48 protein-coding genes and 2 riboswitches (2 of these 50 only partly in view) are annotated in these 57671 nt (G+C 71.0%); of the genes, 11 read left to right on the plus strand and 37 right to left on the minus strand.

Annotated elements, in window-relative coordinates:
* Positions 1 to 24, plus strand: the end of a protein-coding gene (locus tag SMA5143A_RS22140; RefSeq protein WP_107464620.1) for an ATP-binding cassette domain-containing protein. The gene continues 660 nt to the left of window position 1, outside the view; 24 of the gene's 684 nt are visible here — the last part of the coding sequence; the start codon falls outside the window, past its left edge; it ends in the stop codon at positions 22 to 24.
* Here SMA5143A_RS22140 and SMA5143A_RS22145 read toward each other — a convergent pair whose 3' ends face one another.
* Complete coding sequence (locus SMA5143A_RS22145) at positions 25 to 609, minus strand: TetR/AcrR family transcriptional regulator (protein WP_107464621.1); 585 nt, start codon at positions 607 to 609, stop codon at positions 25 to 27. It abuts the gene before it with no gap.
* A gap of 111 nt (positions 610 to 720) precedes the next feature.
* Between SMA5143A_RS22145 and SMA5143A_RS22150 the strand changes: the two genes are divergently transcribed.
* Positions 721 to 2328, plus strand: a complete 1608-nt coding sequence (locus tag SMA5143A_RS22150; RefSeq protein WP_107464622.1) for an MFS transporter — start codon at positions 721 to 723, stop codon at positions 2326 to 2328.
* A 60-nt stretch (positions 2329 to 2388) separates the two neighbouring features.
* Here SMA5143A_RS22150 and serA read toward each other — a convergent pair whose 3' ends face one another.
* From serA to SMA5143A_RS22185, 6 genes are all read right to left on the minus strand, one after another.
* A complete protein-coding gene (gene serA, locus SMA5143A_RS22155; protein WP_107464623.1) occupies positions 2389 to 3978 on the minus strand; it encodes a phosphoglycerate dehydrogenase in 1590 nt (529 codons plus the stop codon).
* 228 nt (positions 3979 to 4206) lie between these two features.
* The gene (ilvC, locus tag SMA5143A_RS22160; RefSeq protein ID WP_055512707.1) at positions 4207 to 5208 is read right to left on the minus strand and encodes a ketol-acid reductoisomerase; all 1002 of its coding nucleotides are present in this window, start codon (positions 5206 to 5208) and stop codon (positions 4207 to 4209) included.
* Between the two features lie 169 nt (positions 5209 to 5377).
* Entirely contained in the window at positions 5378 to 5905 is a 528-nt protein-coding gene (ilvN, locus tag SMA5143A_RS22165; RefSeq protein ID WP_055713333.1) for an acetolactate synthase small subunit, read from the minus strand.
* A gap of 25 nt (positions 5906 to 5930) precedes the next feature.
* Positions 5931 to 7778 (minus strand): acetolactate synthase large subunit, encoded by a 1848-nt coding sequence (locus tag SMA5143A_RS22170; protein ID WP_181361965.1) that lies wholly within the window; start codon positions 7776 to 7778, stop codon positions 5931 to 5933.
* A gap of 246 nt (positions 7779 to 8024) precedes the next feature.
* On the minus strand, positions 8025 to 11057 hold the full coding sequence (locus SMA5143A_RS22180) for a putative bifunctional diguanylate cyclase/phosphodiesterase (RefSeq protein ID WP_181361966.1): 3033 nt from the start codon (positions 11055 to 11057) through the stop codon (positions 8025 to 8027).
* Between the two features lie 392 nt (positions 11058 to 11449).
* Positions 11450 to 12451 carry a 2-hydroxyacid dehydrogenase gene (locus SMA5143A_RS22185; protein ID WP_107464626.1) on the minus strand — a complete coding sequence of 334 codons (1002 nt, stop codon included), beginning with the start codon at positions 12449 to 12451 and terminating at the stop codon, positions 11450 to 11452.
* A gap of 76 nt (positions 12452 to 12527) precedes the next feature.
* On the opposite strand from SMA5143A_RS22185, the gene SMA5143A_RS22190 reads away from it, so the two are divergent.
* Together SMA5143A_RS22190 and SMA5143A_RS22195 are read left to right on the plus strand one after the other, a co-directional pair.
* Positions 12528 to 13526 carry an aldo/keto reductase gene (locus tag SMA5143A_RS22190; RefSeq protein ID WP_107464627.1) on the plus strand — a complete coding sequence of 333 codons (999 nt, stop codon included), beginning with the start codon at positions 12528 to 12530 and terminating at the stop codon, positions 13524 to 13526.
* Positions 13527 to 13642: 116 nt separating this feature from the next.
* On the plus strand, positions 13643 to 14809 hold the full coding sequence (locus SMA5143A_RS22195) for a PQQ-dependent sugar dehydrogenase (protein ID WP_107464628.1): 1167 nt from the start codon (positions 13643 to 13645) through the stop codon (positions 14807 to 14809).
* A gap of 85 nt (positions 14810 to 14894) precedes the next feature.
* On the opposite strand, the gene SMA5143A_RS22200 is transcribed toward SMA5143A_RS22195, so the two are convergent.
* The 16 genes from SMA5143A_RS22200 to mnmA form a co-directional block, all read right to left on the minus strand.
* Positions 14895 to 17981 carry a helix-turn-helix transcriptional regulator gene (locus SMA5143A_RS22200; RefSeq protein WP_107464629.1) on the minus strand — a complete coding sequence of 1029 codons (3087 nt, stop codon included), beginning with the start codon at positions 17979 to 17981 and terminating at the stop codon, positions 14895 to 14897.
* A 77-nt stretch (positions 17982 to 18058) separates the two neighbouring features.
* Positions 18059 to 18277 carry a hypothetical protein gene (locus SMA5143A_RS22205; RefSeq protein WP_107464630.1) on the minus strand — a complete coding sequence of 73 codons (219 nt, stop codon included), beginning with the start codon at positions 18275 to 18277 and terminating at the stop codon, positions 18059 to 18061.
* Between the two features lie 218 nt (positions 18278 to 18495).
* Positions 18496 to 19089 carry a hypothetical protein gene (locus tag SMA5143A_RS22210; RefSeq protein ID WP_107464631.1) on the minus strand — a complete coding sequence of 198 codons (594 nt, stop codon included), beginning with the start codon at positions 19087 to 19089 and terminating at the stop codon, positions 18496 to 18498.
* Between the two features lie 35 nt (positions 19090 to 19124).
* Positions 19125 to 19700, minus strand: a complete 576-nt coding sequence (locus SMA5143A_RS22215; RefSeq protein ID WP_107464632.1) for a GNAT family N-acetyltransferase — start codon at positions 19698 to 19700, stop codon at positions 19125 to 19127.
* Entirely contained in the window at positions 19678 to 21978 is a 2301-nt protein-coding gene (locus tag SMA5143A_RS22220) for an MMPL family transporter (RefSeq protein WP_107464633.1), read from the minus strand. The genes SMA5143A_RS22215 and SMA5143A_RS22220 overlap by 23 nt, the downstream gene beginning before the upstream one ends.
* 281 nt (positions 21979 to 22259) lie before the next feature.
* A complete protein-coding gene (gatB, locus tag SMA5143A_RS22225; RefSeq protein ID WP_107464634.1) occupies positions 22260 to 23774 on the minus strand; it encodes an Asp-tRNA(Asn)/Glu-tRNA(Gln) amidotransferase subunit GatB in 1515 nt (504 codons plus the stop codon).
* Between the two features lie 15 nt (positions 23775 to 23789).
* A complete protein-coding gene (locus SMA5143A_RS22230; protein WP_055514656.1) occupies positions 23790 to 24029 on the minus strand; it encodes a hypothetical protein in 240 nt (79 codons plus the stop codon).
* The gene (gatA, locus tag SMA5143A_RS22235; RefSeq protein WP_107464635.1) at positions 24026 to 25522 is read right to left on the minus strand and encodes an Asp-tRNA(Asn)/Glu-tRNA(Gln) amidotransferase subunit GatA; all 1497 of its coding nucleotides are present in this window, start codon (positions 25520 to 25522) and stop codon (positions 24026 to 24028) included. The genes SMA5143A_RS22230 and gatA overlap by 4 nt, the downstream gene beginning before the upstream one ends.
* Positions 25523 to 25529: 7 nt before the next feature.
* Positions 25530 to 25826 (minus strand): Asp-tRNA(Asn)/Glu-tRNA(Gln) amidotransferase subunit GatC, encoded by a 297-nt coding sequence (gene gatC / locus SMA5143A_RS22240; protein WP_018531282.1) that lies wholly within the window; start codon positions 25824 to 25826, stop codon positions 25530 to 25532.
* 329 nt (positions 25827 to 26155) lie between these two features.
* Positions 26156 to 28507 carry a putative bifunctional diguanylate cyclase/phosphodiesterase gene (locus SMA5143A_RS22245; RefSeq protein WP_107464636.1) on the minus strand — a complete coding sequence of 784 codons (2352 nt, stop codon included), beginning with the start codon at positions 28505 to 28507 and terminating at the stop codon, positions 26156 to 26158.
* Between the two features lie 228 nt (positions 28508 to 28735).
* A complete protein-coding gene (ligA, locus tag SMA5143A_RS22250) occupies positions 28736 to 30964 on the minus strand; it encodes an NAD-dependent DNA ligase LigA (protein WP_375136531.1) in 2229 nt (742 codons plus the stop codon).
* A gap of 15 nt (positions 30965 to 30979) precedes the next feature.
* On the minus strand, positions 30980 to 31996 hold the full coding sequence (locus SMA5143A_RS22255; protein WP_107464637.1) for a methionine synthase: 1017 nt from the start codon (positions 31994 to 31996) through the stop codon (positions 30980 to 30982).
* A gap of 206 nt (positions 31997 to 32202) precedes the next feature.
* Positions 32203 to 32892 carry an SDR family oxidoreductase gene (locus SMA5143A_RS22260; protein WP_107464638.1) on the minus strand — a complete coding sequence of 230 codons (690 nt, stop codon included), beginning with the start codon at positions 32890 to 32892 and terminating at the stop codon, positions 32203 to 32205.
* Positions 32893 to 32939: 47 nt separating this feature from the next.
* Positions 32940 to 33479, minus strand: a complete 540-nt coding sequence (locus SMA5143A_RS22265) for a TIGR00730 family Rossman fold protein (protein ID WP_107464639.1) — start codon at positions 33477 to 33479, stop codon at positions 32940 to 32942.
* Positions 33480 to 33488: 9 nt separating this feature from the next.
* Positions 33489 to 34346, minus strand: a complete 858-nt coding sequence (locus tag SMA5143A_RS22270; RefSeq protein WP_181361967.1) for a class I SAM-dependent DNA methyltransferase — start codon at positions 34344 to 34346, stop codon at positions 33489 to 33491.
* 140 nt (positions 34347 to 34486) lie between these two features.
* On the minus strand, positions 34487 to 35617 hold the full coding sequence (gene mnmA / locus SMA5143A_RS22275) for a tRNA 2-thiouridine(34) synthase MnmA (RefSeq protein ID WP_107464640.1): 1131 nt from the start codon (positions 35615 to 35617) through the stop codon (positions 34487 to 34489).
* 59 nt (positions 35618 to 35676) lie between these two features.
* On the opposite strand from mnmA, the gene SMA5143A_RS22280 reads away from it, so the two are divergent.
* Positions 35677 to 36384: an N-acetylmuramoyl-L-alanine amidase gene (locus SMA5143A_RS22280; RefSeq protein WP_107464641.1), complete on the plus strand. Its 708-nt coding sequence runs from the start codon at positions 35677 to 35679 to the stop codon at positions 36382 to 36384.
* A gap of 56 nt (positions 36385 to 36440) precedes the next feature.
* Here SMA5143A_RS22280 and SMA5143A_RS22285 read toward each other — a convergent pair whose 3' ends face one another.
* The 3 genes from SMA5143A_RS22285 to SMA5143A_RS43085 form a co-directional block, all read right to left on the minus strand.
* Positions 36441 to 37604, minus strand: coding sequence for a cysteine desulfurase family protein (locus SMA5143A_RS22285; RefSeq protein WP_107464642.1), 1164 nt, complete (start codon positions 37602 to 37604; stop codon positions 36441 to 36443).
* A 149-nt stretch (positions 37605 to 37753) separates the two neighbouring features.
* A complete protein-coding gene (locus SMA5143A_RS22290; protein ID WP_107464643.1) occupies positions 37754 to 38032 on the minus strand; it encodes a DUF4190 domain-containing protein in 279 nt (92 codons plus the stop codon).
* Positions 38033 to 38086: 54 nt separating this feature from the next.
* The gene (locus SMA5143A_RS43085; protein WP_099970812.1) at positions 38087 to 38251 is read right to left on the minus strand and encodes a hypothetical protein; all 165 of its coding nucleotides are present in this window, start codon (positions 38249 to 38251) and stop codon (positions 38087 to 38089) included.
* A gap of 142 nt (positions 38252 to 38393) precedes the next feature.
* On the opposite strand from SMA5143A_RS43085, the gene SMA5143A_RS22295 reads away from it, so the two are divergent.
* Positions 38394 to 39020, plus strand: a complete 627-nt coding sequence (locus SMA5143A_RS22295; RefSeq protein ID WP_107464644.1) for a TetR family transcriptional regulator — start codon at positions 38394 to 38396, stop codon at positions 39018 to 39020.
* Between the two features lie 142 nt (positions 39021 to 39162).
* Here SMA5143A_RS22295 and SMA5143A_RS22300 read toward each other — a convergent pair whose 3' ends face one another.
* From SMA5143A_RS22300 to SMA5143A_RS22330, 7 genes are all read right to left on the minus strand, one after another.
* Positions 39163 to 40017 (minus strand): thioesterase family protein, encoded by an 855-nt coding sequence (locus tag SMA5143A_RS22300; protein ID WP_107464645.1) that lies wholly within the window; start codon positions 40015 to 40017, stop codon positions 39163 to 39165.
* Positions 40018 to 40135: 118 nt separating this feature from the next.
* Complete coding sequence (locus SMA5143A_RS22305; RefSeq protein WP_107464685.1) at positions 40136 to 40795, minus strand: trimeric intracellular cation channel family protein; 660 nt, start codon at positions 40793 to 40795, stop codon at positions 40136 to 40138.
* Between the two features lie 71 nt (positions 40796 to 40866).
* Positions 40867 to 42180 carry an ABC transporter ATP-binding protein gene (locus tag SMA5143A_RS22310; RefSeq protein ID WP_258193670.1) on the minus strand — a complete coding sequence of 438 codons (1314 nt, stop codon included), beginning with the start codon at positions 42178 to 42180 and terminating at the stop codon, positions 40867 to 40869.
* A gap of 23 nt (positions 42181 to 42203) precedes the next feature.
* Positions 42204 to 43301: an ABC transporter ATP-binding protein gene (locus SMA5143A_RS22315; RefSeq protein ID WP_107464647.1), complete on the minus strand. Its 1098-nt coding sequence runs from the start codon at positions 43299 to 43301 to the stop codon at positions 42204 to 42206.
* On the minus strand, positions 43298 to 44299 hold the full coding sequence (locus SMA5143A_RS22320; protein WP_107464648.1) for an ABC transporter permease: 1002 nt from the start codon (positions 44297 to 44299) through the stop codon (positions 43298 to 43300). The genes SMA5143A_RS22315 and SMA5143A_RS22320 overlap by 4 nt, the downstream gene beginning before the upstream one ends.
* 125 nt (positions 44300 to 44424) lie before the next feature.
* Positions 44425 to 46194, minus strand: coding sequence for an ABC transporter substrate-binding protein (locus SMA5143A_RS22325; protein WP_107464649.1), 1770 nt, complete (start codon positions 46192 to 46194; stop codon positions 44425 to 44427).
* A gap of 104 nt (positions 46195 to 46298) precedes the next feature.
* Positions 46299 to 47300, minus strand: a complete 1002-nt coding sequence (locus SMA5143A_RS22330; protein ID WP_107464650.1) for an ABC transporter permease — start codon at positions 47298 to 47300, stop codon at positions 46299 to 46301.
* A gap of 621 nt (positions 47301 to 47921) precedes the next feature.
* On the opposite strand from SMA5143A_RS22330, the gene SMA5143A_RS22335 reads away from it, so the two are divergent.
* On the plus strand, positions 47922 to 48428 hold the full coding sequence (locus tag SMA5143A_RS22335; protein ID WP_107464651.1) for a hypothetical protein: 507 nt from the start codon (positions 47922 to 47924) through the stop codon (positions 48426 to 48428).
* 229 nt (positions 48429 to 48657) lie between these two features.
* Here the strand turns inward: SMA5143A_RS22335 and SMA5143A_RS22340 are convergent, their stop codons facing one another.
* The 3 genes from SMA5143A_RS22340 to SMA5143A_RS22350 all read right to left on the minus strand — a co-directional run bounded on the left by SMA5143A_RS22340 (position 48658) and on the right by SMA5143A_RS22350 (position 51239).
* The gene (locus SMA5143A_RS22340) at positions 48658 to 49446 is read right to left on the minus strand and encodes an enhanced serine sensitivity protein SseB C-terminal domain-containing protein (RefSeq protein WP_055715097.1); all 789 of its coding nucleotides are present in this window, start codon (positions 49444 to 49446) and stop codon (positions 48658 to 48660) included.
* A gap of 193 nt (positions 49447 to 49639) precedes the next feature.
* Entirely contained in the window at positions 49640 to 50416 is a 777-nt protein-coding gene (locus SMA5143A_RS22345) for an enhanced serine sensitivity protein SseB (protein ID WP_107464652.1), read from the minus strand.
* A 148-nt stretch (positions 50417 to 50564) separates the two neighbouring features.
* Entirely contained in the window at positions 50565 to 51239 is a 675-nt protein-coding gene (locus SMA5143A_RS22350; protein WP_181361971.1) for an AAA family ATPase, read from the minus strand.
* A 244-nt stretch (positions 51240 to 51483) separates the two neighbouring features.
* A riboswitch (glycine riboswitch) is annotated at positions 51484 to 51581 on the plus strand.
* A riboswitch (glycine riboswitch) is annotated at positions 51582 to 51705 on the plus strand.
* Between the two features lie 71 nt (positions 51706 to 51776).
* On the opposite strand from SMA5143A_RS22350, the gene gcvT reads away from it, so the two are divergent.
* From gcvT to SMA5143A_RS22370, 4 genes are all read left to right on the plus strand, one after another.
* Complete coding sequence (gene gcvT, locus SMA5143A_RS22355) at positions 51777 to 52901, plus strand: glycine cleavage system aminomethyltransferase GcvT (protein ID WP_107464654.1); 1125 nt, start codon at positions 51777 to 51779, stop codon at positions 52899 to 52901.
* 167 nt (positions 52902 to 53068) lie between these two features.
* Complete coding sequence (gene gcvH, locus SMA5143A_RS22360; protein WP_107464655.1) at positions 53069 to 53446, plus strand: glycine cleavage system protein GcvH; 378 nt, start codon at positions 53069 to 53071, stop codon at positions 53444 to 53446.
* Between the two features lie 14 nt (positions 53447 to 53460).
* Entirely contained in the window at positions 53461 to 54726 is a 1266-nt protein-coding gene (gene glyA, locus SMA5143A_RS22365; protein WP_107464656.1) for a serine hydroxymethyltransferase, read from the plus strand.
* A gap of 161 nt (positions 54727 to 54887) precedes the next feature.
* Complete coding sequence (locus tag SMA5143A_RS22370; RefSeq protein WP_055716419.1) at positions 54888 to 56255, plus strand: L-serine ammonia-lyase; 1368 nt, start codon at positions 54888 to 54890, stop codon at positions 56253 to 56255.
* Positions 56256 to 56258: 3 nt separating this feature from the next.
* Here SMA5143A_RS22370 and SMA5143A_RS22375 read toward each other — a convergent pair whose 3' ends face one another.
* Positions 56259 to 57671, minus strand: the 3' end of a protein-coding gene (locus SMA5143A_RS22375) for a helix-turn-helix transcriptional regulator (protein WP_107464657.1). It continues 1518 nt past the right edge of the window; only the last 1413 of its 2931 coding nucleotides appear in the window; its start codon lies beyond the right edge, outside the window — the gene reads right to left on this strand; it ends in the stop codon at positions 56259 to 56261.

Here is a 57671-nt window from a genome sequence, read left to right on the forward strand (position 1 = left end):
GGGGGCCGGCTCGTGCCGGCGTAGTCACTCCCCCCGCGTCGCCGCGATGATCCGCAGGAGCCCCTCGGCGAGCTCGTCGGCCTCGGGGGCGCTCGGCGGATCGAAGGTCCACTGGGCGATCAGCCCCGTCATCACCGTCACCAGCAGCTTCCCGAGGGTGTCGACGTCCTTCTCCGTGACGTCCTCCTCCCGACCGCCCGTGAACATCGGGATCAGACCGCGCCCCGCCTCGCGCTGCGCCAGCGCGAGATGGTCACGTACCTCCGGCATCTGGTCGCCGATGACGATGATCTCCATGCTGAGCCGCCACATCGAGCCCGGCTCCCGCATGGTGTCGATGACGTTCGCCCACATCTCCCGGAACCGCTCGACCGAACCGGGCTCGGTGCTGCTCGGCGCGCGCTCCCCCTCGTCGAAGGCCACGGAGACGTCGCCGACCAGGGACACGTACGCCTGTGCGAGCAACGCGTCCTTCGAGCCGTAGTGGTAGCCGATCGACGCCAGGTTCGTCCCCGACTCCTTGACGATGTCGCGTGCCGTCGTCCGCACGAAGCCCTTGGCCAGCAGGCAGCGCTTGGCGCCTTCCAGCAGATCCTCACGGTGTCCCATGCGCCTCAGCGTAGCCGCGCCCTCAGACACCCGTCCCATACATCCGTTTGGGACGAGCGTTTTAAACATACGTACTAGACGAGCGTATAAAACACTCGTACAGTCCCTCCCATGACGACGAATCCCCGGATCTCCCCGGCCGCGCCCCGGCGGGCCGGCCGCCGCGAGTGGACCGCCCTCTGCGTCCTGATGCTGCCGCTGCTGCTGGTCTCGATGGACGTGTCCGTCCTGTACTTCGCGGTCCCCGCGATCAGCGCCGACCTGGAGCCGAGCGGCACCCAACAGCTGTGGATCTTCGACATCTACGCGTTCGTGCTGGCCGGACTGCTGATGACGATGGGCTCGCTGGGCGACCGCATCGGCCGCCGACGGCTCCTGCTGATCGGCGCGGCGGCGTTCGGCGCGGCCTCGCTGGTCGCCGCGTACGCCGACAGCGCCGAGACCCTGATCGCGGCACGTGCCGTCCTCGGCATCGGCGGCGCCACCCTGATGCCGTCGACGATGGCGCTGACCCGCACGATGTTCACCGACCCCGGTCAGCGGGCCACGGCCATCGGCATCTGGTCCGGTGTGATGACGGCGGGCGTCGCGCTCGGCTCGGTGCTGAGCGGGGTCCTCGTCGAGTTCTTCTGGTGGGGCTCGGTCTTCCTCGTCAACCTGCCCGCGATGGCCCTGCTCCTGCTGCTCGGCCCGGTGCTCCTGCCCGAGTGGAGGGATCCCCGGCCCGGCCGCTTCGACCTGCTCAGTGTCCCGCTGTCGATGGCGGCGGTGCTGCCGGTCGTCTACGGCCTCAAGGAGATCCCCTCGGAGGGGTGGAACGTCCGGTACGTGGTCAGCCTGACCGTCGGCCTGCTCTTCGCGGCCCTCTTCGTCCACCGCCAGCGCACGACGCCGTCCCCGATGATCTCCCCCGCCCTGTTCCGCGGCCCCGGCTTCACCCCGGCGGTCGCCCTCAACCTCCTCGCGGCCTTCGGGATGATGGGCTCGGCGTACTTCACCACCCAGTACCTCCAGTCCGTCCTCGGCAAGAGCGCGCTGGAGGCCGCGCTGTGGGGGCTGCTGCCCTCCCTGCTCGTCGGGGTCGCCGCGCCGGTCGCCGCCGCTCTCGTGCAGCGGGGCGTGAACCGGGCGTACGTGGTGGCGGCGGGCTTCACGACCGCCGCGTGCGGCTACGGCCTCCTCGCCGCCTCCGGACCGGACTCCCTGTGGCTGGTGCTGGCCGGGGCCGGGGTGCTCGCCGCCGGCATCGTGACGGTGATGTCCCAGATGACCGACCTGGCCCTCGGCGCCGCCCCCGTCGAACGGGCCGGTTCGGCCTCGTCCCTCCTCGAGACCGGGCAGGAGTTCGGCGGCGCCCTCGGTATGGCCGCCCTCGGCTCCGTCGGCACCGCCCTCTACCACCACGAGATGCCGACGTCGGCGCCCGCTCCGGCCCGCGAGACCCTCGGGGGCGCGCTCGCCGTCGCCGAGCAGCTGCCCGGCGCCGCCGGCGAGGCCCTGACGGACACGGCCCGCGCCGCCTTCACCACCGGTATGCAGGGCGCGGCGGTCGCGGGGGCCGCCGTCCTGCTGGGGGCCGCGGCACTGGCGGCGGTCACCCTGCGCGGCGTACGGGCCAGGGACAACGAGCCGGCGGCCGATCCCCTCGGGGAAGGCCCCACGACCGCCGGAGACGAGAGCGCGATCGGGCAGGACGCCGCCGAGCCCGTCCGGAAATGACAAAGGCCGGGGCCCGACCACCCGAAGGTGGCCGGGCCCCGGCCGCACACCGCGAGAGACTCAGGCGAGGTTCACCGAGCGCGCCGACGTCGCGCCGATCTCCTCGGCCACCTCGGAGAGCACACCCTGGGACACCGTGTCGTCGACGGTGAGGACCGCGAGGGCCTCGCCACCGGCGGCGGACCGGGCGACCTGCATGCCGGCGATGTTGATGCCGTGCTCGCCGAAGATCCGGCCGACCGTGCCGACGACACCGGGACGGTCCACGTACCGCAGGACGACCATGTGGTCCGCGAGCGCGAGGTCCACGTCGTACTCGCCGACGGCCACGATCTTCTGGTGGTGCTTCGGGCCGGCCAGGGTGCCGGACACCGAGACCTCCTCGCCGCTGCCGAGCGTGCCCCGCACGGTGACGACATTGCGGTGGTCCGGCGACTCCGAGCTGGTCGTCAGCCGTACCTCGACGCCCCGCTCCTGCGCGAACAGCGGCGCGTTCACGTACGACACCGTCTCGTCGACGACGTCCTCGAAGACACCCTTCAGCGCGGACAGCTCCAGGACCTTCACGTCGTGCTGGGTGATCTCGCCGTACACCTCGACGTCGAGACGGACCGCGACCTCACCGGCCAGCGCGGTGAAGATACGGCCGAGGCGCTCGGCGAGCGGCAGACCCGGCTTGACGTCCTCTGCGATGACACCGCCCTGCACGTTCACCGCGTCCGGGACCAGCTCACCGGCGAGGGCGAGCCGCACGGAGCGGGCGACGGCGATACCGGCCTTCTCCTGCGCCTCGTCGGTGGAGGCACCGAGGTGCGGGGTGCAGACGACCTCGTCCAGCTCGAACAGCGGGGAGTCGGTGCACGGCTCCTTGGCGTACACGTCGAGACCGGCGCCGGCGACGCGGCCCTCCTTGAGCGCCGAGTACAGCGCGGCCTCGTCGACGATCCCGCCACGCGCGGCGTTCACGATGCGCACCGACGGCTTGACCTTGTGCAGCGCCTCGGCGCCGATCAGGCCGACCGTCTCGGGGGTCTTCGGCAGGTGGACGGTGATGAAGTCGGAGACCTCCAGCAACTCGTCCAGCGACAGGACCTTCACACCCATCTGCGCGGCGCGCGCGGGCTGCACGTACGGGTCGTAGGCGACGACCTTCATGCCGAAGGCGGACATGCGCTGCGCGACGAGCGCGCCGATACGGCCGAGGCCCACCACACCGAGGGTCTTCTCGGCGAGTTCCACGCCCGTGTACTTGCTGCGCTTCCACTCGCCGTTCTTCAGCGCCGTGTTCGCCTGCGGGATGTGGCGGGCGGTGGCGAGGAGGAGACCGCAGGCCAGCTCGGCGGCGGTCACGATGTTCGAGGTGGGGGCGTTGACGACCATCACGCCGGCCTTGGTGGCGGCGGAGACGTCCACGTTGTCCAGGCCGACACCGGCTCGCGCGACGACCTTCAGCTTCTTGGCGGCGGCGATCGCCTCGGCGTCGACCTTGGTGGCCGAGCGGATGAGGATGGCGTCGACATCGGCGATGGCCGGGAGCAGTTCGGCTCGGTCCGCCCCGTTGGTGTGCCGGATCTCGAAGTCCGGGCCAAGCGCGTCGACGGTGGCGGGCGACAGCTCTTCAGCGATCAGTACGACTGGTTTCGAGCTCACGTGAGTCCTCACAAGTCCAATGCTGCGGACGGCCGTCCCGACGGCCGCAGGCGGTGGAGGGTGGTGGCCGCGTGGAAGACGCACGACGCTGTGGGCCTGACGCGTATGTAGTCCAGCAGTGTAGTGGCGCCGAAGGCGTCGTCCCACGCCACCGCGGAAAGGTCACCCGGACGTGAGAAGAGGCCGGCCGCGGCTCCGGGTGAACCCGCCGCGGCCGGCCTCATCGGATCAGGCCTCTTCGTCGTTGACCCAGCTCATCAGCTTGCGCAGCTCCTTGCCGGTGGTCTCCAGCAGGTGCTCCGAGTCCTGGGTCTTGTACTCGTTGTACTTCTTCAGACCACCGTGGTACTCGTCCATCCAGGCCTGGGCGAAGGTGCCGTCCTGGATCTCGGCGAGGACCTTCTTCATCTCGGCCTTGGTGGCGTCGGTGATGATCCGCGGGCCGGTGACGTAGTCGCCCCACTCGGCGGTCTCGGAGATCGACCAGCGCATCTTCTCCAGGCCGCCCTCGTACATGAGGTCGACGATCAGCTTCAGCTCGTGCAGGCACTCGAAGTACGCGATCTCCGGCTGGTAGCCGGCCTCGGTCAGCGTCTCGAAGCCCGCCTTGACCAGCGCGGCGGTACCACCGCAGAGGACGGCCTGCTCACCGAACAGGTCGGTCTCGGTCTCCTCGGTGAAGGTGGTCTTGATGACGCCGGCGCGGGTGCCGCCGATGCCCTTGGCGTACGACAGGGCGAGCGCGAAGGCGTTGCCGGTGGCGTCCTGCTCGACGGCGGCGATGCAGGGAACGCCGCGGCCCTCCTCGTACTGGCGGCGGACCAGGTGGCCCGGGCCCTTGGGGGCGACCATGCAGACGTCGACGCCGGCCGGGGGCTTGATGAAGCCGTAGCGGATGTTCAGGCCGTGGCCGAAGAACAGGGCGTCGCCGTCGTTCAGGTTCGGGGCGATGTGCTCCTCGTAGACCTGGGCCTGGATCGGGTCCGGGACGAGGATCATGATGACGTCGGCCTCGGCGGCGGCCTCCGACGGGCTCACCACGCGCAGGCCCTGCTCCTCGGCCTTCGCCTTGGACTTCGAGCCCTCGTGCAGACCCACGCGGACGTCGGCACCCGAGTCGCGCAGCGACAGGGCGTGGGCGTGGCCCTGGCTGCCGTAACCGATGACCGCGACCTTGCGGCCCTGGATGATGGACAGGTCGGCGTCAGCGTCGTAGAACAGCTCGGCCACTTTGGGTTCTCTCCTTGAGTGCAGGTGTTGCTTCCCACCGTATGACGGCGGGGCGAAGGGAAGTCTCGCGGTCTCGGCATACGGGCGGACGGCGTGTCACCGGCCGCCCGTGCCGTGGGTCAGGCAATCGTCCACCAGGCGTACGACGCCTGGCGAGGCGTTCGAACCGTCAGGCCGACCGGTCCAGGGCGCGCAGCGACCGGTCGGTGATCGAACGGGCGCCGCGGCCGATCGCGATGGTGCCGGACTGGACCAGCTCCTTGATGCCGAACGGCTCCAGCATCTTCAGCATCGCGGACAGCTTGTCGCTGGACCCGGTGGCCTCGATGGTGACGGCCTCCGGGGAGACGTCGACGGTCTTGGCGCGGAACAGCTGGACGATCTCGACGATCTGGGAGCGCGTCTCGTTGTCGGCGCGCACCTTCACCAGAACGAGTTCGCGCTGGACGGCGGAGGACGGCTCCAGCTCGACGATCTTCAGCACGTTGACGAGCTTGTTGAGCTGCTTGGTCACCTGCTCCAGCGGCAGCTCCTCGATCACGTTCACCACGATGGTGATGCGGGAGATCTCGGGGTGCTCGGTGACACCGACCGCGAGGGAGTCGATGTTGAAGCCGCGGCGGGAGAACAGGGCGGCGATCCGGGCCAGGATGCCGGGGGTGTTCTCCACCAGGACGGAGAGCGTGTGCTTGGACATGGTCTGCTTCCTTTACCTACGGCTCTCAGTCGTCTTCGTTGTCGCCGAAGTCGGGGCGGACGTCCCGGGCGGCCATGATCTCGTCGTTGGAGGTGCCGGCGGCGACCATCGGCCACACCATCGCGTCCTCGTGGACGATGAAGTCGATGACGACCGGGCGGTCGTTGATCGAGTTCGCCTCCTCGATGACCTTGTCGAGGTCGTCCGGGGACTCGCAGCGGATGGCGTAGCAGCCCATGGCCTCCGACAGCTTCACGAAGTCGGGGACGCGGGTGCCGCGGGCCTTCGGGTTGACGTCGTCCGGGCCGGAGTGGAGCACCGTGTTCGAGTAGCGCTGGTTGTAGAACAGCGTCTGCCACTGGCGGACCATGCCGAGGGCGCCGTTGTTGATGACCGCGACCTTGATCGGGATGCCGTTCAGGGCGCAGGTGGTGAGCTCCTGGTTGGTCATCTGGAAGCAGCCGTCGCCGTCGATCGCCCAGACGGTCTTGTCGGGGGCGCCGGCCTTGGCGCCCATGGCCGCCGGGACCGCGTAGCCCATCGTCCCGGCGCCGCCGGAGTTCAGCCAGGTGGCGGGCTTCTCGTACTGGATGAAGTGGGCGGCCCACATCTGGTGCTGGCCGACGCCCGCCGCGAAGATCGTGCCCTCGGGGGCGAGCCGGCCGATGCGCTCGATGACCTGCTGCGGGGAGAGCGAGCCGTCGGCGGGCTGGTCGTAGCCCAGCGGGTAGGTCTCGCGCCAGCGGCTCAGGTCCTTCCACCAGGCGCTGTAGTCGCCCTGGTTGCCCTCGCTGTGCTCCTTCTGGACGGCCTGGATCAGGTCGGCGATGACCTCGCGGGCGTCACCGACGATCGGCACGTCGGCGGCGCGGTTCTTGCCGATCTCGGCCGGGTCGATGTCCGCGTGGACGATCTTGGCGTACGGGGCGAAGCTGTCCAGCTTGCCAGTGACGCGGTCGTCGAAGCGGGCACCGAGGGCGATGATCAGGTCGGCCTTCTGCAGTCCGGTGACGGCGGCCACGGAGCCGTGCATGCCGGGCATGCCCAGGTGCTGCGGGTGGCTGTCGGGGAACGACCCGAGCGCCATCAGCGTGGTGGTGACGGGCGCGCCGGTCAGCTCGGCGAGCACCTTCAGCTCGGCGGTCGCGCCGGCCTTGATGACACCGCCGCCGACGTACAGGACCGGCCGCTTCGCGGCGGTGATCAGCTTGGCGGCCTCACGGATCTGCTTGGCGTGCGGCTTGGTCACCGGGCGGTAGCCGGGCAGGTCGGTGGCGGGCGGCCAGCTGAAGGTCGTACGCGCCTGGAGGGCGTCCTTGGCGATGTCGACCAGGACCGGGCCGGGGCGGCCGGTGGAGGCGATGTGGAAGGCCTGCGCGATGGTGCGCGGGATGTCCTCCGCCTTGGTGACGAGGAAGTTGTGCTTGGTGATCGGCATGGTGATGCCGACGATGTCCGCCTCCTGGAAGGCGTCCGTGCCGATCGCCTTGGACGCGACCTGGCCGGTGATCGCGACCATCGGCACCGAGTCCATGTGGGCGTCGGCGATCGGGGTCACCAGGTTGGTGGCGCCGGGGCCCGAGGTGGCCATGCAGACACCGACCCTGCCGGTGGCCTGCGCGTAGCCGGTCGCGGCGTGACCGGCGCCCTGCTCGTGGCGCACCAGCACGTGCCGCACCCGGGTGGAGTCCATCAGCGGGTCGTACGCCGGGAGGATCGCGCCGCCGGGAATGCCGAACACCGTGTCGGCCCCGACCTCCTCGAGAGAGCGGATGAGGGACTGCGCGCCCGTGACGTGTTCGACGGGGGCGGACTGTCCTCCGGATCGGGGCCGCGGCTGCGGATGGTGGGCCCCGGAGGCCTGCTCGGTCATCGGCATTCTCTTCTCGATGCTGAGGGTTTTTTGCGAAGTTCGTGCGGTGTGCGGCTTGCGCTGACTGGTGCCCGTGCAACAAAAAACCCCTCCTTGCCATGAGGCAAGCGAGGGGAGCGCGCCGGGTACGGTCGCTGGGGATTCCGGATCATCCTCCGGTCGGTCCCAGCTTCAGCCGACGCGCTTTCCAAGTACGAGAATTCGGGTGCGCATGGAACTGACCCTCCCCCCGGCGCGCACCGTGTGTCAAGTGGGTGGGACAGGAGTCTCATTATGTGAGCGAAGGGCACTGCCGCCTCCGTAAACAGCGGGGACACCACTTGTGTACACCCCTGCCCCGCCGCCCGCGAACGCGGGCTCGGCCGGTCCGGAGGGCACGGGGTAGTGGCCCAAGGACAGTGCCCGGCGCAGCCGGTATTCGTCCAGCGGTCCGGAGAAAGCGGCACCCTGGCCGTGTGTACAGCCCATCGTGCGCAGGGCGACGACCTGCTCGGGCAGATCGACTCCCTCGGCCACGGTCTGGAGACCCAGATCGCCCGCGATACGCAGCAGTCCGCCGGTGATCGTGTGGAGCCGGGGGGACTCCACGACCCCTTCGACGAGACCGCGGTCCAGCTTCAATAGGTCGACGGGGAGGCGGAGCAGTGCCGTGATGGCGCCGGGGCCGCTGCCGAAGCCGTCCAGGGCGATCCGGACGCCGAGCCGCCGCAGCTGCTTCAGCCGGCGTTCCAGGTCGTCCAGGGAACCCTTCAGCTGGTCGGTGTCGGACAGCTCGATCACCAGCGAGCCGGAGGGCAGCCCATGGCGGGTCAGCAGTGTCTCGAGGGAGCCGGGGGGCAGGGAGCGGTCCATCAGCCGCCGGGCACCCATACGGACGGAGACCGGTACGTTCAGGCCATTGTTGAGACGGTCGGCGGCCTGCTCGACGGCCTGCTCCAGCATCCATCGGCCCAGCTCGGCGGTCTTGTCGCTGTCCTCGGAGACCCTGAGGAATTCGGCCGGGGTGAACAGCACTCCCTGGGACGAGCGCCAGCGGGCCGCGGTCGCCACCGAGGCGATGCGGCCGGTGTCCAGCTCCACCACGGGCTGGTTCAGCAGCATGAACTCGCCGTCGTGCAGCGCGGCCCGCAGCCGGGTGGCCAGCTCGGCCTTGCGGACCACGTCCTGCTGCATCTGCGGCTGGTACAGCTCGACGCGGCCCTTGCCGGACGCCTTGGCGCGGTACATGGCGAGGTCGGCGTTGCGCAGGAGGTCGCCCGCGCCGAGGCCGGGCTCGGCGAAGGCGACACCAATGGAGGCGGCCACCCGGACATCGTTGCCGTCGATGGAGTAGGGCTGGGACAGGGTGAGCCGCAGTCGGTCGGCCAGCTCGAAGATGTGCTGTTCCCGCGCGGCCCGGTCACGGGAGCCGTCGCCCACGATGAGGGCCGCGAACTCGTCGCCGCCCAGACGGGAGGCGGTGTCCCCGTGGCGGACCGCTTCCTGGAGCCTGCGGGCGGCCTGGACGAGGAGTTCGTCGCCGGCCTGGTGCCCGATCGTGTCGTTGACGGCCTTGAAGCCGTCGAGGTCGATGAAGAGGACCGCCGTGTTGCGCAGGGCGGGGCCCCGGTCGGTGGAGCGGCGGCCGGACAGCGCCTGCTGGACGCGCTTGGTGAACAGCGCGCGGTTGGGCAGGTCGGTCAGTGGGTCGTGCTCGGCGTTGTGTTGCAGCTGCGCCTGGAGGCGCACCCTTTCGGTCACGTCCCGGCTGTTGAAGATGAGGCCGCCGTGGTGACGGTTGACCGTGGACTCCACGTTCAGCCAGCCGCCGTCGCCGGACTTGAAGCGGCACTCGATCCGGGTGGTGGGCTCCTCGGCCGGGCTCGCGGCGAGGAAGCGGCGCACCTCGTGCACCACGCAGCCGAGGTCCTCGGGGTGGATGATCGAGGCCAGCTCCTTGCCGACGAGTTCCTCCGCGGGGCGTCCGTAGACCCCGGCGGCGGCCGGGCTGACGTAGCGGAGGATGCCGCTGGGCGCGGCGATCATGATCACGTCGCTGGAGCCCTGGACCAGGGAGCGGAAGTGGTTCTCCTTCTGGGCCAGTTCCTGGGTGAGCGTGATGTTGTCGAGCAGCATGATGCCCTGGCGGACCACGAGGGCGAGGACGACGGTGCAGGCGGTGATCAGCACCACGCGGTCGACGCTGCGGCCGTTGAGGACGTTGTAGAGGATGCCGAGGGTGCAGACCGCCGCGGCCAGGTACGGGGTGAGCGCGGCCAGGGATCCCGCGATGGGGCGGGTGGCCGGATACCGACTGTGACCCGCGCCCTGGAGGAGCGCGTGGATCTGGGCGGCCCGGGGGCCGTCGTACCGTTGCTGGGCGTCGTGCCGCTGGCCCGGGATGTGTTCGTGCACCACGCGCGTGTGGGTGCCGTCCTCGGGCTGCCCGTGCCGCTGCCCGGCCCAGGGGGCGTAGGCGAGGAGCAGGGAGCCCGCGAACCAGCCGGCGTCGAGGAGCTGACCCGAGCGGTAGCTGTTGTGCAGCAGCGGCGAGGTGAACAGGGCGTCGCACACCACTGTGAGCGCGAGCGCGCCGATCGCGGTGTTCACCGCGGAGCGGTGCATCGAGGTGCGGCGGAAGTGGAGGGCGAGCACCATGCTGACCAGTGCGATGTCGAGGAGAGGGTAGGCCAGCGAGAGCGCGGTGTGCGCCGTGGTCGAACTGCCGAGCTGGGCGGTCTGGGCGAGGGCGAGGCTCCAGGAGAGGGTGACCAGGGAGCCGCCGATGAGCCAGGCGTCCAGCGCCAGGCAGATCCAGCCGGCCTTGGTGACAGGCCGCTTCGCCAGCACGAGCAGCCCGACGATGGCGGGCGGCGCGAAGCAGAGGAAGAACAGGTCGGCGTAGCTCGGGTTCGGGACGGGCCGCTCCAGGACGACCTCGTACCACCCCCAGACGCCGTTGCCCAGTGCCGCCATGGCGGAGGAGAGGGAGAACAGCAGCCAGGCCGGGCGGAGGCCGCCGCGGCGGCCGCGCGCGTAGCGGAAGCAGGAGACGGCGGCGGCCGCGGCGGCGGCGGCCAGCCCGAAGTCACCCATGACGAGGGCGACTTGTTCATCGCCCCAGCCGAGCGCGGCGCCGAGGGCGTAGCCCGCGCACAGCAGGGCGAGCACGAGCTGAGCCCGCAGGGTCGCTCCACCGCGGTCGGAGGCCGGCTCTCCGGGCAGGAGGGAGCCGGACAGCGACTTGGTCGAGCGGAGCGTGGGGTTCAGCGTGGAGACGGTGGACGGGCGGGGGCTCACTGGAGCTCCCCGGTGATCACCGCTCCCGGGTCCCGCCGGTCGCGGGGCGTGGGATGGGTGTGCTTTCTGCGGCTGTCGTTCTCGTGGCAACGGCCGTGACAGCCGTGGTCGTCGTGGCTCCCTCGCGGGTGCCTCGACGTCACAGCTCGCCAGGGCCGCCGTAGGCGGGTCCGTCGCGTCGGATCGTTCGTCCATAGGCCGTGCATCGCCCGTCGCCCCCCTCGCTGTCTCAAGTCCGTCCCCGGCGCCGAACGGTGTGCGGCGCAGCCCCTGTCGGGGACGATACACCAGTCTCGTCACTCAGGGACATAGTTGCTCTACTCTCCGTGACCACCTGCGGCAATACGAGCACGTACCGCTTTCGAAGGAATGCGGAGGGTGCCCGAAGTGGATTACGCGTCTGCCGTCGCGCCTGTCGTAAGGACCACGTTGCGCAACGGCTCGTGGTTCACGAACCGTGCCAACTGGTCCACCAACAGCCTTTTCGCACGCGGCAGGAAGGCCGAGCTGGGTCCGCCGACGTGCGGGCTGATCAGGACGCCGGGCGCCTGCCACAGGGGGTGGGCGGGCGGCAGCGGCTCGGGGTCGGTGACGTCGAGGGCCGCGGTGATGCGTCCGTTCTCCAGTTCCGCGAGAAGTGCCTTGGTGTCGACGACGGCTCCGCGGGCCACGTTCACCAGCAGGGCGCCGTCCTTCATCCGGGCCAGGAAATCGGCGTTGACCAGTCCCTTCGTCTGTTCGGTGAGCGGCGTCGAGAGGATCACGACATCCGCCTCGGGCAGCAGGGCGGGCAGGTCGGTGAGCGGGTGCACCGGTCCGCGCGCCGTGGTGCGCTCGGAGCGCGCGACGCGCGCCACCCGCGCCACCTCGAAGGGCGTGAGCCGGTCCTCGATGGCGGCGCCGATCGCGCCGTAGCCGACGATCAGGACGTTCCTGTCGGCGAGCGCGGGCCGGAACCCGCCCTCCCAGAGCCCCTGTTGCTGGGCCCGCACGAAGTCCGGCACACCCCGCAGGGAGGCGAGGACGAGGGTCAGCGCGAGTTCGGCCGTGCTGGCCTCGTGCACACCGCGCGCGTTGCACAGCTGGACGCCGGGAGCGACCACGGACAGCCGTGCCAGGACGTCGTCGACGCCCGCGGTCAGCGTCTGGACGACCTTCACGTTCCGCATGTGCTCCAGCGGTCCGACGCGCACCGACAGCCGCTTCATGTACGGCACGACGTACAGGACGCAGTCGGCCGGGTCGCCCGGGTACTCCTGGGTGCCGTCCTCACCCCCGTCGTAGAACAGATAGTCGGGCCCCTGCGGCAGGCCCTCGATCTCGTCCGGGGGGATGGGGAGCCATACGTCGCCGGTCACGTCGGCGGTCCTGGCAGCGGTGAGGTCAGCAGTCATGCTCCGGAGGCTATGTCAGGCGCCCGGTACGGCAGAGGTTAGGTTGGGGGGCCAGGAGAGGGAGGGTCACGACCAGGTGGAGCGCAGGACGATCGGCGCGGCGACGCTCGAGGTGGGGGCCGTCGGACTCGGATGCATGCCGATGAGCTGGGCGTACACCGGGTCACGACGGCGGGGCGACGAGTCGACGCGGACGGTGCACCGGGCGCTCGACCTCGGCACGACGCTGCTGGACACGGCCGACATGTACGGCCCGTTCACCAATGAGCTGCTGGTGGGGCGGGTGCTGAGGGAGCGCCGCGCGGAGGCGTTCGTCTCCACGAAGGTGGGCCTGCTGGTGGGCGAGCAGCACATCGTCGCCAACGGCCGCCCCGGCTATGTGAAGCGGGCCTGCGACGCCTCGCTGCGGCGGCTCCAGACCGATGTGATCGACCTCTACCAGTTGCACCGCGAGGATCCCGAGGTACCCGTCGAGGAGACGTGGGGCGCGATGGCGGAGCTCGTCCAGGCCGGAAAGGTACGGTCGTTGGGGCTGTGCGCGGTGGGCGCGCGGGCGGGCCGCCGACCGGGGGCGGGCATGCACGACGCGACGATCCGCCGGCTGCGGCGCATCCAGCAGGTGTTCCCGGTGAGCGCGGTGCAGGCCGAGCTGTCGGTCTGGTCGCGGGAGGCCCTGGCCGATCTCCTCCCCTGGTGCGCGGCACGCGGCATCGGCTTCCACGCCGCGATGCCCCTGGGCAACGGCTTCCTCAGCGGCACGCTCACCCCGGGCCAGGGCTTCGAACCCGACGACGTCCGCGCCCGGCACCCCCGCTTCACCGCCGAGATGATGGCCGCGAACCAGCCGATAGTCGCCGGCCTGCGCCGCGTAGCGGCCCGCCACGCAGAGGGCACCACCGCGGCCCAGGTGGCCCTGGCCTGGCTCCTGACCCTGGGCCCCCACCTGGTCCCGATACCCGGCACGAAACACGAACACTGGGCCACGGAGAACGCGACGTCCACCACCCTGACCCTGACCCCGAAGGACCTGGCGGAGATCGCCGCACTCCCCCCGGCTCAGGGCTCCTGGGACTGACGGGAGCGAGAAAAACGGGCCCGGCAGCGGAAAAAACGTCTTGATCGGCCGGAGGTGGAACCCGCGGCGCACTCGCGGTGTAAGAAAAGTAGAAGCTCCGCGTCGAAGGGATCGTGATGGTGCAACGTCGAGCGGTGACGGCCACCTTGGCCGTATCCGCGCTCCTGCTGACGGCCGGCTGTTCCTCCGACGACGGAACGAAGCCGACCACCCCCACCAGCTCCCCCACCACCTCCGCCCCCTCCACCTCCCCCTCCAAGGGGGCCCCGAAAGAACCCGCACCCCCCGCCAAGGGCTCGGTCGAAGTGGTCCGCACCGTCGCCGAGGACCTGGACACCCCCTGGGGCCTGGCCCCCCTCCCCGAGGGCGGCCTCCTCGTGTCCTCCCGCGACCAGGGCACGATCACCAGAATCGACACCGAGTCCGGCAAGAAGACGCAACTCGGCGAGGTCCCCGGCGTGGCCGCGGCCGGCGAGGGCGGCCTCCTCGGCCTCGCCGTCTCCCCCGACTACGCCTCGGACCACATGATCTACGCCTACTTCACCTCGGAGTCCGACAACCGCGTCGTCCGCATGCTGTACGACCCCCAGAAGCCCGAGGGCGAGCAGCTCGGCGCCCCCGACACGATCCTCCGCGGCATCCCCAAGGGCACCAATCACAACGGCGGCCGTATCGCCTTCGGCCCCGACCAGATGCTGTACGCCAGCACCGGCGAGCGCTACGAGGGCCCCTTGGCCCAGGACAAGAAGTCCCTCGGCGGCAAGATCCTCCGGATGACCCCGGAGGGCGAGCCCGCCCCGGGCAACCCCTTCGAGAACTCCCTGGTGTATTCCTACGGCCACCGCAACGTCCAGGGCCTCGCCTGGGACAGCAAGCAGCGCCTGTGGGCATCGGAATTCGGCCAGAACACCTGGGACGAGCTGAACCAGATCCGGCCGGGCGGGAACTACGGCTGGCCGGAGGTGGAGGGCAAGGAGGGCAAGCCCGGCTATGTCGATCCGGTGGCCGTGTGGAGCGTGGACGACGCCTCCCCCAGCGGCATCGCGATAGCGGAGGGCTCCGTGTGGATGGCGGGCCTGAAGGGCCAGCGTCTGTGGCGCATCCCCCTGCGGGGCACCAAGGTCTCGGCCGACCCCCAGCCCTTCCTGGAGGGCGAGTACGGCCGCCTGCGCACGGTCGTCTCCGCCGGCGGCGACAAGCTCTGGCTGACCACCAGCGAGACGGACGGCAGGGGCTCCCCGGAGAAGGGCGACGACAAGATCCTGGAGCTGCGGGTGAAGTAGCCGGCCCCTGCCCCTCCCTCGGTCGCCCCCGCCCAGGCCCTGCCCCGCACCCGAACCCTCCGGCCCGGACTCGCCCCGTACCCGGTCATCTCGGCGCCGGCCCCGCCCCAACCCCTTCCGGGAACAGCCCCAGCCGATGGGCCAGGGCCGCTGCCTCGCCGCGGCCTGTGACGCTCAGCTTGGCGAGGATGTTGGAGACATGGACGCTGGCCGTCTTCGGGGAGATGAAGAGTTCCTCGGCGATCTGGCGGTTGGTGCGGCCCGCGGCGACCAGGCGCAGGACGTCGTGCTCACGTCCGGTGAGGCCGAGGGCGGCGACGGGGTCGGCCGGTGCGAGCGCGGGCCCGGCGGTATGGCCGAGGGGCAGGCGGGCACGCCGGGCGAGGAGGGCGACGCTCTCGGCGAGCGGGCGGGCGCCGAGATGGTCGGCGACGGCGGCGGACAACCGCAGCAGCTCCGTCGCCCGGTGCCGGGCCTCGTCGTCGGCCCCGTCGGCCAGCAGGGCCTCGGCGAGCCGGTGCCGGACACGGGCGAGGTCGTAGGGGCGTTCGAGGGGCTCGAAGGCGGTGACGACCTCGGACCAGGCGTCGGGGGTCATCAGGCCCTCGGCGCGGCGGAGTTCGGCGCGCACCCAGAGTTCGTGGGCGAGCCAGACCGGTGCTCCGGTGGTGAGTTTCTTGACCGCCCCGAGGATCCGGTCGAGGACCTCGGGGCGGCCCTGGTCGGCGGTGGGCAGCCCCCGGGCGTCGGCCTCGGCGACGGTGGCGGTGAGCAGCAGGGGCCAGGCGTAGCGCTGGGTACCGACCGGGAAGCCGGTGCCGAGGACGCGGGCGAGTTCGGCGCGGGCGTCGGGGAGGCGGCCCTCGGCGGCGGCGATACCGATGGCGAGGAGGGAGAGCGGCAGGTCGTTCTGCGGCATGGGGTTGTGGGTGCCGAAGTGGCCGTACGCGGCGGAGTGCTGGCGTCGTGCCTCGGCGATGTCGCCGCGGGCGAGGGCGATGGCGGCGACGGAGAGGGCGCTGCCGCCGAGTCGTTTGGCGCTCGGGCCGATGTCCCGTGCCTTGTTCGCGGCGTCGACTGCCTCGTCCCACTGGCCGAGGGAGAGGAGCGACTCGGCGAGGTTGCCCCACACCCACGCCTCGGAGTCCGACAGGCCCATCCGCCGGGTGAGGTCGAGTCCCTCGCGCAGGATGCGGACGGCGTCGCGGGAGCGGCCGACGCTCTCCAGGCCGGCGGGCAGGTTGACGTGGCTGCGGCCCACGACGGCGGCGGGACCGCGTTCGAGGACCCGGCGGCGTACCGCTTCCATCTCGGCGATGCCCGCGTCGATGTCGCCGGCGTCGACCATCAGGCCGCCGAGGGTGAGGCGGGCGTTGAGTTCGATGTCCTCGGCGCCCACCATGCGGGCGTACTCGACGGCGCGCTGGGCGTCGGAGAGGGCGTCGGGGCCGGGGGCGTGGAGCATGGCCCAGCCGGCCACGCGGGAGAGCACCTCGGCGTGCATCTCCGACGGGGGCAGACCGCGCATGAGGTCCTGGGCGGTGGCGAGTTCCTTCCAGCCGTCGCCCCGGGACAGGCCCTCGGTCAGCAGGGAGCGCTGCACCCAGAACCAGGCGGTGCGCGCCGGGGCTCCCCTGTCCGCCAGCAGGTCCAGGGCCCGCCGGGTGATCCGCATGGCCCGTTCCCGCTCGCCGCAGAGCCGCCCGGCGACGGCCGCCTCGGCCATGAGGTCGAGATAGCGCAGGGGGGTGGTGGCGGGGTCGCAGCCGCAGGGAGGGTAGACCTCGGTGTAGTCGATGGGGCGCAGCGCGGAGCGCACGGTGTCGGGGGCGGCGTCCCACAGCTCCATCGCCCGCTCCAGGAGCCGTAGTTGCTCGGAGTGGGCGTGACGGGAGCGGGCCTCGACGGCGGCGTCGAGGACGGCGGGCAGGGCCTTGGCGGCGTCATGGGCGTGGTACCAGTAGCTGGCCAGACGGGTGGCGCGCCCGTCGGCGGGGACGAGCGTCGGCTCTGCCTCCAGGGCTTCGGCGAAGCGGCGGTTGAGGCGGGAGCGTTCGCCGGGGAGGAGGTCGTCGCTGACGGCCTCGCGGACGAGGGAGTGGCGGAAGCGGTAGCCGTCGCCGCCGGGCGCGGCCAGCAGGATGTTGGCGCCGACGGCTGCGCGCAGGGCTTCGATGAGGTCGTCCTCGGGGAGCCCGGCGACGGCCGCGAGCAGGGCGTACTCCACGGTGGAGCCGCCCTCGGCGACGAGGCGGGCGACCCGCTGGGCGTCCTCGGGGAGCCGTTCGACGCGGACGAGGAGCAGGTCCCGCAAGGAGTCGGTGAGGGAGGCGCAGCCTCCGTCGTGCGCGGCCACGGCGAGTTCCTCGACGAAGAAGGCGTTGCCGTCGGAGCGTTCGAAGATCTCGTCGGCCTGGGCCGGGTCGGGCTCGGCGGCGAGGATGCCGGTGAGCTGGTGCCCGACCTCGGCGCGGTTGAAGCGGCGCAGTTCGATGCGGCGGACCGTGCGGAGGCGGTCGAGTTCGGCGAGGAGGGGGCGCAGCGGGTGGCGGCGGTGGATGTCGTCGGAGCGGTAGGTGGCGAGGACGACGAGGCGGCCGGTGCGCAGGGTGCGCAGCAGGTAGGCGAGGAGGTGGCGGGTGGAGGCGTCGGCCCAGTGCAGGTCCTCCAGGACGAGGACGACGGTGCGGTCGGCGGTGAGGCGTTCCAGGAGGCGGGCGGTGAGTTCGAAGAGGCGGGCGGTGCCCTCCTCGTCGTGCCGGGTGGGGGGTGTCTCACCCAGTTCGGGCAGCAGGCGGGCCAGTTCGGGTTCCTGGCCGGCGGCCGCGGCGATCAGTTCGGCGGGGAGCCTGCGGTGCAGGGCGCGCAGGGCGGTGGAGAAGGGCGCGTAGGGCAGTCCGTCGGCGCCGATCTCGACGCATCCTCCGAGTGCGACGACCGCGCCCCCGCGCGCGGCCTCGGCGGCGAACTCCTCGACCAGCCGGGTCTTGCCGACGCCGGCCTCGCCGCACAGCAGCAGTGCCTGCGGTTCGCCCGCTCCCCCACCCCCGCCCCCGGGTGTGCGTGAGGCACCGTCGGCGGCGCGGGCGAGGGCGTCGCGCAGCACCTCCAACTCCTCGGCGCGGCCGACGAACACCGGACTGACGGACCTGGTCTCCACACCGCCGAGCATCGCACGCGTGTCCGGCGCTCCGGCACCGAATATCCGCACCTCGCGGGGTTCGGTTCCGGGCGTCCCGGGTCCGGGGCTCACGCGGTGCGCGGCAGCCGGAACCGGCGTGTGCGCCGGCGCGTGCCGTGGTCCTCGATGTCCGGTTCCTCGGTGCCCGGGCGGGGCGTGGACCTCCGCGTGGTCCGGGCGTCGTGTGCGGCCTCGCGGCCGGCGCGGCGGGCGTCGCGCGCCCTGCGGTAGCTCTCCGCGTCGCGGATCAGTTCCTCGGTGCGGATCCGCTGCTCGTACTCGAACATGTCGTGCCCCTCATGAGAGTCGGTCGGGTTCGCTTGTCGCGATGCCTCAACCTTCGTCTCCGAGGCGGGTCCGCCACATCGGGAGAGTTCCGCATCTTCGCCGGTCCGGGGGCCTTAGATCCGGCGCCCTGAACGGGTGAGGGGCCTCAGGTCCGTCGTAAGGATCCCTACGACGGGCCCTAAGGCCCCTCCGTGGCCGCCCTCTTCGGGCGGGTACGTCAGGTGTTCGGCAGGCCCAGCAGGATGTCGGAGTACTTCAGGGCGGCGAGGACCAGTCCGATGAAGCCGACCGAGACACCGGCCCACGCGGCCGACTTGATCCACGGCGCCTGCACCTGGTCGGGGTCGCCGAACGCGGGCCGGACCAGGACGGCGACGCCGACGAGCATCGCGATCAGGGCGAAGATCCCGGACACGAGCGCGTTGGCGTTCCACGAATCGCCGTAGTACTGCTGGAGCATCGTGCCGACGTCGGCGTTCTGCGCGGTCTCCAGCTGCCCGAACATCTGGTTGCGGGCCTGGGCCACGGTGCCGACCCAGCTGCCGGTCAGCGAGACGAGGCCGAGCACCACGGCGACGATGCCCGCGGCGCCCTGTCCGACGCCCGGTTGCGCCTTGGCGGCGACCGGCGGAAGCTCCTCGTCGGCCGCACCGGAGTCACCGGCCTCGCCGGTCTCGTCGAGGTCGGCGTCCCGCTCCTCGGCCTCGCCCGCCGCCGCGGGGTCCTGCTTGGTCACGTCCACCGGCTTCTCGTCGGTCTTCGTCTCGGTGCCCGTCCCGGCTCCGGCCTCGTCCACTGTCCTGGTTCCCATACCTCGCACCGTACGAATGTTGTCTGAGAGGTCTCTTAACGATCCCTGTGAACGCCACGCGCGCGTGCCGTACGCCACTCGGGCGCCAGGACGGACCATATCTCCAGGTCGTGCCGGACCCCTCGGTGGGGATAGCGCTCGCGCTGCACGCCGTCCCGCGACATCCCGAGCCGCCGGGCCACGTTCAGGCTGGGTTCGTTCCCGGAGGCGGCGATCCACTCCACCCGGTGGATGCCGCGGACGTCGACCGCCCAGTCGATGAGGACGTGCATGGCGCGGGTGACGAGCCCGCGCCCCGTGCCGGCGGGTTCGAGCCAGCAGCCGACCTCGCAGTTGGCGTCGTCGGCGTCGAAGTTGAGGAAGAGGACCCCGCCGACGAGCTTCCCGTCGAGCCAGATGCCGTGCAGGGAGCCCGTGTCGGCGGCGCGCATGTCGGCGTACCGCTGGAGGACGGCACGCGCGGAGGGTACGTCCGTGGCGGCCGAGCCGAAGGGGACGTACTGGTTGATGAACTCCCGCCCCCGCTCCAGGTGCGCGAGGAACTCCTCGGCGCGCCAGGGGTCCAGCGGGCGCAGTTCGGCCCCGTCGTCACCCAGGGATATCGCGTACATCCTGCGGTCGCTCCTTCACCCGTACGTCCGTCGCGTCGGCGGCCCGTGGCCCCGGTACCTCTCCGGCGTCCCCCGCCAGTACGTCCGCCGCCTCGGCGTCCGTCGCGGCGGCCAGCCTCTCATGGGCGGCGCGGGACTCGGGCGGCTCGATGCTGATGCGGGGCATGCGGCGGTCGAGCCAGCGGGGCAGCCACCAGTTGGCGCCGCCGAGCAGGTGCATCAGGGCGGGGACGAGGAGCGTGCGGAGGACGAACGCGTCGAGGGCGACGGCGGCGGCGAGGGCGATGCCGAACATGGCGATCACCCGGTCGCCGCTGAGCACGAAGGCGAGGAAGACGGAGATCATGATGACCGCCGCGGAGTTGATCACCCGGCTGGTCTCGGCGAGGCCGACACGGACCGCGCGCCGGTTGTCGCCGGTCTCCAGCCACTCCTCGTACATCCGGCTGACCAGGAAGACCTGGTAGTCCATGGAGAGCCCGAAGAGGACCGAGACCATGATCACCGGGAGGAAGGGCTCGATGGGGCCCGCCCGGCCGAGGCCGAGCAGTTCGCTCCCCCAGCCCCACTGGAAGATCGTGACGACCACGCCGAACGCGGCGGCGACGGCGGCCACGTTCATGGCGGCGGCCTTCAGCGGGATGCCGATCGACCGGAAGGCGAGCAGGAGCAGCAGACAGCCGAGGCCGATCACGGCACCGACGAACAGCGGGAGCTTGCCGACGATGACGTCGGCGAAGTCGTCGTAACCCGCGGTCACCCCGCCGACGTGCAGATCGAGCGAGGTGCCGCTCTCGGCCCGCGGCAGCACCTCGTCGCGCAGCCGTTCGACCAGATCGCTGGTCCTCTCGGACTGCGGGGAGGAGTCGGGGACGACGGTGAGATACGCGGTGTCGCCGCCGGTGTTGAAGGTGACCGGGGTGACCGACAAGACGCCCTCGGTGGTGCGAAGGGTGGTGTCGAGGTTGTCGAGGGCGAGCTTGTCGGCGGCACCGTCGACCTTGGTGACCAGGGTGAGGGGGCCGTTCACACCGGGGCCGAAGCTGTCGGCGAGAAGGTCGTACGCCGCGCGGGTGGTGGTCGCCTTCGGGCCGTTGCCCTGGTCGGAGGTGCCCAGGCGCAGGCCCAGGGTGGGCAGGGCCAGCAGGGTCATGACGACGAGGGCGATCGCGCCGAGCTTCTTGGGGTGCCGTTCGACGAACGCGGACCAGCGGGCGGCGAAGCCCGTGGGCAGCTCGGGCTCGGGCCCGTGCTCCGCCAGTCGGCGGCGTTCACGGCGGCTGAGCGCCCGCGTGCCGATGAAGGACAGCAGCGCCGGCAGCAGCGTCACGGAGGCGGCGACGGTGAGGACCACGGTGAGGGAGGCGGCGATCGCGACGCCGTTGAGGAAGCCGAGCCGCAGGATCAGCATGCCCAGGAGGGCTATGCACACGGTGGCACCCGCGAACACCACGGCCCGCCCGGTGGTGGCGACCGCGTTCCGCGCGGCCTCCTCGACGGGCAGTCCGCGTTTCAGCCCGCGTCGGTGCCGGGTCACGATGAACAGCGCGTAGTCGATGCCGACGCCGAGGCCGATGAGGGTGCCCAGCATGGGCGCGAAGTCGGCGACGGTCATGACGTGGCCGAGCAGGGTGATGCCCGCGTAGGCGGTGCCGACGCTGACCAGGGCCGTCGCGATCGGCAGAACGCTGGCGGCGAGCGAGCCGAAGGCGAGGAAGAGCACCACGGCGGCGACCAGCACGCCGACGATCTCCGCGAGGTGGCCCCCGGAGGCCTCGGTGAGCCCGATCGCCTCACCGCCCAGCTCCACCTGGAGCCCGTGCGACTCGGCGGCCTTCGCGGTGTCCACGACGGCCTCGGCCTGCGCCTTGCCCACGTCACCGGCCGGCTTGTCGAAGGTCACGCTCGCGTACGCCGTGTGCCCGTCCTGGCTGATCCGGCCGGCGCCGGCCCCGTCGTACGGGCCGGTCACGGCGGCGACATGCGGCAGGCCGGCGATCTCGTCGAGGGTCCGGGTCATCGTCTGTTCGACGGCGGCGGACCGTACGGTGCCGTGGTCGGTGTGCCAGACGACGGTGGCGTTGTCACCGCTCAGGCTGGGGAAGCCCTCGCTCAGCAGCTCGGTGGCACGGCTGGACTCGGTTCCGGGGGTCTTGTAGTCGTTCGAGTACGCGGAACCCGCCGCCACCGCGCCGGCGGCCGTGCCCGCGAAGGCGAGGAGCCACAGAAGGACGGCGACAAGACGGTGCCGGACGCACCAGCGTGCTAGGGCTGCCACGGATCATGCTCCTGAGGGGATATGGGATCTTTGACCATGTACAGCCTTTTCGCACTGAACACCACGCAAAGAACGCATGAGCAATCCCTGGCAACTGTTGCACCCTGAATTGATCGTTTGGTGCCTTTGAGGGTCTCCTCACATGAGATGCGAGGCACCTCACAGGACAGAAGACGGCACTCTGTCGCCCTGCGTCACGCCCGTTGACACGACTGAGGGCGGTGCGTCGTCCTGACGCACCGCCCTCAGTGTCACGCTCGCTCAGCCCTCGCTGACGCCGCTCAGCCCTCGCTGACGCCCAGCTTCTCGAGGATCAGCTCCTTGACACGGGCCGCGTCGGCCTGGCCGCGCGTGGCCTTCATGACCGCGCCGACCAGGGCACCGGCCGCGGCCACCTTGCCGCCGCGGATCTTGTCCGCGATGGCCGGGTTGCCGGCGATGGCCTCCTCGACCGCGGTGGTCAGGGCGCCCTCGTCGGAGACGACCTTCAGACCGCGCTTGTCGACGACCTCGTCCGGGGTGCCCTCGCCCGCGAGGACACCCTCGATGACCTGGCGGGCGAGCTTGTCGTTCAGGTCACCCTTCGCGACCAGCTCGGTGACCCGGGCGACCTCCGCCGGCGTGATCGCCAGCTCGTCGAGTGCCTTGCCCGACTCGTTGGCGCTGCGGGCCAGCTCGCCCATCCACCACTTGCGGGCGGAGGCGGCGTCCGCCCCGGCCTCGATGGTGGCGACGATCGGCTCCAGCGCGCCCGCGTTGAGGATCGCCTGCATGTCGGTGCCGCTGACGGCCCACTCCTCGCGGAGCCGGTTGCGGCGGACCAGCGGCAGCTCCGGCAGCGCGGACCGGATCTCCTCGACCCACGCGCGCGAGGGCGCCACCGGCACCAGGTCGGGCTCCGGGAAGTACCGGTAGTCCTCGGCCTCCTCCTTCACGCGGCCCGAGGTCGTGGACCCGGTGTCCTCGTGGAAGTGCCGGGTCTCCTGGATGATCGTCCCGCCACTGCTCAGGACGGCCGCGTGCCGCTGGATCTCGAAGCGGGCCGCGCGCTCCACGGACCGCAGCGAGTTGACGTTCTTCGTCTCCGAACGGGTGCCGAACTTCTCGGTGCCGTTCGGGCGCAGCGACAGGTTCACGTCGCAGCGCATCTGTCCCATCTCCATACGGGCCTCGGAGACGCCGAGCGCCTTGATGACCTCGCGCAGCTCACGGACGTACACCTTGGCGACCTCCGGCGCGCGCTCCCCGGCACCGACGATCGGCTTGGTGACGATCTCGATGAGCGGGATGCCCGCGCGGTTGTAGTCGAGCAGCGAGTGCGAGGCGCCGTGGATGCGACCGGTGGCACCGCCGACGTGGGTCGACTTGCCGGTGTCCTCCTCCATGTGGGCGCGCTCGATCTCCACGCGGAAGACCTCGCCGTCCTCCAGCTGCACGTCGAGGTAGCCGTTGAAGGCGATCGGCTCGTCGTACTGGGAGGTCTGGAAGTTCTTCGGCATGTCCGGATAGAAGTAGTTCTTCCGGGCGAAGCGGCACCACTCGGCGATCTCGCAGTTCAGCGCGAGACCGATCTTGATGGCGGACTCCACGCCGGTCGCGTTGACGACGGGGAGCGCGCCGGGCAGGCCGAGGCAGACGGGGCAGGTCTGCGTGTTGGCGTCCTGACCGAGTTCGGTCGAGCAGCCGCAGAACATCTTCGTCTTGGTGCCGAGTTCGACATGGACCTCGAGGCCCATGACGGGGTCGTACGACGCCAGTGCGTCCTCGTACGACACCAGGTCGGTCGTGGTGGTCACGGTGAAACTTCCCTCTCAGCCCAGCAGGACGTCGTCGTCGCCCAGCCGCTTCAGCTCGCGGTAGAGGATGGCGAGGCCGGTGACGATGGCTACGGCGGACACGGTGGCGTCGATCAGGACCAGGGTGTCCTTCTCGGCACGGGCGCTCTTGAGCCGCTTGGCGACCCCGATCGCGCCGAACGCCGTGGCGGCCATGGACAGATACGTGCCGGACTTGGACTTCTTGAAGCCCTTGGCCTTGGTCAGTGCACTCACAGCGACGGAGCCTCCTCGAGCAGCGGGTGCCCCCACCTTTCCACGAAGGCGGCCTCGACAGCGGCGCCGACCTTGTAGAGACGGTCGTCCTTCAGGGCCGGGGCGATGATCTGGAGTCCGACCGGCAGCCCGTCCTCCGGCGCGAGACCGCAGGGCAGGGACATCGCGGCGTTGCCCGCGAGGTTGGTCGGGATGGTGCACAGGTCGGCGAGGTACATCGCCATCGGGTCGTCGGCGCGCTCACCGATCGGGAAGGCGGTGGTGGGCGTCGTCGGGGAGACGATGACATCCACCTTCTCGAACGACTTCTCGAAGTCGCGGGTGATGAGCGTCCGCACCTTCTGGGCGCTGCCGTAGTACGCGTCGTAGTAGCCGGAGCTGAGCGCGTACGTGCCGAGCATGATGCGGCGCTTCACCTCGGGGCCGAAGCCCGCCTCACGGGTGAGGGAGGTGACCTCCTCGGCGGAGTGCGAGCCGTCGTCGCCGGCCCGCAGGCCGTAGCGGAGCCCGTCGAAGCGGGCGAGGTTCGACGAACACTCGCTCGGCGCGATCAGGTAGTACGCGGCCAGCGCCAGGTCGAACGACGGGCAGTCCAGCTCGACGATCTCGGCGCCCAGCTCCCGCAGCAGCTCGACGGACTCGTCGAACCGCTGGACCACACCGGCCTGGTAGCCCTCGCCGCGGAACTGCTTGACGACGCCCACGCGCATCCCGGCGACCGAGCCGTTGCGGGCGGCCTCGACGACCGGCGGGACCGGCGCGTCGATGGACGTGGAGTCCATCGGGTCGTGACCGGCGATGACCTCGTGCAGGAGCGCCGCGTCCAGGACCGTACGGGCGCAGGGCCCGCCCTGGTCGAGGGAGGACGAGAAGGCGACCATGCCGTACCGGGAGACGGCCCCGTACGTCGGCTTCACACCGACCGTGCCGGTGACGGCGGCCGGCTGGCGGATGGAGCCGCCGGTGTCGGTGCCGATGGCGAGGGGCGCCTGGAAGGAGGCGAGGGAGGCGGAGGAACCGCCGCCGGAGCCGCCGGGGATCCGGGTGAGGTCCCAGGGGTTGCCGGTCGGGCCGTACGCGCTGTTCTCGGTGCTGGACCCCATGGCGAACTCGTCCATGTTGGTCTTGCCGAGGATGACGACGTCCGCGTCCTTCAGCCGCTTGGTGAGCGTCGCGTCGTAGGGCGGGATCCACCCTTCGAGGATCTTCGAGCCCACGGTGGTCGGAATGCCGACCGTGGTGAAGATGTCCTTCAGCGCGAGGGGCACACCGGCGAGGGGGCCGAGCTTCTCGCCCCGCTCCCGCTTCTCGTCGACGGCACGGGCCTGGGCGAGCGCGCCCTCGCGGTCGACGTGCAGGAAGGCGTGCACCTTCTCGTCGACGGCCTCGATCCGGGCCAGGTGGGCCTCGGTGACCTGTACGGCGGTGAGTTCGCCGGAGGCGATCTTCGCGGCGATCTGAGCCGCGGTGAGCTTGATGATGGCGTCGGTCATGACGTGATCAGTCCTCCCCCAGGATCTGCGGCACCTTGAAACGCTGCTGCTCCTGGGCCGGGGCGCCGGACAGCGCCTGCTCGGGGGTGAGCGACGGACGGACCTCGTCCGCGCGCATGACGTTCGTCAGCGGCAGCGGGTGCGAGGTCGGCGGGACGTCTTGGTCGGCGACCTCGCTGACGCGGGCGACCGCGCCGATGATGTCGTCCAGCTGGCCTGCGAAGTGGTCGAGCTCTTCGGGCTTCAGCTCCAGACGCGCCAGCCGGGCGAGGTGGGCGACCTCCTCGCGCGTGATGCCAGGCATGCAGCGATCCTCTGGGGTGAGTGCGATGTGGTTTGGCGCCAATCCTATGGGGCGGGGCGGTGTGACCGTGCACGGGTTTGCTGCGCGGGCTTGGCCGGGCGCCCATGGGGGTGGGGGTACGGGGTGCGTCGGCGGGTGCGGGTGGTGTGTGGTTTCTCGCGCAGTTCCCCGCGCCCCTGAAAAGCGACCGGGGCTGCGCCCCGTGCTTTTCAGGATGGAGGCGGGCCGCAGGCCCAAGCCTTCAGGGGCGCGGGGAACTGCGCGCGCAACCACGAACCACCCGCACCCGCCGACGCACCGCGCACCCCCGAGCTGTGAGGCGCCCTCGGCTACTCGTCCGCCGTCGCCGCCGGCAGGGCCGCCGCGGGGCGCTGCCAGCCGCGGGAGCCACGGGCCCGGAGCCACGCCGTGGTCTCCTCCGGCGGCATCGCCGCGGCGACCAGCCAGCCCTGGACGGCGTCGCAGCCCAGGTCGCGCAACCGCTCCCACGTCTCGTCGTCCTCGACCCCTTCGGCCACGACGAGCAGCCCCAGGGAGTGCGCGAGGTCGACGGTGCAGCGCACGATCTCCGCGTCCTCCGTGTCGACGGCGAGCCGTGCCACGAACGAACGGTCGATCTTCAGCTCGCTCACGGGCAGCCGCCGCAGGTGGACCAGCGAGGAGTACCCGGTTCCGAAGTCGTCGAGGGACATCTTCACGCCGTGCCCGGTCAGCCCGGCCAGGGTGTCCGCGGCCCGCTGCGGGTCCTCCAGGAGCACGTGTTCCGTGATCTCCAGCTGGAGCGCTCCCGCGGGAACTCCGTGACGGGCCAGGCGCGCCGCCACCGCGCCCGCGAAGCCGGGGGTGTGGACGTCGCGAGGCGACACGTTCACGGCGACCGGCACGTGCAGTCCCTGGGCGCGCCAGCGGGCCACCTGCCCGAGGGCCGTCTCCAGGACGTACTCGGTGAGGTGCGGCATCAGCCCGGACGACTCGGCGATCGCTATGAACTCGTCCGGCGGCACCTTCCCCCGTTCGGGGTGCACCCACCGCACGAGCGCCTCCAGCCCGGCCACCTGTCCGTCGAAGCGGACCTTCGGCTGGTAGTGCAGTTCGACCTCCTGCGCGTCGAGCGCGCGCCGCAGGTCGCCGAGGAGGCCGAGCCGGTCCGGGGTGTTCGAGTCCCGCTTGGACTCGTAGACCTCGACGCCGGTGCGGTCCCGCTTCGCCTGGTACATCGCCACGTCCGCCCGCCGGAGCAGCCCTTCCGCGTCGAGCGCGTGGTCGGGGAAGACGGCGAGCCCGGCGCTGGCCTCCAGGACGAGGGTGAGCCCGTCGAGGTCGAGCGGGGAGCCGAGCGCGGCCACGAGGTTGCGGGCGACCCGTGAGGCGGAGGTCGTGGAGTCGGCGACGGGCAGCAGCACGGCGAACTCGTCGCCCCCGAGCCGTGCGGCCTCCGCTCCGCGCGGCAGCGCGACCCGCAGTCGGTCGGCTATCTGCAGCAGCAGCCGGTCGCCCGCGAGGTGCCCGAGGGTGTCGTTGACGGACCGGAAGCGGTCGAGGTCGATCAGCATCAGGGCGGAGCGCGCGCCGATGCGCTCGGCGTCGTCCAGGGCGGTCCAGGTCCGTTCGAGCAGCCACTGGCGGTTGGGCAGGCCGGTGAGCGGGTCGCGGAGCTGTTCCTCCGCCCGGGCGCGGGCGATCCACAGGGTCGAGTCCAGCGCGATGAGCGGGATGGCGAACAGCGGCAGCAGCAGGGCCTGGGCCGTGGCGACGACGCAGATCAGGGGGGCGATGCCGAACAGTGCGACGGCGACGAGGCCCTGCCGGACCAGGGCGGTGCGGGCGACCGTGGGGACGCCGCCGCGCGGCGCGGCCAGGTACCAGAGCAGGGCCCGGGTGACCGCGAGGTAGGCGACGGCGACGAGCGCGACCTGGGGCGCCGCGTACAGGTTCCAGGTCTCCGGGTCCCAGGGCTGCTCGACCGAGGGGACGCGGCCGAAGACCCGCAGGACGAGGGCTCCTGCGCCGATGCCGAGGATGTCGACCGCGCCGTGCAGCACGCCCTGCCGCCAGCGGCCCCGGCGGGCGATGCCGACGAGGACGACGACGGTGAGGCTGACCATGCCGGCCGGGAGCCAGCCGTAGAGGATCAGGACGGCGAGGGTGAGGGCGGCGCCGGAGCCGGTGCCGCCCCACCAGCGGGCGGGGCCCATGGCGACGAGATGGCCGACGATGATGCCGGTGAGCAGGGCGAGGGCCCAGCCGACCGCGCCGGACGGGAAGAGCGCGTGCTGTCCGGCGAACGCCCGGTAGAACCCGGCGCCCAGGATCGCTCCGGCGAGGCCCACGATCGCGGCGGGCAGGGCGGGCCAGGACGGATGGCGTTCGCTGTCGTGGCCCGGCAGGCCGTGGCCGCGGCTGTCACCGAGCGTGCCCGTGAGGGGTGGGGCGGTGCCGGCTCCGGTTCCGGCGGCGAGCTGTGCCGGGGCGGGGACGAGAAGCCCGGGGGTGCCCACGGCCGCGCGGCCCGGCGGCTGCTCCGATCGGGGGACCGCCGTCGGTTCCTGGTCACCGACCCGCTCCCGGGTTCCCTCGAACGGGCGTCCCCTCATGAGCAGGGAGCGCCCCCATCGCCAGGCCCCGGACACACGGCGCAGACGCAGCCGTGAGTCCGGGGCGACGCTCTCGGTCGGTTCCATTCCCGTCCCTCTCACAGCCGGCGGTGCCCACGCCACGCGGCCCGTTGCTCCCGACAACCCCGGGGCGGCACCGCGTCCGAGAACCCACCACGCGTCCGGGCACGGCAGGCGCACACCTCAACAGTAGGCCGCACAAGGCTTTCACGGGCAGCGGTCGACGACGGTTGCCCGAATGCGACCGGCCACCCATATGCATCTGGTATGCGCCGAACGGGTGGCCTTCAACCCCTACTCCTCGGTCGGAAGCGCCACTTCCGAGGCCGCTTCCGGTCCCTGTTCGAGCAGAACCGCGAAACCGTCCTCGTTCAGGACCGGAACCTTGAGCTGCATCGCCTTGTCGTACTTGGACCCCGGGTTGTCACCGACCACGACGAACGAGGTCTTCTTCGAAACCGAGCCGGTCACTTTCGCTCCCCTGCTCTGCAGGGCCTCTTTCGCGCCGTCCCGGGTGTGGTGTTCGAGCGTGCCCGTCACCACGACGGTGAGCCCTTCGAGGGGGCGGGGTCCTTCGTCCTCGCCGGCGCCCTCGTCCTCCATCCGGACGCCGGCGGCCTTCCATTTGCGAATGATCTCGCGGTGCCAGTCCTCGGCGAACCACTGCTTGACCGCGGCGGCCACGATCGGGCCGACGCCGTCGGTGTTCTTCAGTTCCTCCTCGGTGGCCTGCTCGATGCGGTCGATCGAACGGAACGCGCGGGCGAGCGCCTCGGCGGCCACCGGTCCGACGTGCCGGATGGACAGCCCGGTCAGGATTCTCGCGAGCGGGCGCTCCTTGGCCGCCTGGATGTTCTCCAGCATCGCGACCGCGTTCTTCCGGGGAGCGCCCTCCTGGTTGGCGAAGACGGTGGCGACCTTCTCCTCGCCGGTCTTCGGGTCGCGCTTGGGCAGACCGCTGTCCTGGTCGAGGACGTACGCCTTGATGGGCAGCAGCTGCTCGACGGTGAGGTCGAACAGGTCGCCCTCGTCGATCAGCGGCGGGTCGGACGGCTCCAGCGGCTTGGTGAGCGCGGCGGCGGCGACATAGCCGAAGTGCTCGATGTCGAGGCACTTGCGTCCGGCGAGATAGAACAGCCGCTCACGCAACTGGGCGGGGCAGGTGCGGGAGTTGGGGCAGCGCAGGTCGACGTCGCCCTCCTTGGCGGGCGCCAGCGGCGTACCGCACTCGGGGCACTCGGCGGGCATCACGAACTCGCGCTCGGTGCCGTCGCGCAGGTCGACGACCGGGCCGAGGATCTCGGGGATGACGTCACCGGCCTTGCGCAGCACGACGGTGTCACCGATGAGGACGCCCTTGGCCTTGACGACGTCCTGGTTGTGGAGGGTGGCGAACTCGACCTCGGAGCCCGCGACCGTCACCGGCTCGACCTGCGCGTACGGCGTCACCCGACCCGTACGTCCCACACCCACACGGATGTTGACGAGCTTGGTGTTGACCTCCTCCGGCGCGTACTTGTACGCGATGGCCCAGCGGGGGGCGCGGGAGGTGGAGCCGAGGCGGCCCTGGAGGGGGATCTCGTCGAGCTTGACGACGGCGCCGTCGATCTCGTGCTCCACGGAGTGGCGGTTCTCGCCGAAGTGGGCGATGAACTCCCGTACCCCGTCGAGGTCGTCGACCACGCGGTTGTGGCGGGCGGTGGGCAGGCCCCAGGACTTGAGCAGGTCGTAGGCCTGGGAGAGGCGGCTGAGGCCGCCCTCGAAGCCCTCCAGGGCGCCGATGCCGTGCACCACCATGTGCAGGGGGCGGGTGGCGGTGACGCGCGGGTCCTTCTGGCGCAGCGAACCGGCGGCCGCGTTGCGCGGGTTGGCGAAGGGCTTGTCGCCGGCCGCCAGCAGCCGCTCGTTGAGCTCGGCGAACTTGTCCATCGGGAAGTAGACCTCGCCGCGGATCTCCACGAGGTCGGGGACCCGGTCGCCCTTCAGCCGGTCCGGGATCTCGGCGATCGTGCGGACGTTCGGCGTGATGTCCTCGCCGGTGCGGCCGTCGCCGCGGGTGGCGGCGCGGGTGAGACGACCGTGCTCGTAGGTGAGGTTGACGGCGAGACCGTCCACCTTGAGCTCGCACAGCAGGTGGTGGTCGGTGGTGCCGACGTCCTTGGTGACGCGCTCGGCCCAGGCCGCCAACTCCTCGTCGGTGAAGGCGTTGTCCAGGGAGAGCATGCGCTCGCGGTGCTGGACGGCGGTGAACTCCGTGGCGTACGCGCCCGCGACCTTCTGGGTCGGCGAGTCGGGGGTGCGCAGTTCGGGGTGCTCCTCCTCCAGTGCCTCCAGGGAGCGCAGCAGTCGGTCGAACTCCGCGTCGCTGACGACGGGGGCGTCCTTCACGTAGTACCGGAAGCGGTGCTCCTCGATCTCTTCGGCGAGGCGCGCGTGCTTCTCCCGTGCCTCGGCCGGCACCGGTGCCTCGCTGGGTACGGATGCTGCGGTCGGGGCAGTCTGTGCGTCCTTGTCGCCGGCCACCGTGTTGTCCTCCCGTTACTCTGGGTTGTCCGCGAGGGATCTCGCCGCCTGGGCGCAGTGGGCGAGTGCCCGGCGCGCGTACGCCGGGGAGACCCCGGCGAGGCCGCACGACGGAGTGACCGTGACGGCGTCCGCGAGAAGCCCCGGATGCAGCCCCAGCCTGCGCCACAACGTCCTGACACCCATGACGCTACCGGCAGGGTCCGACAACGGGCCCTCCGTGGTCGGCACGACACCGGCCAGCAGCCTGGTGCCGCCCTCCACGGCTTCCCCGATCGCGTCGTCGTCACGCTCGGTGAGCAGCGAGAAGTCGAAGGAGATCGCGTCGGCGCCGGCCCTGCGGAGGAGCGCGAAGGGTACGTCGGGGGCGCAGGAGTGCACGACGACCGCCCCCGGTTCGGTGTGGACGCCGATGACGTCACGGAGGGTGGCCTCGACGAGTTGGCGGTCGACGGCGCGGTGGGTGCGGTAGCCGCTGGCGGTCCTGACCTGGCCGCGCAGGACGGCGATCAGGGAGGGCTCGTCGAGCTGGAGGACCACGCGGGCGCCGGGTACGCGGCGCCGTATCTCCGCGAGGTGCAGCCGCAGGCCCTCGGCGAGCGAGCCGGCGAGGTCCCGGCAGGCGCCGGGGTCGGAGAGGGCCGCCTCGCCGTTCTTCAGCTCCAGCGCGGCGGCGAGGGTCCACGGGCCGACGGCCTGCACCTTGAGCGGGCCGTCGTAGCCCTGGGTGAACTCCTCCAGCGCGTCCAGGTCCTCGCCGAGCCAGGAGACCGCCCGCCTGGTGTCCCGTCCGGGCCGGTCGCCGAGCCGCCAGCCGCTGGGCTCCACGCGCGCGTACAGCTCGACGAGCAGACCGGCGGTGCGGCCGATCATGTCGGCGCCGGGGCCGCGGGCGGGGAGTTCGGGCAGAAACGGCATGCCCGTGTCCGGCCACTCGAAGGAGCCGGTGACGGTCTTGGCGGCCTCTCTGGCGTCGCCGCCGGGCATGGAGCCGATGCCGGTGGCGGGGCCGAAGTCGAAGTGTTCGTTCACACGTCGAAGCGTAGGTGGTTGTCAGCCGAGGTATGCGACGTGTGGGTGGGTGGGGGCTGGTCGCGCCCACGCGGCGGAGCCGCATGTGTCACCGCCCCGCGCCCCTGAAAAGCAGGGGCGCGGGGAACTGCGCGACCAGCCACAAGGGACCCGCACCCGCCGAACCGACAGCGCGCCCCGAGCTACTGGGCGCCCGGCGGCACACGTCAGCGGCCGGGCCGGACCGTCAGGTCGTTGACCTCGGCGTCCCGTGGGAGGTCCAGCGCCATGAGGATGGTCGTCGCGACGGACTCCGGCGCGATCCACTGGGACGGGTCGTACTCCTTGCCCTCCTGCTGGTGGACCTTCGCCTGCATGGGGCTGGCCGTGCGGCCGGGGTAGACCGTGGTGACCCGGACCCCGTTGCCGTGCTCCTCGTGGCGCAGGGAGTCGGCGAGGGCCTTCAGGCCGTGCTTGGAGGCGGCGTAGGCGGCCCAGTCGGCGTAGGCGTGCAGTCCTGAGCCTGAGTTGACGAACACGACGTGGCCCCGGGCGGCGCGCAGCTGGGGCAGGAAGTGCCGGGTCAGCTCGGCGGGGGCGATGAGGTTGACATTGAGCTGGTGGCGCCAGGACTTGGGGGTGAGGTCGCCGACCCGGCCGAGGTCGATCACCCCGGCGATGTGCAGCAGGGAGTCCACCCGGTCGGGCAGGGTCTGGTGGGAGAACGCCCAGGAGAGCTTGTCCGGGTCGGCGAGATCGCCGACCAGGGTCTTCGCCCCCGGGTACCGCGCCGCCAGCTCCTTCGCGCGGCCGGCGTCGCGCGCGTGCAGCACGAGGTCGTCGCCGCGCTCGTGCAGACGGCGGGCCACGGCCTCGCCGATGCCGGAACCCGCTCCGGTGATCACATGAGTAGCCATGCGGTCATGCTCGCATCACCCCGGGGCGGCCGGTGTCCGTGCCCTGCTCACTCCACTCCCTGGCTCTCCTCCAGGTATGCCATCGCCCCCACCGGCTCCTCCGCGAAGAACACCAGGTCGGTGAGGGGGCGGGGCAGGAAGCCCTCATCCTCCATGCGGCGGAACTGCTCCTTCAAGCCGTCGTAGAAGCCCGCCGTGTTGAGGAGCACCACGGGCTTGTCGGTGTGGCCGTGCTTCTTCAGTTCCAGGATCTCGGTGGCCTCGTCGAGCGTGCCGGTGCCGCCGACCATGATCACGACCGCGTCGGCCTGCTCCAGGAGCAGCCGCTTCCTCTCGGCGAGGTCGTGGGCGATGACCATCTCGTCGGTGCCGGGCCGCGCCTTCGCCGCGAGGAACTCCACGGAGACGCCGAGGAGTCTGCCGCCCGCCTCCTGCACGCCGTCGGCGACCACCTTCATCAGTCCGACGTCCGAGCCGCCCCACACGAGGGTGTGGCCGCCCTTGCCGATGAGCTTCGCGAACTCCCGCGCGGGGCGGGTGTAGCGGTCGTCGAGGTCGGCGGCGGAGAGGAAGACGCAGATGTTCATGGGTCCACGTTAGGGCGTGCCACCGACATCGGGGCCCGGCCGGTCACCGGTCCCCGGGGCGCGGCTCAGGCGGATCTTGGACTGGCGGTGCGGGAGCTCCTCCCAGTCGTCCATGAAGCGGGCGGTCAGGCCGTACTGCGCGGCGAGTTCCACCAGGGTGTCGGTGCGGTAGTAGAAGTCCTCGTGCAGCACCTGGTGCTCCTCGCCCTCGGTGCGGCCGTAGGTGAAGTCGAAGAAGCCGCCGGGGGCGAGGACGCGGCCGACGTGGGCGAAGCACTGCTCTATGACGTGCGCCGGTGAGTGCGAGAACACGCTGTGCGCGTGGACGACGTCGAAGTGGGCCTCGGGCAGGAACGCGAAGGTCAGGTCGGCGACGAGGGTCAGATGGGGCAGTTTGGCCTGGAGTCCCTGTCGGACGAGGGTGCGCTGGGCCTCCAGGAGGATGGCCGGCGAGATGTCGATCCCGTAGTAGTTCCCGGCGTCCAGGTGGTCGATGAACAGCCGCCCGGCGCGCAGGTTCCCGCAGCCGATCTCCAGCATCCGGTGCCGGGGCTCCAGACCGTGCCGCAGCAGGTAGTCGAACTGCATGCGGCCGACGCGTTCCCACTTCTCGACCGAGGGGTTGTGCCCGACGGCGGCCTCGGGGCTGCGGGCGGTGTCGGCGGCCATCACGGCCCGGTAGTAGGCGATGTGGTCGCGGTGTTTGAGCCGCAGCCAGGTGTCGCGCGCCACCCGGCGGGCGTGCGCCGGTACGCGCTTGGGGTGGCGCAGGGCGTAGCGGACCCGGTGGGTGAGGCTGCGGCGGTTCCTCGACGGATCCGCCGTCGGCTTCCCGGACGGCCTTCCGGCCGGGTCTGTGGCTGTCACGGCGACCTCCTGGGCCTCCTGCGGCCCCGGGGCCGTGTCTGAGGGAGCACTCACCAGCAGCCTGCGCCGTCCTCGGACGGATGGCTACCCGGAGGGAGGCGTTCGTGACGGACGGGCACCCGGGCGGGGGCCGGCGTACCTCAGACGGCGCCCGCCTTCGCGCGCGTGGTCGTCGCGATCGTCGCCGACCCCACCACGCGCGTGCCGTCGTACAGGACGATCGCCTGGCCGGGGGCGACGCCGCGGACGGGCTCGGTGAAGCGGACGTGGAGGTCGCCGTCGATCAGCTCGGCGGTCACCTCGGTCTCGCCGCCGTGGGCGCGCAGCTGGGCCGTGTAGGTGCCGGGGCCGGTGGGCGCGGCTCCGCACCAGCGGGGCTTGATCGCGGTGAGGCCGTCGACGTCGAGGGCGGCCGCGGGGCCGACGGTGACGGTGTTGTTCACCGGGGAGATGTCGAGGACGTAGCGCGGCTTGCCGTCGGGTGCCGGGGTGCCGATGCGGAGCCCCTTGCGCTGGCCGATGGTGTAGCCGTAGGCGCCCTCGTGGGTGCCGAGGACGGTGCCGGACTCGTCGACGATGTCGCCCTCCGCCTTGCCGAGGCGGCTCGCGAGGAAGCCCTGGGTGTCGCCGTCGGCGATGAAGCAGATGTCGTGCGAGTCGGGCTTCTTGGCGACCGCGAGGCCCCGGCGCTCGGCCTCCGCGCGGATCTCGTCCTTGGTGGTCACCGTGTCGCCCAGCGGGAACAGGGCGTGGGCGAGCTGCTTCTCGTCGAGCACGCCGAGGACGTACGACTGGTCCTTGGCCATGTCGGAGGCGCGGTGCAGCTCACGGGTGCCGTCGTCGTGGACGATCACCTGGGCGTAGTGGCCGGTGCAGACGGCGTCGAAGCCGAGGGCGAGCGCCTTGTCGAGCAGGGCCGCGAACTTGATCTTCTCGTTGCAGCGCAGGCACGGGTTGGGGGTGCGGCCGGCCTCGTACTCGGCGATGAAGTCCTCGACCACATCCTCGCGGAAGCGGTCGGCGAGATCCCACACGTAGAACGGGATGCCGATGACGTCGGCGGCGCGGCGGGCGTCGCGGGAGTCCTCGATGGTGCAGCAGCCGCGGGCGCCCGTGCGGAACGACTGCGGGTTCGCGGAGAGCGCCAGGTGGACGCCCGTCACGTCGTGCCCGGCTTCCGCGGCGCGGGCGGCGGCCACGGCGGAGTCGACCCCGCCGGACATGGCGGCGAGGACACGGAGGGGGCGGGGGCGCTGCGAGGTGTCAGTCATAACTCATCCAGGGTACGGGGCGCCGGGAACCGGAACCCTCGAGTATCCGTTGACGGCTCGTGGGCACCAGAAAGGCGTCCGGGGACGGTGCTTCCCGGAGCAGGAGCAAGGACGGGGACCGGCGCGTGGGCCGCCGGGCCCTGCTGATCGGCACGGCGGTGGCCGCCGTGGGTACGGCCGTCGTGGCACGTGACGAGCTGACGCGCGCGTGGTGGCGGTTGCCGGGCGTCTCGAAGCCGCGCAAGGAGGGCGAGGTCGACTACGCGGGCGCGAGGTGGGTGGCGGCCTCGGACGCGAACTGGCGGCTGGCGGACCGGCCGGACGACTTCGGCATAGACATGGTGGTCATCCATGTCACCCAGGGGAGCTTCGCCAGTGCCGTGAAGGTCTTCCAGGATCCGAAGCACGGGGCGGCTTCGCACTACATCGTCCGCAAGGACGGCCGTGTCACCCAGATGATCCGCGAGCTGGACGTGGCGTACCACGCGGGCAACCGCGACTACAACGAGCGGAGCGTCGGCATCGAGCACGAGGGCTTCGTCGACCGCCCGCAGGACTTCACGGACGAGATGTACGAGGCGTCCGCCCGTCTCACGGCGCGGATCTGCGCGCGCTACGACATCCCGCTCGACCGCGAGCACATCATCGGCCATGTCGAGGTGCCGGGCACCGACCACACCGACCCCGGCGAGCACTGGGACTGGGACCGCTACATGAAGCTGGTGCGCGCCGCGGCGGCGAAGGGGTCGGGCGCGGCGCCGGCCTGAACCGTTCGAGCACAGGGCACAGGGCACAGGGCTCAGGCCAGGTCCGGCACCGGGCCTCAGGTCAGGCCCGCGTTGCGGGCGCGTTCCACCGCGGGGCCGATCGCCTTGGCGACCGCTTCCACGTCGGCCTCCGTGGAGGTGTGGCCGAGGGAGAAGCGGAGGGTGCCGCGGGCGAGATCGGGGTCGGCGCCGGTGGCGAGGAGGACATGGCTGGGCTGGGCGATACCGGCGGTGCAGGCCGAACCGGTGGAGCACTCGATGCCCTGGGCGTCGAGGAGCAGCAGCAGCGAGTCGCCCTCGCAGCCGGGGAAGGTGAAGTGCGCGTTGGCGGGCAGCCGGTCCACCGGGTCACCGCCGAGGAGCGCGTCCGGTACGGCCGTGCGGATCGCGTCGACCAGGCAGTCGCGCAGGGAGCCGATCTCCCGGGCGAACCACTCCTGTTGCTCGGCGGCGAGCCGGCCGGCGACGGCGAAGGAGGCGACGGCCGGGACGTCGAGGGTGCCGGAGCGGACATGGCGTTCCTGGCCGCCGCCGTGCAGCACCGGTACGGGACTGTACTCGCGGCCGAGGAGGAGCGCGCCGATGCCGTACGGGCCGCCGATCTTGTGGCCGGAGACGGTCATCGCGGCGAGGCCGGAGGCCCCGAAGCCGACGGGGACCTGGCCGAAGGCCTGGACGGCGTCGGCGTGCAGCGGAACGCCGAACTCCGCGGCGGTGTCGGCGAGTTCACGGACCGGCATGAGGGTGCCGATCTCGTTGTTGGCCCACATCACGGTGGCGAGCGCCACGTCGTCGGGGTCGCGGGCGATGGCCTCGCGCAGGGCGTCGGGGTGGACGCGGCCGTAGGCGTCGACGGGGAGGTACTCGACGGTGGCGCCCTCGTGTTCGCCGAGCCAGTGGACGGCGTCGAGGACGGCGTGGTGCTCGACGGGGCTCGCGAGGACCCGGGTGCGGGCCGGGTCGGCGGCGCGGCGGGACCAGTACAGCCCCTTCACGGCGAGGTTGTCGGCCTCGGTGCCGCCGGAGGTGAACACGACCTCGCTGGGGCGGGCTCCGAGGGCCTCCGCGAGGGTCTCGCGGGCCTCCTCGACGGTGCGGCGGGCTCTGCGGCCGGAGGCGTGCAGCGAGGAGGCGTTGCCGGTGACGCTCAGCTGGGCGGTCAGCGCCTCTGCCGCCTCCGGGAGCATCGGGGTCGTCGCCGCGTGGTCGAGGTAAGCCATGGTGCGCCCGATTCTACGGGGGCGCCGCGCGTCGGCCTCGGCCGCTACGGCGGTGGGGTCGCCCCCCGGCCATCACGGCGTCCGCGGCGACGGTGCCGCGGCGGTCGGGGTGTGGGGTGCCCCTCCCGGTCCGGCCGGTCCTGTACGGCTCAGAAGCTCCAGGACACCGTGTTCGTCGTCTGGGTGAGAAGGGCCAGGATCACCAGGTCGGCCACACCCAGACCGAGGCCGAGGAACGCCCGGCCCCGCCTCGTGGTGCCGCGCTTCAGGGCGAGGGCGGCGAGGACGATGGCGATGGGGCCGAGGAACAGATTCAGCACGAGGAGGCCGAGAAGGCCGAGGACGAAGGACGCGACGGCCATGCCGTCGGCGTCGCGACCCCGGCGGCGGGCGGCGGGGCGGGTGGGTGACGTGGCGGTCAGTTGCATGGTGCGGTCAGCTCCCTAGGGGTGGACGGGGCTCCAACGGAAGTCCGGAGAGGGTCAGTTGGTGGTCCGGCCACGGCGGGCGTGGCGCTCGCGGTAGGCGAAGACCGCCAGCCAGGCGCCGATGACGGCCGCGGCGGCCAGGGAGACGGAGAGCGGAACGTGGGCCACGGTGCCCAGGACGATCCCCAGCAGCAGAAGTGCGGCGACGAGGAACAACATGGCTCGGATGCCTCTCGTTTCGTGGTCGGCGGTTCGACGTGACATTTCGGTGAACGATTGTGGTTACACTTGTTCACTGACTCCAAAGTCTAACGCGCTGCCCGGCTTTGCAATTACAGAGAACAGTTGTTAACTGCATGGCATGAGTCACACTTTCGGCGTCCGGCAGGCGCAGAAGCAGCGGACCCGGCAGGCGCTCATGGACGCCGCGCTCGCCCTCCTGGAGGAACAGAGCCTCAGCAGCCTGGGCCTTCGCGAGGTCACCCGGGCCGTGGGCGTGGCGCCGACCGCGTTCTACCGGCACTTCCGTTCGACCGCGGACCTCGGTGTCGCGCTGGTCGAGGAGGCACTGGGGAGCCTGCACCCCGTCCTCGGGGATCTCATGGCGGCGGTCGGCGACAGTGACGAACTGATCCAGCGCGCCATCGAGCTGATCGCCCGTCACGTGGACGCGTACCCCGCTCACGTCCGCTTTATCGCGCGCGAGCGGCACGGCGGTGTCCAGCCGGTGCGGGAGGCGATCCAGGGCCAACTGACCCGGTTCGCCGTGGAGGTGTGCCACGACCTGGCCAAGCGGCCCGAGACCGTCGGCTGGAGCGACGACGACCGGTTGATGCTCGCCGGTCTGTACGTCGATCAGATGCTGGTGACGGCCTCCCTGTTCCTGGAGGCCCACGACGACCCCGAGGCGGGGCACGTACGCGTGACGCGCCTCGCGGGCCGCCGGATGCGGCTGATCAGCATCGGCTGCCGGCACTGGCTCGACTGAGGAGCGGGTGGGGCGCCGCCGGGACCGCCACAGCCGCCGGGCGCACCCGCGGCCGCACCGGAGAAAGCCCCCGAGGGAGCCCGGCACTTCGCGCGCGGCCGGCCCCCCGACCGGCCGCGCGCTCAGCCCGTGGACCGCGCGCTCAGCCCGTGAGCCGCGCGCGGGCCAGCTGCCGTGACTGCGCGACCAGGCGGTCGGCGCTGTCCCAGACCTCGGCGTCCTCCTCCAGGAAGCCGCCGGCGAGGTTGCGGGTGGTGAGGGAGACCCGCAGCGGTCCGGGCGCCGGACGGCACCGCACGTGCACGGTCAGCTCGACCGTCGGGACCCACCCGGAGATGCCCAGCTCGAAGGCGGTCGGCGGCAGCGCGTCCACCGCGAGGAGCAGCGAGAGGGGGTCCGGGTCACGGCCGTCGGCGAGTCCGAACCAGGCGCGCATCTCACCGTTCCCCGACGGTACGCCGAGGGCCCAGCCGAGGGTCGACGGGTCCAGCTTGAGGAACAGCCGGTCGGTGATGGCGGAGCTGCCGGGGACCGGTGCGGGCGCGTCGTCGGGGCCGAAGCACTGCTCGATCGGCGGGATCGCGGGCGGCTTCGCCGTCGTCCGGACGTCGTCCGGGAGGGAGCCGAGGTCGCCGTAGGAGGCGAGGACGCGGATCCGCTCGACCTCGCGGCCCTCGTCGTCGTACTGGAGGAGGGACGCCTGGCCGGTCGACAGGGTCCGGCCGGTGCGGACGACGTCCGTGCGGATGACGGCGGGGCCGGGCCGGGAGGCGGTCAGGTAGTGCGCGGAGATCGTGAACGGGTCGGCGTGCGGGAGGGTGTCCGCGAGGGCGCGGCCCAGCATGGCCAGCAGGTAGCCGCCGTTGACGGCGCTGATGATCGTCCAGCCGGCGGAGAGGTGCGCGTCGTAGACGCCGAATTCCCGCCGGGTGACCGCGGTGTCCCGGTCGAACTCGCTGTCGCCGACGGTCGCCTGTACGGAAGCTGCTTCGGGCATGGGTGAACCGTACAACAGCTCATTACTAAGCGGTAGCTTTTACCCGGCGGGACGCACAGAACCGACAACAAAACCGACAGAACCGACAGCGACGACGGCGATGACGGCGACGGCACGCTCAGCCCTCCTCCACCGCCGCCGAGCGTCGGTTCCACGCGCGCGGCGCCCGCCAGTGGTACCGCATCGCCAGCAGCCTGAGCGCGAAGGCGACGGCCGCCGCGAAGGCCGAGGTGAAGGGGTTGAGCGCGTCGTAGCGGATGCAGAGGACGACCAGGCAGGCGCCGACCATCGCGGGCACCGCGTACAGATCGCGGTCCCAGCGCAGCAGCGAGGGCACCTCGTTGGCGAGCACGTCCCGCAGCACACCGCCGCCGACCGCCGTGGCGAGGCCGAGGGCCGCCGAGGCCGTGAGCCCCAGCCCGTACTCGTACGCCTTCGTCGTGCCGGTGACACAGAACAGGCCGAGGCCGGCCGCGTCGAAGACGTTCACGCCGTTCTGGATGCGCTCGACCTCCGGGTGGAGGAAGAACACCAGCAGGGCGGCGAACAGCGGGGTGATGAAGTAGCCGAGGTCGGTGAAGGCGGCCGGTGGCACGGCTCCGATGACCAGGTCCCGGAAGAGACCCCCGCCGAGCGCGGTGACCTCGGCGAGGACGGCGATGCCGAAGACGTCGAAGTTCTTGCGCACGGCCAGCAGCGCGCCGGAGATCGCGAAGACGAAGATGCCGATCAGATCGAGCGCATGCTGGACGGACGGGGTGAACAGTTGCTGGAGCACCCCCATATTGTGACGCAACAACGAGCCCCCGCCTTACATTGCAAGGCAGGGGCTCGCTCTGGTCTTACTTGTTACTTGTCGTCGGTCTCCTTGGCGACCTCGGTCTCGGCGGGCCCCTCGGCCGGAGCCTCGGCCTTCTCCGTGGCCTCCGCGGCCTCCGCGGCCTCCATGGCCTCCATGGCCTCCGCGGCCTCCATGGCCTCCGCGCCGATCGCGGCGTCCACCTCCGCCGCGACCGCCGCCGACGTCTCCGCCGACTGGGCCAGTACCTCGTCCGGCACCAGTTCGCCCGCCTCCTTGGCGGCGGCCAGCAGGACGACGTCCTGGGGCTGCTGGTCGTCGAAGTTCTCCGGGTGGTGGCAGGCGACCCGCTGGCCCGGCCTCAGCTCGGCGAGCGGCGGCTCGGTGGTCCGGCAGACCTCCGTGGCCTTCCAGCACCGGGTGTGGAAGCGGCAGCCGCTCGGCGGCGCGATCGGCGAGGGCACATCGCCCTTGAGCAGGATGCGCTCGCTCTTGGCGCCGCGCCGCCTGGGGTCCGGGATCGGCACCGCCGACAGCAGGGCCTTGGTGTACGGGTGCATCGGCGAGGCGTACAGCGCGTCCCGGTCGGCGAGCTCGACGATCTTGCCGAGGTACATCACCGCGATGCGGTCCGAGACATGGCGGACGACGGAGAGGTCGTGCGCGATGATCACGTACGTGAGGCCCAGCTCGTCCTGGAGGTCGTCCATGAGGTTGACGACCTGCGCCTGGATGGACACGTCGAGCGCGGAGACCGGCTCGTCGGCCACGACCATACGGGGCTTGAGGGCGAGGGCGCGGGCGATGCCGATGCGCTGGCGCTGACCGCCGGAGAACTCGTGCGGGTAGCGGTTGTAGTGCTCGGGATTGAGCCCGACCACCGCCAGCAGGCGCTGGACCTCCTTCTTGATCCCGCCCTCGGGCGTCACTCCCTGGAGGCGGAACGGAGCCCCCACGATGGTGCCGATCGTGTGACGGGGGTTCAGCGAGGAGTACGGGTCCTGGAAGATCATCTGCACGTCCCGGCGCAGTGGCCGCATACCGGCGGCACCGAGGTGCGTGATGTCCCTCCCTTCGAACTCGATGGTCCCCGCCGTGGGTTCGAGCAGTCGGGTGATCAGACGGCCCATGGTCGACTTGCCGCAGCCGGACTCGCCCACGACGCCCAGGGTCTCACCGGCCCGGACCTCGAAGTCGATGCCGTCGACGGCCCGTACGGCACTGACCTGTCGTTTGAAGAGGCCCTTGCGAATCGGGAAGTGCTTCTGGAGCCCGGTCACCTTCAACAGGACCTCGCCGGGGGCGACGTCCTTGACGCGGGTCGCGGCAGGTGCCGCGTCCCCGCTCTGACGAGGAATGGTCACGGCCGCGTCCTTGGATGTCTCGCTCACAGCTTCGGCGCAATCTCTTCGGTCCAGATACGCTGCCGCTGCTCCTGGGGCAGGTGGCAGGCAGCCCAGTGCTGACTGCCGACCTCGGCCAGCTCGGGGCGGACCTCACGGGTGATGTTGCCCTTGGGCACATCCGCGTACTGGCAGCGCGGATGGAAGGCGCATCCCGGCGGAAGGTTGATGAGGGACGGCGGAGAGCCCTTGACGGGGATGAGCCGCTCCTGCTGGTCCCGGTCCAGGCGCGGCATCGAGCCGAGCAGACCCCAGGTGTAGGGGTGCCGGGGCTCGTAGAACACCTTCTCGGCCGGGCCCCGCTCGACGCAGCGGCCGCCGTACATCACGAGGAGGTCGTCGGCGAGTTCGGCGACGACGCCCAGGTCGTGCGTGATGACGATGACCGCGGACCCGAACTCCTTCTGCAGGTCGCGGATGAGGTCGAGGATCTGCGCCTGGACGGTGACGTCCAGGGCGGTGGTGGGCTCGTCCGCGATGAGCAGTTCGGGATTGTTGACCAGGGACATGGCGATCATCGCCCGCTGGCGCATACCACCGGAGAACTCGTGCGGGTAGTTGTCCACCCGCTTGTCCGGCTGGGGAATGCCGACACGGTCGAGCATCTCCACGGCGCGGCGCCTGGCGGTCTTCTTGTCCACGTCGTGGTGGACGCGGTACGCCTCCACGATCTGCGTGCCGATCGTGTAGTACGGATGCAGCGCCGACAACGGGTCCTGGAAGATCATCGCCATCTGCCGGCCGCGCAACTTGCGTACGTGCTCGGGAGCCGCGGAGAGAAGTTCGGTGCCGTCCAGCCAGACCTCACCGGAGATCTGCGCCTTCCGCTTGCCGTACTGCCCCGCTGTGTGCAGGCCCATGATGCCGAGCGAGGTGACCGACTTGCCCGAGCCGGACTCGCCCACGATGCCGAGGGTCTTGCCCTTCTCCAGCTGGAAACTGAGCCCGTCGACGGACTTGACCAGGCCGTCGTCGGTCGGGAAGTGCACCCGCAGGTCCCGCACCTCCAGGAAGGCGGTCGGTGCCGGAGAACCGGCCACGGGTTCCCCCACGGCCGCTCCCGTCTTGTCCAGGTCTGTCATCCCAGCCTCACTCGCGGGTCTATGACTGCGTACAGAAGGTCCACCAGGAGGTTGGCCACGGCGATCGCCAGAGCGGCGAACAACGTCACGCCGAGAATGACCGGCAGGTCCTTGCTGCTGATGGCCTGCACCGCGGCGAGTCCGAGGCCGGGCAGGTTGAAGGTCGACTCGGTGAGGACCGCGCCGCCGAGCAGCACGCCGATGTCCAGACCGAAGACGGTAAGGATCGGGGTCATCGCCGAGCGCAACGCGTGCCGGGTGATGACCACCCGCTCACCGAGCCCCTTGGCCCGCGCGGTACGGATGTAGTCCTCGCCGAGCACCTCCAGCATGGTGGCCCGGGTGAGGCGTGCGTACATCGCCGCGTTCAGCAGGGCGAGCACGATCCACGGGAGGATCAAGGTCTCGAACCACACGCCGATGGGGTCATCGGTGCTGAGGTTGTCCTCGATGCGCACCATCCCCAGGCTGTGCACGAAGATGCCCATCGCGACCATGCCGGTGAAGAAGATCGGCAGGGAGACACCGCCGAGCGCGGCGATCATCGCGGCCCGGTCCCACACGGAGCCCCGCTTCAGTGCGGAGATCACACCGGTCGCGACTCCGCCGGCCAGCCAGAGGACGCAGGCGCCGAGGGCGAGCGCGCCGGTGACGGGCAGAGCGTCCTTGAGGGTGTTCCACACCGGCTCCTCCGTGACGAAGGAGTAGCCGAAGCAGGGGGCCGGGCAGTGGGTGACGTCGTCACCGTTGGCGTAGTCCCGCCCCAGCGGGATGCCCTTGATGAACTCCCAGAACTGCGCGAGAAGGGGATCGTCGAGGCCCAGCTTGGTGCGGATGCCCTCGACCTGCTCGGCACCTGTCGCCTTGCCGGCGAAGAGGACGGCGATGTCCTGTCCCGCCCATCTGGGCAGCATGTAGAACACGGTGAAGGTCGCGAGCAGTACGACCAGCACCAGAACGGCAACGGCGGTCAGACGCCGGATGAGATAAGCAAGCACTGTGTACGGCCCTGCGGTGGCCCGGACCTCCTCGTGAGAGGTCCGGGCCACCGCTCAGGGCCCTCACCTGCCCTTCGGACTGGCGGGATTCGGCGGCAAGGGTCGGTCGGCGACGTGGTGGGCTGCTACTTCACGACACCGAGCATGACGTAGTCGTAGCGGCCGTTGTACGCGGCGGACGAATACACGTTGGTCAGCCGCGGGCTGCGCCACGAGATGTTCTTCTCGTAGATGAAGGGCATCCAGTCGGCGTTGTCGAGCAGGCGCTTGTTCAGCTGCTCGTAGTCAGCGGTGGCCTCGGCCGGGTCGGTCGACGCGATCGCCTTGTCGAAGAGCTTGTCGATCTCCGGGTCCTTGATCTGGGACTCGTTGTAGTTGCCGTTCTCGAAGATGAAACGGCTGTCGAACAGAGGCTGCGCGTAGCCCTGACCGGTCGGGAAGTCGGGGCCCCAGCCGGCCATCGTCAGGCCGTAACCGCGCTCCTTCACGACCTTCGGGGAACCGGTGATGCTGGAGGACTGAGCGCCGTCGATCGGGTCGACGTCGATCTTGATGCCGACCTTGGCCAGCTGCTCCTGCAGGGCCTCGGCCGCGTCGACCTCGCTCGGCTGGTTGGTACGCGCGGAGATCTTGGTGGAGAAGCCGTTCGGCTGGCCGCATTCCTTGAGTTCGGCCTTGGCCTTGGCGAGGTCCGGCTTGCCCTTGCGAGCGAGGACACCGTACGGGTCGTAGTCGGTGTAGCCCGGGATGGCCTTCGGGAAGACCGAGTTGGCGATGTCGCCACCGGCGATCTTGCCGCCACGGGTCTGCTGCAGGCCCGCGAAGTTGGTGGCGTAGAAGACGGCCTTGCGGCAGTGGACGTTGTCGAACGGCTTCGCGGTGTGCACGAGGGCGACGTAGCGGACGAAGGACGTCTGGATGTTGTCGACGTTCGCCTTGTGGTCCTGGATGGCGCTGACACGGCCGGACTGGGTCATGCCCGTGCCGTTGACGTCGAGGTCGTAGTCGCCCTCCATCAGCCGCTTGTCGTTCTCCTCCAGGTTGGCGGAGATCGTCACGGTGATCTTGTCCGGAAGGGCCGGGCGGATCGGGTCCGACTCCTTCTTCCAGTTCTTGTTGCGGACGAGGGTCAGCTCCTTGCCCGCCTTGTACGACTGGACCTGGTAAGGGCCGGAGGAGAAGGGCTTGTTGGTGTACTTGGCACCCGTGTCCTCGCTCTGCTTCACCGGGGCACCCGTGGGCATGGCCAGGAACTGCTCGAAGTCACCGTTGGCCTTGGGCAGCTTGAAGACGATGGTCTTGTCGTCCGGCGTCTCGATGGCCTTGAGGCCCAGCTTGTCCTTGGACTTGTCCTTGTACGGACCGGGGTACTCGCCCTTGGGGTCGAGGGTCTGCTTGAGGTACGCCGGCCCACCGGTGATGACGTCGGTGGCCCAGATCCGCTCGATGCCGTACTTGATGTCCTTGGAGGTCAGCGCGGAGCCGTCCTCCCACGTCAGGCCGTCGCGCAGCTTGTACGTGTACGTCTTGCCGTCGGCCGACACCTCGCCCGGACCCGTCGCCAGGTCGCCGACCAGCTTGTTGGACGCGTCGCCCGGCTTCGTGTCGTAGGTGACCAGGGTACGCGTGAAGAAGCGCATGAAGTCCCAGGTCATGCCGTAGTACGTCCGCTGCGGGTCAAGGGAGTCGAAGTCCTGCTTGCCTATGAACTTGAGCGTCCCGCCCTTCTTGGTGGACGCGTTGACGACCTTGCCGAGAGCGGCGTTGTAGCCGGCGCCCTGGCCTTCCTCGTCACCGTCGCCGTTGCCGCCACCGCACGCCGTGGTGGTCATCAGCGCCGCGACAACGAGGGCCGCGCCGGCAGCGAGCCGTCGCTTCGAAGAAACCGTGGGCATTGTCTTGGAACCTCCGAGATTCGCGGTCCCGGACCAGAGCCGGAATACCTTGGGATGTGCCACCTGACGGTCAGTCAGGGGTGAGTGCGGTGCCCGTTCGGGACTTATCGGGTGCCTTTGGGGTCCAGGGCGTCACGCAGCCCGTCCCCGAAGAGGTTGAAGGCGAGTACGGCGATGAAGATGGTGACACCGGGGAACACCATGAACATCGGGTCGTGCTCGTAGGTCGCGAGGGCGTCGCGCAGCATGCCGCCCCATGAGGCCGTCGGCGGACGCACTCCCGCCCCGAGGAAGCTGAGCGCCGCCTCGGTGAGGATGTTGGTGGGGATCATCAGCGTCGCGTAGACGAGGATGGGCGCCACCAGGTTCGGCAGCAGTTCCCTGAAGAGGATGTGGCGCCTGCCACCGCCGAGGCTGCGAGCGGCCTCGATGTACTCCCGCTCGCGCAGACTCAGGGTCTGGCCGCGCACGATGCGCCCGACATAGGGCCACCCGAAGAACCCGATGACCAGGACGAGTACGGCGATACGCACCCCGGACCCGGTCAGCCCCAGCAGGTCGTCCGGAAGGACCGAGACCAGGGAGATGATGAAGAGCAGCTGGGGGAAGGCGAGGAGCACGTCCATGGTGCGGCTGATCAACGCGTCGACCCAGCCGCCGAAGTAGCCGGCGATGATGCCGAAGAGCGTGCCCAGCACCACTGCCACCACAGCCGCGAGGAAGGCCACGAGGAGCGAGATACGCGCGCCGTAGACGATCCGACTGAACACGTCTCGACCCTTGTTGGGTTCGACACCGAAGAGGAAGTCGCCGCTCACCCCGCCCCAGGCACCCTGCGGCAGGTTGGTCAACGGGTCCAGCTCCTCCTGGTGGAACTCGTTCGGCGGGTGGCCCAGCAGGGAGACGATCAGGGGGGCGAAGATCGCGACCAGGGCCAGGACGAGCACCGTGACGCCGCCCGCCAGAGCGACCTTGTCCTGCTTGAGACGGTTCCATGCGATCTGCTTGAGGGACCGCCCCTCGACCTTCTTCCCCGCCGGCCCGGCCGGATCGGCGGGCGCGGCCGGAACCGCCTCCGCGGTCGTGTCGTGCAATGGCGCCGTCATGTGGCAGGGACCCCTCTCAACCGGCGGTGACCGGCCCGCACTTGCCGCTGTGGCGGCTTCAATCTCCCTTATAGACAGGGACCGAAAGCCCCTGGTGGGCGAGTCTTCAACGGTTCGTCGAGCCCTGACCAGACCTGACGGTGAATGGATGCCTAAACGTGATGCCGCCTCCGAGCCCCGCTATGCGGACACGGGTCAACTGCTGCCGAACGGCGCACACTTGGAACGAAAGGCTCATACCAGCCCACAACAGGGCCGAACTTCGACTCGCGAGACATTCGATGTGACGGGGATCACACAGGAACCAGGAGCCCCGCACGGCGCCCTCTTTTTCCCATTCACCCCTTTGCGACATCGCGACAGAGGGAGCAAATCACCCGGACCGTCAGACCGTCACAATTTCCCCGTTGAGCCTTTCTTGAGGTTCTCCGAAAGCAAAGAAGTTCGGTCCGTTGACAGTCCGGAATTCCCTCCATACGTTCTTCTCGACGAGCGGGGCCACCCACCGAACAAAAACAACGGGGGCCCCACGTACAGGGGAAACGGGGAAAAATGAATAACACCATGCGCCGTAGCGTCGGTTCGGCATTTGCCGCGACCGCGCTCCTCGCGGGCACGATAATGACCACCCAGGGCACCGCCTTCGCCGGAACCGCGGACGCGCAGGACTGCGGGACGGGCTACTTCTACTCTGTGGAGAAGTTCGGCTCACCCACGTACAAGCCCATCGCGCCCACGGCCGGCCGGTACAACTCCAGCAAGTCCAAGGCGAAGCTCAACTACACCATGACCACGACCACGTCCCGCGCGACCACCTGGAGCGTCGGCGCCACCGCGTCCGTGTCGTGGGGCGTCGCCAAGATCGAGGGTCGCACGGACTACTCGGTCACCAAGAAGACCTCCAAGGGGGTCAAGGTCACCAACCAGATGGTGGTCAAGGGCAAGCACTACGGCTTCGTCACACCGAAGGTGAAGTTCCAGCGATTCAACATCCGCAAGGAGCGCTACGGACCCGGCTGCACGACGGTGGTCGTCAAGAACTACGGGCTCATGAACGCCATCGTCGCCTACCCCTTCTACTCCGAATGCCAGACCAAGAGTTCGAGCGGGTGCAAGCCGAAGCCGTAAAGTCTGGGCAGTGAACTCCGGGCGTAAATTCCGAGCGCGCTGAAAAACGGGGGAAAAGCGCACGGAAAAATCGTCCCGAACATCGTTCTCGTGCACGGGGGTGAGAACGACGCCGAGGAGCCCCTGGCTCCGGAAGGCTCTCTGACGAGTCCTTCCGGAGCCAGGGGCTCCGTCGTTGCGCGCACGGGGGCCGGGGGCTCCCGCCGTACCGGGTCAGCAGCCGCCCGGGTCAGTAGCCGCCCGGGTAGCCGTAGCCGCCGGCGGCCGGGGCCTGGGCCGGGGCGCCGTGGGCCTCCCGGTCGTAGAACGGGCGGGCGGCCGCCCGCAGCCACATCGCGACCGGGTCGTACTCGTCGGACATGGCGACCGTGGAGACGGGCAGTCCGTCCGGGACGGCGCCGATGGACTGCTGCATCATCGCGCGCACCGAGTCGACGGCGGGCGGCGAGGTGTCGTACACGTCGAGGCCGATCGCCAGGTAGGGCGCGCCGAGCGAGGGCTGCACCCAGGCGCGGCGCAGCGAGCGCACGGCCGGGGTGCGGTGGGCGTTCTGCGTGAGCAGGGCGTAGAACTGCGGGATCTCGATGCCCGGCTCGGACAGCCGCAGCGGGCCCGCGGGCTGCCGCTCCAGGCCCGTCGCGATCCGGCGCAGATCCAGCCAGGGAATGCCGACGCCGCCGCCCGGTGCGTGCGGGTTGAGCCAGAGTCCGTAGTGGTCGGGGTAGAGCGTGCGGGCCACGTCGAGGCCGTCGACGACCTCGTAACTGCGGTTCCAGCCGCTGGCGGAGAGCTCCTGGGCGGAGGTGACGCAGGGCGCGTAGTTGAACCCGTCCACCTCCATGTTCCCGTACTGGGCGTCGGGGGAGCCGGCCTGGCCGTGCCACAGGAGCATCCAGACCTGGCCGGTGGCGGGGGTCGCGAGGGCACGCAGCAACGCCTCGTAGGCGTCGTAACGCCCCGGCGTCACCTGGCGCAGCATGTGCTCGACCTGCCCGGTCGCCGTGCCGCTCGCGCTCACGTCAGCCGCCCTTCGGTTTGGAGCTGGTGGTGTCGGATGCTGGTTGTGGAAAACCAGCTTAGGTGGTGTGCGGGTCGAGCCGGTCAGGGCTCGGGGCTTGCTGTGCGTCGTGGGTCCCGGTGTCGTCGTGGCTGGTCGCGCCCCGCGGCGGAGCCGTCGACGCCGCCGCCCCGCGCCCTGGCGGGGCCCGGTGTCAGTAGCCCTGTTGGTAGAAGGGGCGGACCTTCTCGCGGAGCCAGTCGCCCACCGGGTCCTGCGCCACGTCGAGGAAGACCATGTTGACCGGCCAGGCCACCCGCTGTGCGCCGAGGGCGCGGCCGAGGGCGTCCAGGGGGAGGGTGCGGTCCGCCTCCCAGGAGACCAGGTCGACGCCGATGAACATGACGGGGTCGGCGGTCTCGATGGTGGCGAGGCAGCGGCGGGCGCTGAGGACGACGCCGGTCGCGGCGAACTCGGCGGAGGCCGCGGCGAGGAAATCCACCGGGTCGTCCTGCCAGTCCGGTTCGAACAGGCGGACCCGGGCGCCGCTCGCCGACCCGTCCAGCGGGGTCCGGGCGGCCCGGCACAGCTCGGCCACGGCGGGCGGCGGCAGCGGGATGCCCACGACACCGTCCGGGTTCAGGGCGAGGCCGGCCTGCGGGGGCAGCCCGCGGGCGAACTCGACGGCCGGGGCGATCGTGAACGACATGTGGTTGCCGACGACCTGGCGGAACTGCTCCTCGGAGCTGAACACCGGCACGTACACCTGGCCGCCCAGCTCCATCGTCGGCAGATCCAGCTCGCGGCTGTGCCGTCCGCCGCCCTCGGGCAGCGGCACCCACACGAAGCTGCGGGCCAGCACCTCGACGATGCGCGGGCCGGCCCCCGGCACCCCGAGGGAGGCGGAGAGCACCTCCTCCAGCTCATTGCCGGGCCACCCACCGTGTCCATGGGGGTGTGCCTGTGCCGGGAAGTCCGCCGGGAAGTCCATCTGCCGCCTACCGCTTTACTCCGTGATGCTGTTGTCCCTGCACCTTAATGCCAGCCGCCGACAAAGGGGACGGCCCGGCGGCCGCCCTCGACGACGGCCCCGCCCCGCCCCTGCGGGCAGCCCGCCCGCAGCCGTCGAAGGCCGGTCCTCAGCCGTCGAAGCCGATCCGGTTCAGCGCGTCCGCCGCGGCCCGGTCGATCAGCACCGCCGAACCGCAGCCCTCCGGCAGGCGCCCCTCCTCCACGGACCGCAGCAGCCGGGTCATCGCCCCCCGGTGCCGGGCGAAGGCGTACCGCGACACCCCGCGCCCCCGCTCCCGCTGTCCGTCCCGCGCCTCGCCGGGGGTGACGTCGAGCAGCAGCAGATGGAGGGTGCCGCCCCTGCGGACGGCCTCCCGGGCGAGCCAGCGCCGCACCCACGCCTGGGTTCCGCAGTCGTGCACGACGACGCCCTCACCGGAGCGCAGCGCTCGCCGCAGCCCGGCGTAGTGCGCGAGGCGCACGAACGGGCGGTACACGGCGTACGGCAGGACGCGCGCCAGGCGCGCGTCGAAGCGGTCACGCGTGTCCTGGGAGTCGATCCGCTGTCCCGGCACCGTGCGCCGCATCAGGGTCGACTTTCCGCTGCCGGGGAGCCCGGTGACGACCACGAGGTCGAACGGCGCGAACGACAGCACGCGCGGGCTGCGTCCGGAGCGCTCCCTGAGGTCGCGGACGACCGCCCTCGGGAAGGGGCCGCAGGCCGCGGCGGCCGGGCCGGCGGGCTGCTCGGGCAGGGCGAGGCCCGAGGTCGTCGCGTACGCCGTGGTCCTGTTCACCGTGATCGTCCTCCCCAGGGGTCGGGAGACCCATCCCCACAGACTGTAAAGAGAAGGTAATGCCCGATCGCTCCTGATTCAGTCCTCGTATTGCCACAAGAGTGCAACGGACCGCTGTGTCTGTCCTCCGAATTCGAGCGCCGCCCGGGGCCGGACGCCCGGCCCGGCACCTCCCCCGCCCCGGAACCTCCCCCTGCCGTGGCGCGCCGATGCGTGCAATGATGTGCGCGCCAACTGCATACCGGCCGCTTGAATCCGCGCGGGAGAGCTCCCAGCAGTCTTCGCTGGGGCGCCGAAGGAGCAAGTCCCTCCCTTGAATCTCTCAGGCCCAGATACCGCGCGGGCGAGGCACATCTGAAAAGCGAGCCGCTGCCCAGTGGCTCCACCCAAGGTGCAAACCGCGACCACCGGTACGTCATCAGAACGTACGGTCGAGGTGAACCTCTCAGGTTCCGATGACAGATGGGGAGGAACGTCCTCGCCTTCTCCCACGCTCGGCTTCGCTCGCGTGGGAGGGACCCCATCGCCCTGGGAGCACATCCGATGAGCAGTAGCCCCACCCCCGGACCGCGCCGGACCGCGCTCGATGCCCTGCATCGCTCGCTCGGCGCGACGATGACCGATTTCGCGGGCTGGGACATGCCCCTGCGCTACGGCTCCGAACGCGACGAGCACCACGCCGTACGGACCCGGGCCGGGCTGTTCGACCTCTCCCACATGGGCGAGATCACCGTCACCGGCCCCCAGGCGGCCGCGCTCCTCGACCACGCCCTCGTCGGGAACATCGGCGGCGTGAAGACGGGCCGCGCCCGCTACACCATGATCTGCCGCGAGGACGGCGGCATCCTCGACGACCTGATCGTCTACCGCCTCGCGGACACCGAGTACCTGGTCGTCGCGAACGCCTCCAACGCCCAGGTGGTGCTGGACGCGCTGGTGGAGCGCGCGGCCGGGTTCGACGCCGAGGTCAGGGACGACCGCGACGCGTACGCGCTGCTCGCGGTCCAGGGCCCCGAGTCGCCCGGCATCGTGAAGGCGCTCACCGACGCCGACCTCGACGGCCTGAAGTACTACGCGGGCCTGCCCGGCAAGGTCGCCGGCGTCCCGGCCCTGATCGCGCGCACCGGGTACACCGGCGAGGACGGCTTCGAGCTGTTCGTGAAGCCGGAGCACGCCGTGGAGCTGTGGCAGGCGCTGACCGAGGCGGGCGAGGGCGTCGGCCTGGTGCCGTGCGGGCTGTCCTGCCGGGACACGCTGCGCCTGGAGGCGGGCATGCCGCTGTACGGGCACGAGCTGACCACCGAACTGACGCCGTTCGACGCCGGGCTCGGCCGGGTGGTGAAGTTCGAGAAGGAGGGCGACTTCGTGGGCCGCGCGGCCCTGCGCGAGGCCGCCGAGAACGCCCACCACGAGCCGCCGGTCCTCGTCGGCCTGATCGCGGAGGGCCGCCGGGTCCCCCGCGCCGGCTACCCCGTGGTCGCCGAGGGCAAGGTGATCGGTGAGGTCACCTCCGGCGCTCCCTCCCCCACCCTGGGCAAGCCGATCGCGATGGCGTACGTCGACGCCAGGTACGCCGCCCCGGGCACCACCGGGGTCGCTGTGGACATCCGCGGCAGCCACGAGCCGTTCGAGGTCGTGGCGCTGCCGTTCTACAAGCGGTCCAAGTGACACCGTCGTAGTCGGCTCACCGTCGTTCAGAAGCGGCATGGCGTGGTCGTGCGCAACGGCACGGCAGCGCACCCGAGCGTGACAAAGGGCACATCCGCCCTGTTCAACAGCGGTTTCAGCAGTCCCTCATTCATCACCACTCCCCCGCGTACAGGAGAATTCAGGCCATGAGCAACCCCCAGCAGCTGCGCTACAGCAAGGAGCACGAGTGGCTGTCGGCCGCCGAGGACGGCGTCTCGACGGTGGGCATCACGGAGCACGCGGCCAACGCGCTCGGCGATGTCGTCTACACCCAGCTTCCCGAGGTGGGCTCCACGGTGACCGCGGGCGAGTCCTGCGGCGAGCTGGAGTCGACGAAGTCCGTCAGCGACCTGTACTCCCCGGTGAGCGGTGAGATCACCGAGGTCAACGAGGACGTGGTGAACGATCCGTCGCTGGTGAACACGGCCCCCTTCGAGGGTGGCTGGCTGTTCAAGGTCCGGGTCACGGACGAGCCGGGCGACCTGCTCTCCGCCGACGAGTACACCGCCTTCATCGCCGGCTGAGAGGTCGTAGCACCATGTCGCTTCTGAACACGCCCCTGCACGAGCTGGACCCGGAGGTCGCGGCCGCGGTCGACGCCGAGCTGCACCGCCAGCAGTCCACCCTGGAGATGATCGCCTCGGAGAACTTCGCTCCGCTCGCCGTCATCGAGGCCCAGGGCTCGGTCCTCACCAACAAGTACGCCGAGGGCTACCCCGGCCGCCGCTACTACGGCGGCTGCGAACACGTCGACGTCACCGAACAGATCGCCATCGACCGCGTCAAGGCCCTCTTCGGCGCCGAATACGCCAACGTCCAGCCCCACTCCGGCGCCTCCGCCAACCAGGCCGCCCTCTTCGCCCTCGCCCAGCCCGGCGACACCATCCTCGGCCTGGACCTCGCCCACGGCGGCCACCTCACCCACGGCATGCGCCTGAACTTCTCCGGCAAGCAGTTCAATGTGGTCGCGTACCACGTCGACACGGCCACCGGCCTGGTCGACATGGACGAGGTCGAACGCCTCGCCAAGGAGCACCGCCCCAAGGTGATCATCGCCGGTTGGTCGGCCTACCCCCGCCAGCTGGACTTCGCCGCCTTCCGCCGGATCGCCGACGAGGTGGAGGCGTACCTGTGGGTGGACATGGCGCACTTCGCCGGTCTCGTCGCCGCGGGCCTGCACCCCAACCCCGTCGAGCACGCGGACGTGGTCACCTCCACCACCCACAAGACCCTCGGCGGCCCCCGCGGCGGCATCATCCTCGCCAAGCAGGCCTTCGCCAAGAAGCTGAACTCCTCCGTCTTCCCCGGCTTCCAGGGCGGACCCCTGGAGCACGTCATCGCCGCCAAGGCCGTCTCCTTCAAGGTCGCCGCCGGCGAGGAGTTCAAGGACCGCCAGCGCCGCACCGTCGAAGGCGCCAAGATCCTCGCCGAGCGCCTCACCGCGCCCGACGCCCGCGAAGCCGGCGTCAACGTCCTGTCCGGCGGCACCGACGTCCACCTCATCCTGGTCGACCTGCGCGACTCCGACCTCGACGGACAACAGGCCGAGGACCGCCTCCACGAGGTCGGCATCACCGTCAACCGCAACGCCGTCCCCGACGACCCCCGTCCGCCGATGGTCACCTCCGGCCTGCGCATCGGCACCCCCGCCCTCGCCACCCGCGGCTTCACCGCCGCCGACTTCACCGAGGTCGCCGACATCATCGCCGAGACCCTCAAGCCGACCTACGACACCGAGGCCCTCAAGGCACGGGTCAAGGCCCTCACCGCCAAGCACCCGCTCTACCCCACCCTGGGCAAGTGACCCCGAGCGGCGGCGGGGGTCGTCCGATCTCCGGCCGCCGCTCCCGGAAGTGACCCCGGCTTCACCGGCACACCGTGCCGTTCCTCCGGGGTACCCGCGCACACCGGGCAGTGAGCGCGGTACCCCGTCCCCTCGCACAACCCCCGTTCTGAGGAGTCACCGTGGCCATCTCGGTCTTCGACCTGTTCTCGATCGGCATCGGCCCGTCCAGCTCCCACACGGTCGGCCCGATGCGGGCCGCCCGGATGTTCGCGCGCCGGCTGAACAAGGAGCGGCTGCTGACCGCGACCGCCTCCATACGGGTCGAGCTGTACGGCTCCCTGGGCGCGACCGGGCACGGTCACGGCACCCCCAAGGCGGTCCTGCTGGGCCTGGAGGGCGCCTCGCCGCGCACGGTGGACGTGGAGTCGGCCGACGACCGCGTGGAGTCCATCAAGGAGTCGGGCCGGATCCGGCTGCTCGACGACCACGAGATCCCCTTCGACTTCGACAAGGACCTGGTCCTCCACCGCCGCAAGACGCTGCCGTACCACGCCAACGGCATGACGGTGTGGGCGTACGACGCGTCGGGCGCGGAACTGCTCTCGAAGACGTACTACTCGGTCGGCGGCGGCTTCGTCGTGGACGAGGAGGCGGTCGGCGCGGACCGCATCAAGCTGGACGACACGGCACTCAAGTACCCCTTCCGCACGGGCGACGAGCTGCTGCGCCTGACGAAGGAGACGGGGCTGTCGATCTCCGCGCTGATGCTGGAGAACGAGCGGGCCTGGCGCACGGAGGAGGAGATCCGCGAGGGGCTGCTGGAGATCTGGCGGGTGATGCAGACGTGCGTCGCGCGCGGCATGTCCCGCGAGGGCATCCTCCCCGGCGGACTGCGGGTACGCCGCCGTGCCGCCGTCTCCGCCCGTCAACTCCGCGCCGAGGGCGACCCGTTGGCCCGCTCCATGGAGTGGATCACGCTGTACGCCATGGCCGTGAACGAGGAGAACGCCGCCGGCGGCCGTGTGGTGACGGCCCCGACGAACGGCGCGGCGGGCATCATCCCGGCGGTCCTGCACTACTACATCAACTTCGTCCCCGGCGCCGACGAGGACGGCGTCGTCCGCTTCCTGCTGGCCGCCGGGGCCATCGGCATGCTCTTCAAGGAGAACGCGTCCATCTCGGGCGCGGAGGTCGGCTGCCAGGGCGAGGTCGGCTCGGCCTGCTCGATGGCGGCGGGCGCGCTCGCGGAGGTCCTCGGGGGCAGCCCCGAGCAGGTCGAGAACGCGGCCGAGATCGGCATGGAGCACAACCTCGGCCTGACCTGCGACCCGGTCGGCGGCCTCGTCCAGATCCCCTGCATCGAACGCAACGGCATGGCCGCGGTGAAGGCCGTGACCGCCGCCCGTATGGCCATGCGCGGCGACGGCACCCACAAGGTGTCCCTCGACAAGGTCATCAAGACGATGAAGGACACGGGCGCCGACATGAGCGTCAAGTACAAGGAGACGGCGCGGGGCGGGCTGGCGGTGAACATCATCGAGTGCTGACGCCTACCGGTCACCTTCGCGGGGTGGGGTGAGCGCTGCGTTCAGTTCCGCTCTGCGGCGGATGCCGAGTTTGCGGTAGGTGCTCGTCAGGTGGGTTTCCACCGTGCGGCGGGCCAGGTGGAGGAGCTCCGCTATCTCCGTGTTCGTGCGGCTCTGCGCGGCGAGTTCCGCGATGCGGCGTTCCCCGGCGGTCAGCGCGTCGGGGCCGGTCAGGGCCGTCGTCGTACGGCGGGCGCCGCCCTCGCGCAGGGCCTCCTCCGCCGCGGCCCGGGCGCGGACCGCGCCCAGTCGTTCGGCGCGGGCGGCCGCCTCCCGGAGGGCGTCGCGGGCCCGCGCCCGCTCCCCCGCCGCCGTGAGCAGCCGCCCCTGCGCGGTCAACGCCGCGATCAGTTCCGTCTCGGCCGCGCCCGGCGTTCCCCTGTCCGCGCCCTCCCGGTATGCGGCGATGTCGTCCGGCGTCCGGCCGGACGTGCCGCGCGGTGGTTCTCCGGCGGCGGACAGGGCCTCGCCCGTCGTTCCGCCGTGGGGTTCCGCCTCCGTACGCGGGGCCGTGTGTGCGTCCTGGCGGAGGATGCGGACGGCGCGGTCGGCCAGGTGGAGGCCGCGGCGGCCGCCCGTGGCGGTGGCCAGGGTGCGCAGGGCGCGGCCGAGGACGCGGGGGGTGTTCCACACGCGGGCCAGGCAGAGGTCCTCCTCGGCGAGGGCGAGGGCCTCGCGGGGGCGGCCGAGGGCCAGTTGGCATTCGGCGGCGGCGGTCCGCCAGGGGGTGACGACGGGGCTCACCACGTCCCGTGCCGACTGGCGGCGGCCGCACTCCAGGAAGTCGTCGAGCGCGGCGGCCGGGTCGCCGAGCGCCGTGTGCAGGACGCCCCGGGCGTAGAGGAAGCGGTTCAACTCCCAGCTGTCGGGGGCGTTCTGGAGGTCGAAGCCGTCCGCGAGGCGGGCCGCCTCCTGCGTGCGGCCGGTCTCGACGAGGGCGACGACGGCGTTCGCGACGGCGTTGGCCGAGGTCGGCGGGGTGCCGTCGGGGCGGCGCACCTCCGGGTCGGCGAGAACCTCGTCGTAGGCGCCGCGCGCGGCGGCCAGGTCGATCCGTACGTTCAGCAGGGCCGTGTGCATGGGGTGGAGCAGGGACGTGCGCTGGCCGGCGAGGCCGCGCCGGACGAGGCGTTCGGCCTCGTCGAGCTGGTCGGCCCACTGGGCGACGGCCGCCGCCGTGCCCGGCAGGAACGCCTCCTCCAGCGGGTCGGCGGGCTGCGCGAGCAGGGCACGGACGCGGTCCATGGCCGACTCCGCCGAGGTGAGGCCCGCCGTCGACTCGTAGCGCACCAGGAGGGCCTGCCCGGCCGTGCCGACGAGGTCGGGTGACCGTTCGGCGGTCTCGCGCAGCCAGCGGTACACCTCCTGCCGTACGCC

The sequence above is a fragment of the Streptomyces sp. MA5143a genome, assembly GCF_900290235.1.
Classification (GTDB): Bacteria; Actinomycetota; Actinomycetes; order Streptomycetales; family Streptomycetaceae; genus Streptomyces.

Bases quoted from the DNA above. Each gene is read 5' to 3' on its own strand.
- SMA5143A_RS22145 (WP_107464621.1), bottom strand. From the start codon at position 609: ATGGGACACCGTGAGGATCTGCTGGAAGGCGCCAAGCGCTGCCTGCTG.
- SMA5143A_RS22150 (WP_107464622.1), top strand. From the start codon at position 721: ATGACGACGAATCCCCGGATCTCCCCGGCCGCGCCCCGGCGGGCCGGC.
- ilvN (WP_055713333.1), bottom strand. From the start codon at position 5,905: ATGTCCAAGCACACGCTCTCCGTCCTGGTGGAGAACACCCCCGGCATC.
- SMA5143A_RS22170 (WP_181361965.1), bottom strand. From the start codon at position 7,778: ATGACCGAGCAGGCCTCCGGGGCCCACCATCCGCAGCCGCGGCCCCGA.
- SMA5143A_RS22185 (WP_107464626.1), bottom strand. From the start codon at position 12,451: ATGACTGCTGACCTCACCGCTGCCAGGACCGCCGACGTGACCGGCGAC.
- SMA5143A_RS22195 (WP_107464628.1), top strand. From the start codon at position 13,643: ATGGTGCAACGTCGAGCGGTGACGGCCACCTTGGCCGTATCCGCGCTC.
- SMA5143A_RS22200 (WP_107464629.1), bottom strand. From the start codon at position 17,981: ATGCTCGGCGGTGTGGAGACCAGGTCCGTCAGTCCGGTGTTCGTCGGC.
- SMA5143A_RS22205 (WP_107464630.1), bottom strand. From the start codon at position 18,277: ATGTTCGAGTACGAGCAGCGGATCCGCACCGAGGAACTGATCCGCGAC.
- SMA5143A_RS22210 (WP_107464631.1), bottom strand. From the start codon at position 19,089: ATGGGAACCAGGACAGTGGACGAGGCCGGAGCCGGGACGGGCACCGAG.
- SMA5143A_RS22215 (WP_107464632.1), bottom strand. From the start codon at position 19,700: ATGTACGCGATATCCCTGGGTGACGACGGGGCCGAACTGCGCCCGCTG.
- gatA (WP_107464635.1), bottom strand. From the start codon at position 25,522: ATGACCGACGCCATCATCAAGCTCACCGCGGCTCAGATCGCCGCGAAG.
- gatC (WP_018531282.1), bottom strand. From the start codon at position 25,826: ATGCCTGGCATCACGCGCGAGGAGGTCGCCCACCTCGCCCGGCTGGCG.
- SMA5143A_RS22245 (WP_107464636.1), bottom strand. From the start codon at position 28,507: ATGGAACCGACCGAGAGCGTCGCCCCGGACTCACGGCTGCGTCTGCGC.
- SMA5143A_RS22260 (WP_107464638.1), bottom strand. From the start codon at position 32,892: ATGGCTACTCATGTGATCACCGGAGCGGGTTCCGGCATCGGCGAGGCC.
- SMA5143A_RS22265 (WP_107464639.1), bottom strand. From the start codon at position 33,479: ATGAACATCTGCGTCTTCCTCTCCGCCGCCGACCTCGACGACCGCTAC.
- mnmA (WP_107464640.1), bottom strand. From the start codon at position 35,617: ATGACTGACACCTCGCAGCGCCCCCGCCCCCTCCGTGTCCTCGCCGCC.
- SMA5143A_RS22285 (WP_107464642.1), bottom strand. From the start codon at position 37,604: ATGGCTTACCTCGACCACGCGGCGACGACCCCGATGCTCCCGGAGGCG.
- SMA5143A_RS22290 (WP_107464643.1), bottom strand. From the start codon at position 38,032: ATGCAACTGACCGCCACGTCACCCACCCGCCCCGCCGCCCGCCGCCGG.
- SMA5143A_RS43085 (WP_099970812.1), bottom strand. From the start codon at position 38,251: ATGTTGTTCCTCGTCGCCGCACTTCTGCTGCTGGGGATCGTCCTGGGC.
- SMA5143A_RS22295 (WP_107464644.1), top strand. From the start codon at position 38,394: ATGAGTCACACTTTCGGCGTCCGGCAGGCGCAGAAGCAGCGGACCCGG.
- SMA5143A_RS22300 (WP_107464645.1), bottom strand. From the start codon at position 40,017: ATGCCCGAAGCAGCTTCCGTACAGGCGACCGTCGGCGACAGCGAGTTC.
- SMA5143A_RS22315 (WP_107464647.1), bottom strand. From the start codon at position 43,301: ATGACAGACCTGGACAAGACGGGAGCGGCCGTGGGGGAACCCGTGGCC.
- SMA5143A_RS22325 (WP_107464649.1), bottom strand. From the start codon at position 46,194: ATGCCCACGGTTTCTTCGAAGCGACGGCTCGCTGCCGGCGCGGCCCTC.
- SMA5143A_RS22330 (WP_107464650.1), bottom strand. From the start codon at position 47,300: ATGACGGCGCCATTGCACGACACGACCGCGGAGGCGGTTCCGGCCGCG.
- SMA5143A_RS22335 (WP_107464651.1), top strand. From the start codon at position 47,922: ATGACCACCCAGGGCACCGCCTTCGCCGGAACCGCGGACGCGCAGGAC.
- SMA5143A_RS22345 (WP_107464652.1), bottom strand. From the start codon at position 50,416: ATGGACTTCCCGGCGGACTTCCCGGCACAGGCACACCCCCATGGACAC.
- gcvT (WP_107464654.1), top strand. From the start codon at position 51,777: ATGAGCAGTAGCCCCACCCCCGGACCGCGCCGGACCGCGCTCGATGCC.
- gcvH (WP_107464655.1), top strand. From the start codon at position 53,069: ATGAGCAACCCCCAGCAGCTGCGCTACAGCAAGGAGCACGAGTGGCTG.
- glyA (WP_107464656.1), top strand. From the start codon at position 53,461: ATGTCGCTTCTGAACACGCCCCTGCACGAGCTGGACCCGGAGGTCGCG.